This is a genomic window from Spirosoma lacussanchae, from assembly GCF_005870035.1.
Classification (GTDB): Bacteria; Bacteroidota; Bacteroidia; order Cytophagales; family Spirosomataceae; genus Spirosoma; species Spirosoma lacussanchae.
In genome coordinates this window covers 403701-461371 of the sequence record NZ_SWJG01000001.1, presented here as the reverse complement: position 1 = coordinate 461371, position 57671 = coordinate 403701, and the positions used below count along the sequence as shown (strand labels likewise).

Here is a 57671-nt window from a genome sequence, read left to right as displayed (position 1 = left end):
CTGTTCGAGCTGATCACCGGCCGTATCCGTACCGATTACCGAACAGATGATCGCTTCGGCCCCCAGGGCCTGTACGTTGAGGAGTACGTTACCCGCCCCGCCCAGCCGGCGTTCACGCCGGTCTACCGTCACAACCGGAACGGGCGCTTCGGGCGAGATGCGTTCAACCCGCCCCCATACGTAGGAATCGAGCATAACATCGCCAACAATCAGAACTCGGAGCCGATCGAACTGATCAAACAACTCATCGAGAGACATATCCAGAACCGGATTCATAAGCGAACTAGTGAAGTGGGAAACCAGCGCATGTCAGACAACACCGACCAACCCCTGGTCGATATGGGTTAGCGGAGCTGCCGGTTTCGCGCGGGCATAACAGGCGCAAAGAAACGAAAACCGGGCGCGTTTTCCGAAGCAAGCCGGGCAGAATGAGCCAGCGGGCCTTACTTACCAGCTCGCAATCAGGCCCGCCAGCCAGTCGGGTTTAAAGAAAAGAGCCAGAATAGGCACCACCAGACCCACCGCCAGCCAGCGTGCGCCCCGGGGCAGTACGCTCGCCGACGCTTCTCCGCCTGCTGTGGATGGCATGGGTCTGAAAAACAGCAGGAACGGGATACGGAGGTAGTAAACGAGTGAAATCAGGGCGTTCAGCAGACCCAGCGCAAACAGGGCCAGCAGCCACGGCTTTCCGCTCAGCTGCCACGCATCGTAGAGAGCCGAAAAGGACAGTAGCTTCGCCGTAAACCCCACCGTTGGCGGCAAGCCCGTCAGGGCCAGCATCACCACCGTCAGCGCCACCGACAAGACGGGCTGTCGGGAGCCCAGCCCCGCAAAATCGCGGATGGCGAGCGTATGTCCCTGGCTGCTGGCCAGCAGATCAATCAGAAAGAACGCGGCCAGCGATATGAACAGGTAGGTGCCGGCGTAGAACAGTACGGCCTCAAAACCCGCTTCGTTCAGGGCCACTACCCCCACCAGCAGAAACCCGGCATGAGCAATGGACGAGTACGCCAGGAGCCGTTTGGCATCAGTCTGCCGCAGCGCCGACAGATTACCGATCAGGATACCCGCCAGCGCCAGTACGGCCAGGGGCGTTTGCAGGGCGCCCACCGTAGCCGCCCCGCTCTCCGACTCGACAGGCAGCGCCGTGATGACCCGCATCAGCACCAGCACCGCAGCGGCTTTGGGAGCTACGGAGAAAAAGGCCGCTACCGGCACCGGCGCAGCTTCGTAGGCATCGGGCGTCCAGACGTGAAAGGGCACGCCCGCCAGCTTGAACAACAACCCCGACAGGGTGAGCAGAACAGCCACCGTCGCCACGGCCGCATCCTGCCGGGCCAGCTCCGCCCCGAAGGCGTCGGCGGTCAGGTCGAGCGTACCGGTCATGCCGTAGAGCAGCGACATCCCGTACAGCATAATGGCCGAGCTGACCGCACCGAAGAGCAGGTACTTGATGCCGCCCTCCGATGCTTTCCGGGTGGTGGTTAGCGCCGTCAGCAGGTATGAGCAAATAGAAACCAGTTCAACACTCAGGTATAGGCTAAGCAGATTGACCGATTGCGTCATCAGAAACAGCCCCAGTGTCATGGCCACCAGCAGCGCATACCACTCGAGCGGCAGTTTACTCGCTGAATTGGCATGCCTATTGGGGCCCATGAGTTGCTCGTACCCCACCACCAGCACCGCGCTCATCGCCACGACAACCTGGAAGAAAAGCGCCTGATTATCGACGTACAGCAGCCGCATGAAGAGAAACCCGCGCCAGGGCAGCAAAACCGCCCATAGTCCGGCTACGACCAGCGTCAGCAGGGTAAGCAGGCCAATGACCCGACGCGCCCGGTGGGGGGTTGCGCGCAGCAACAGTAGCTCAGCCAGCAGCAGCCCACAAAAGGCCACCGATAGCCAGCCGATTGGCCCGAAGCCCCCCAGGCTACTGATAATGTCAGAAAGTTGATCGGAGAGAGACAAATTACGCAGCGGTTCGGAACCGTACCGGGGTCCGGGCCGCACACAGCTGTTTTGCGGCCCGGACCCCGGTACGTTACTCGTTATAGAATCAGATCATTCCGTCGCGCAGGGGCTGCCCTTCGTAGCCGCGTAGCTGAACCGGTTTCTGGGTCTTGCGCAGCCGGATGTTCAGGAACTCGACCAGCAGCGAGAACGCAATTGCAAAGTAGAGATACCCTTTGGGCACCGTACCGATCGGCTGGTTAAAAATAATAACCTCCGACAGGTGGGCCCCTTCGACCACGAGCATAAACCCGATCATGATCAGAAAGGCCAGCCCCAGCATCTGAATGGTCGGGTGCTCGTTGACGAAACGCCCTACCGGCCCCGCAAAGAACATCATAACCAGCACCGACAGCACTACCGCAATCATCATGATGGTTACGTTCTGGGTCAGTCCGATGGCGGTCAGGATGGAGTCGATCGAGAAGACGATATTCGTGATGGCAATCTGCGCCACTACGCTGCTGATCGTTGTCTTACCCGTTGTTTGGCCCGTCACCTCGTCTTCGCCCGGTCCTTCCAGCTTGTGGTGGATTTCGGAGGTCGCCTTGTAGAGCAGGAATAAACCACCCGCAAACAGAATCAGGCTCTGCCCGGTCAGCTCGGCCCGGAACCAGCCCGAGTCGATGTGGGTAAACGGCTTGCTCAGCGAAATAACGAACGAGATTCCCATCAGCAGCAGCAAGCGGAAGCCCATGGCCAGGATCAACCCGATGTTACGCGCCCTGGCCTGGTCTTCGCGGGCCAGTTTGTTGGCCGCGATGGAAATGAAAATAATATTATCGATCCCCAGAACAATTTCCAGAAATGTCAGGGTCAACAGACTGATGATCGATTCAGCCGTAAACAATTCGGTCATAGCATTGAAAAAGTAGGTTGCACAAAACTACCGGCTCCCGACCGGGTGTGCAACCCCTAGTTCAAGAAAGAACCGCCCGCCGGACAAAAGGTTGGCGTATGGCCTGAGCGGTTAGCGACCTGCGCTGTCAGTCGGCTTCTCAACCGTATCGGCCCCGGCGCGGAAAGCGGTTCGTTTGCTGGCCAGCCCATCGCCATCTTTAATAATGCGGGACGTGCCGACCGGAATCAGCTCGTCGCCGGGGTCGTTTTTACTCTTCATGTACAGGGTGGTGTACAGGTTCCGGATACCGTCGCTGGTTATCTCGCCCGAGAAAATCCGGATCTGTTTGGCCGTGGCAGCCCCTGATTTCAGGTCGATTTCGGCAAAAAACGTGAACTGAGTCCCGTTTCCGGCAATGAAGCCCCCCTGCCCCGCGCCGGTCGAGTTGCCTGTTTTCAGTTCTACTTTGGCCCGCTGGTCGGTACTGGTCTGCTCCGAAAAGCGAAGGATCAGATCGGAAAACGCATCGCCCGGCTTGAAGGTATCGTCAGGGCCGTAGGGACTGACCAGCTCATGCGGAGCCGACATGTATATTCCTTCAATAGTGGGTGGCACGGTGCCTTCGTGAATGGGCATGCCGCGCTGACGCAGCTTTTCGATGTCATCCTGCGTAATAATGGACTGAATACTGGCAGAAAATCCTCTGGCTGGGTCGACCTCGTCTTTCGTACAGCTGCCCAGGATCAGCAGACACAAGGCTGGAACGGCCAGCGAAACCCGAAATGGCATGAACATAGCAGTGTTCGTTTAGATTGTTCGCTGATTGGTCGGCCTGGTAGCCATTTGAGCAAACAGACGGCCTGAACATACCCCTTCGATTGAGCCAACGGTAAGCGGATTTAGGCCCGGCGGGGGTGTCAGCCGCTGAAGAAGGCCGGCCCGCGGCTTGCTGGAGTTAGTAACATATTAGCGGTTGTGTGCGTTAACAGAAAAAGTTATGTTGCGTCAACACACCGTCAGGCTGTTTTTGGCCAATCGGAAATCTAACGCATGTCTGCCACTAAAGTACTTGTCCGTGTTCTGCTTGGTCTGCTCGCCCTCGTGCTCCTGCTCGTGGGCTTTTTGGCGTTGGTAGCCACGACACCCTGGGGCCAGCAGCTCGTTACCAAGCAAGTCAACAGCTATCTGGCCGGAAAAATCAAGTCGCCGTTCCGTATCGGCCGCGTCCGCTACAGCATTCCCGACTACATCGAGCTGGAGAATGTCTTCTTCAAGACACCACAGGGCGACACGCTGCTCGACGGAGGCCGTATGCGCGTCGACCTCGACATGTGGGGCTTGGTGTTCGACAACAAGGCAGCTATCAACCAGATCGAGCTGGAACGTATACGCCTGACCATTAGCCGCACCCTGCCCGACACGACCTTTAATTTCCAGTACCTCATCAACGCCTTCGACACCAGCACCGCGCCCGAACCCGCCGATACCGCTGCCACCCCAATGGCGATCAACCTGACGGGTATTTCGCTGAAGGATGTTCGGATCAAATACCGCGACGATGTGGTCGGCGCCGATGTGAACGCGTATGTCGACAGCCTGCGGGCCAACTTCGTCAAGACCGACGTCTATACCTCCCAGTACCATCTGGAAAACGTAGCCATTGACGGACTCAACGCCTACACGCGGCTTTACAACGGGCTACCCACGCCCGATAGCCCGGCATCCGATCCGGCCGACTCGCTCGATATTGGCCTGGGAAAATGGACCGTCAACCGCGCTCAGTGGGATGTACGCGTCGAAACCGCCGACTTCAGCACGAAGGGGAAAGTGGGGCGGCTGGCCATGGAGACAGATTATTTTTATCTGAATGGCCAGAAGATCGGCATCCGCTCGCTCGCTCTGGAGAATGGAGACATTGCCGCCCGCCTGACTAAACCGACCAAAAAAGCCACTACTACCCCACCCACGGCTACCACAAGCTCGGGGGCACCCGGCTGGTTTGCCCGACTGGGTACCGTTCGGCTGGCCAACAACCGAATCCGTTATGACGACGAGACGGCCCCCCGACAGCAAAAGGGACTCGACTACGGCCACCTCGACCTCCAGAACCTAGGCATCGACGGGCAGGCGCTGGTGTACGAAGATCAGGGCGCCCGCGGGCAACGGATCAGCGGGCAGCTTCGGAACGGCCGGTTCCGGGCGTCGAGCGGGTTTACCCTGCAGCAGTTGAGCGGCAACCTGCTCTACACCGACCGAACTACCCAGATTACCAACCTGCTTATCAAGACGCCTACCTCGCTGCTGCGCGACCAGCTCATACTGCGCTACGACTCGCTTGGCCAGTTGAGTATACCGCGCTTTGCCAACCGGGTACAGGTGCGGGTCAACCTGCGTCAGAGTCGCCTGTCCGTAGCCGATGTGCTGCAACTGGCGCCTTTTCTGGCCGATACTCCTCCCTTTGCCGGCAACCCGAAGGGCGTATTCGTGGCCAACGCGCAGGCAACCGGAACGCTGGCGGCCCTCAACCTGCCCCGCTTCGATCTCGACATGCTGTCGGGAACGCACCTGCGGATGGGCGGCCGGCTAACCAACGTAACCGACCCCGAACGGCTGGGCGTTGACCTGACCATTCGGGAGGCTACGACCCGCCTGGCCGATATCAACCAGCTGGCGCCCAAAGGGTCGATTCCGGCCAGTATCGACCTGCCGCCGGATTTTGACCTGACGGGGCGGCTACAGGGACAGCTGAACGATTTGATTATCGACGCCAATCTGCGAACCGACTGGGGATCAGCTGCGTTCGACGGGCGACTGGCCGGGTTCGTGACCGGAAAAAACCAGACTTACAAAGGCACCCTCGACCTGCGGGACTTCGACGCGGGCAAGTGGACCAAACAAACCGGTACCGTCGGCAAACTGACCGGACGCGCTACGGTAGATGGCCGGGGGATCGACGTCAACACCCTGACGACTCGTTTCGATGTCAACGTCCAGTCGGCCGAGCTGACCGGCTACCGCTACCAGAACCTCATTGCCGAAGGCCGGCTGGCCAACGGCCTGCTCGATATCGTCGGTACGCTCCGCGACCCGAACGCCAGCCTGAACCTGGATATGAAAGTAGGTCTGAAGAACCTGACCGCGCCGGAGGCTGGCTTTCCGAGCGTAACCGGCCAGGCCGTCATTAACGAACTGAACCTGCAACCGCTCAAGTTGTACAGCGACCCGCTGTCGGTCAAAGGCCGGATTATTCTCGATATGGCCTCCACGGACCCGGTCCGGCCGGTGGGTACGGTCGAAGCCGCCGACGCGGTGATCACGCTGAACGGAAAGAGTTACCCTGTCGATTCGCTCTACGCCCGGCTGGCAGCCAACGGCACTACGAAGCGGGTGCTGGCTCAGGTGCCGGGCGCCCGGCTAACCCTAAACGGTCAGTTTGAGTACGCCCAGCTGTATGATATTGTAGCCAGTGAGATCAGCCGGTACATCGCGATCCCGGATCTGACGTACAAAAACATTCCGCCCCCCTACGCGTTCCAGGTCGGTCTCAAAGCGTACCAGAACCCGCTTTTCCAGGCGTTCGTACCGGCCCTGACCCGGCTCGACACGGTTCAGCTAACGGCTTACCTCGACAACGCCAACCCGGCCGGTAGCCTGACCGGCTCAACACGCGACACCACCCTGTCGGCCACGATCCGGACGGGTACCATCGTCTACGATACGACCACCATACAGGGCGCCACCCTGGCTATGCAGGCTGTTAACAACGAGTTGAGCCTGAACGGGACCATCAACGGGATTCTGTACGACGGCCTGACGCTGCGCGAAACCGACATTACCGGAACGGCCGCCAACAACCGGCTCCGGTTTGCCGTAGTCAACAAAGACTCGGTCGATAAAGACCGGTTTGGGCTGGCCGGTACGCTCAGCATTGTCGACAAGAACTACCGGTTTCAGTTTGCGCCCAGAGGCCTGCTCACCAACTACGAGCGCTGGGATACCGATACCAGCGGCTTCGCGCAGTACGGAAACGACGGCGTGCTGATCAACCGCCTGCGGCTCGACTCGGGTCCGCAATCGCTGGAGGTCAGCAGCACCGAACCCTACGGCAACGCGCCCATTCGTATTACCACCCGAGCCGTGGAGCTGGGGTATCTGGCGCGGCTGGCGCAGCAGGATACCACCCTGGTTGCGGGCGAGCTGAACGGCACAGTGGTAGTGCGCGACTACCTGGGCGAAGACAATCAGCTGTCGTTCATCGGCTCGATCTACGTCGACAGCCTGGAGGTGATGCAGAAGCCGATCGGTAACCTGACGGCCCGCTTCAGCAACAATTCGGACGGCCGGATTAACGTCAACACGGTGCTGGCCGGGCCCTACAACGACGCTACCGTCAGCGGTTTTTACAACCCGGAAGATCCCAAAGCGGCTCTCGACCTGGCCGTTACCCTGAAACGACTGGACGCCCGCACCATCGAAGCCTTTAGTTTCGGCGAGCTTCGGCAGGCCCGGGGCAAACTGACGGGTGAATTTACCGTGGCCGGATCGCTGACCGATCCGCAAACCAATGGGCGCGTGGCCTTCGACTCGGTTGCGTTTAACATCAAGCAGCTGAACGCGACCTACCGCATTGACCAGGAGCAGTTGTCGTTCAGAGGCCAGACCATTACCCTTAACGACTTCAACGTACGCGATACGCTGGGCCGCACCCTGACCACCGACGGTACAGTGGTTCTGAAGAACCTGCCCAACGCAGCCTATAACCTGCGCGTGCGGGCCAACCAGTTCCAGGTCCTGAACGCAGCCCGGAAAGACAACGATTACGCCTACGGCCAGGCCGCCGTTACGGCCGATCTGCGAATCAAGGGAGCAGGGTCCAATGCATCGATCAATGGGAAAGTACGGCTCGACGATGGCAGCAAAATCTCGCTGGTTTTGCCCGACGAATCGGTCGATGTTAACGAAGCCAACGGCATCGTTACGTTCATCAGCCACAACGACTCGCTGGCGCTGAAAAAATACATCTATCGCCCTAAAACCGACTCGACAACCACGAAACGGCTGGCCTTCGACGAGCTGAGCAACTCAACGATTTCGCTCGATCTGGAGGCCGACGAAAAGTCGGAGCTGACCATTGTGGTCGATGAACTGAACGGCGACTACCTGCGCGCCCGTGGCAATGCCCGGCTCAACGTGGGCGTCAACGCGGCCGGTGAGATCACGGTGTTAGGCCGCTATGACGTTACCGAAGGCGAATACTCGCTGACTTACCAAGTACTGAAACGGCAGTTCAAAATTCAGAAAGGCGGTTATATCAACTTCTCCGGCGATCCACTCCGGGCCGATATCAACATGACCGCGCTCTACGACGTGGCCGTATCGCCCGCGGATCTGATCGGGAACGAATCGACAACGGTCGATGCCAACGCCATCAAGCGGAAACTACCGTTTCAGGTGGCCCTATCGATCAGCGACAACCTGGCCCGGCCCAAACTGGACTTTGACATCCGCCTGCCCGAAATTGAAGACGGCAGCAACAGCGCAGCCAGCAGTCCCTTTGCCACCACGATCGAGAACAAGCTGAAGACGTTGCGGCAGGATCAGTCGCAGATCAACAAGCAGGTATTCGCGCTGCTGATTCTGAACCGGTTCCTGCCCGAAAACACCTCCGACTTTTTCTCGGGTGGCTCAGCGGGCGGGCTCGACACCCAGGCCGAAGGTGTAGCGCGAAACAGTGTCAGCAAACTCCTGTCCGAGCAGCTGGGCCGACTGGCTTCAGGCGTACTGAAAGGCTTCGACGTTGACCTCGACCTGCTCTCGCAAACGGGCAGTGCCAATACGGGCGGTCTGACCAACGGCGCCCGCACCGACCTGAACGTGGGGCTGTCGCGAAGTTTCCTGGAAGGTCGGATTACGGTGTCGGTGGGTCGTAACTTCGTACTCGAAAACGCGGCCCAGAGCGCCACCCGCAATCCGAACGAAGTGTTTGACAACCTGTCGGTAAACTACACCATTACGCGCGATGGACGCTATGTACTGCGCGGCTACCGCCGTAACGATTACCAGGCGGTACTGGATGGGTACGTGATCGAAACGGGCATTGGCTTTATCATTACGGTCGATTATGACACCTTCTCCGACATCTTCCGCCGGTCGCCCGGTGCCGCCCTGAATTGACGTATATGAAAATGAGTTTCCTCACCATAGATCGAGCCAGTATCTGGCCCTACAGGGGTCCGGCCTTGTTTGTGCTGTTGCTGATTACCCTGAACGCCTGTAACGTGGCGAAGCGGCTACCGCCCAACGAACGGCTGTACATGGGCACCGATATTGTGATGCAGGCCGACTCCACCGTGCCCGAGTCGGAACAGGATGCGATGGAAGAGCAACTGACGGCGCTGGCCCGGCCCCGACCTAACAAACAGCTCTTCGGGTACCCCTGGAAAGTAGCGGCTTATTACCTCTTCGGCGAACCCCGCAGCAAGAACGGATTCAGAGCCTGGTTCCGCCGGAAATTCGGGCAGGAGCCGGTCTTCGCGAGTGCCAAGGCTATTTCGTCGAGTATTCCCGTCTGGGAAGCCCGGATGCAGAACGAAGGTTATTTCGACTCGCAGGTAACGGGCGAACTGAAAGAAGAAGGTTACAAAGCCAGAGGGGTTTATACGGTGCAGCTGAAGCCCCGTTTTTACATTGATTCGGTGGCCTTCGTGTTCGACTCGCTGGCGCTGAGCGACACCAGCGCGCGCCGGAATTTTATGACATCGGCCCGCCGGACGCTACTCAAAAAAGGCATTCCGTACCGACTCGACGCCATCAAACTGGAGCGGGAGCGCATCGGTCAGTACATGAAACAGCACGGGTTTTATTACTTCCTGCCCGATTACGTAGCCGCCCTGGCCGACAACGACTCGGCTGCTCACCGGACTGACTTGTACATGTACATCAAGCCGGAGATGCCCGCTGCGGCCGGCGTGCCCTACTCGATCCGGAACGTCTTCATCTACCCGAACTACAACCTGTCAACGGCTCAGCGCGACACGAACCGGCAGCAGGCCTACCAGACCCCCGAAAATCGGTTCAATGTTGTCGACTCGACCGATCACTTCAACCCCAAGCTGTTTCGCGATATCGTAACCGTACTGCCGGGCAAACGCTATAATAGCCGGGCGCAGGACCTGACGCTGTCGCGGTTCGTAAACGTCGGCGCGTTCAAGTTTGTCCGAAACCGCTTCGACCCCGACCAGCAGGGCGACTCGGCCGTTCTCGACGTTCATTATTACCTGACACCCTACCCGACCAAATCCGTTCGGCTCGAAATAGACGGCACCTCGCGCTCCAATAACTTCACTGGCTCGCAGCTTACGCTGAGCTGGCGCAACCGCAACGCCCTCAAACGGGCCGAACTCCTGACCATCAACGCCAACGCCGGTATCGAATTTCAGGTCAACGCGGGCAATCAGGGCATCACGAACTACCGCTACGGCCTCGAAGCACTGCTGAGTTTTCCGCGGCTGGTCAGCCCCATCCGGTTTCGTCAGGATGAGCGCCAGCGGGCCCTGCCCAAAACAAACGTCACCCTCGGGTATCAGACCATTATCCGCGGCAACCTCTACAGCCTTAATTCGTTTCAGACCACCTTTGGCTACTCCTGGCGGCAGAACCAGCAGATTGAGCATTCGTTTCAGCCGTTCAATGCCACCTACGTGCTGCCTTCCAACATCAGCCAGGCCTTTATCGACTCGGCCGTCGAAAATCCCTTTATTTTCCGGCAGCTGGTTAACATACAACGATCCAAACAGCTCATCCTGAGTTCGCTCTACACGTTTAACTACAACTCGTCACCCCGTACGGTTTCGCCTACTACCTTCCGGCTGACCTCCAACGTCGAAGTGGCGGGTAACCTGGCCAATCTGCTGTTCAACAAGCGCGACGAAAACGGCGATAAGGTTATTTTCAACGTTCCCTTCGCCCAGTACGTCCGTTTCGATGCCGACGCCCGGGTTTACCGGCGGCTGGGCTCGAACCTGACCTGGGCCAACCGGCTTTTTGTGGGCGTCGGCCTGCCCTACGGAAACTCGCGGGATATGTCGCTGCCATTGATCCGTCAGTATTTTGTGGGCGGCAGCAACAGCATCCGCGCCTTTCGGCCCCGCGCCATCGGCCCCGGTCTGTTCACCCGCGATACCCTGCAGAACGTGCTCATCACCCAGGACGGCGGGGGCGATATCCGGCTGGAAGCCAATACGGAGCTGCGGCTGAAATTCAACAAGTACATAGAGGGCGCCGTATTTGTCGACGCCGGTAATATCTGGTCTTACTACGCCATCAACGTATTTGGTCCGGAAGCCCAGTTCACCAAACAGTTTTATGAGCAGGTAGCTATCGGTACCGGAGCCGGTATCCGGATCGATCTGTCGTACTTCCTGATTCGGCTGGACCTGGCCACCCCGCTGCGCAAACCGTATAAGGTCGACGGCAGCGAATGGGTCATTAACCAGATCAACCTGCGCGACAGCAACTGGCGCAAACAGAACCTGGTCTTCAACATAGGCGTGGGGTATCCCTTCTAAAAACAGGCCGGGGCCCATCAGCTGACGGGCCCCGGCCTGTTTTATTGAACTTCTTTTCGCAATACCGGTTCCAGAATACCCCAGACCGTACTGGCCACGATCTTATGACCGGCGGGGGTTGGATGGATGCCGTCGGGCTGGTTCAGCTTCGGCACGCCCCCTACGCCTTCGAGCAGAAACGGGATCAGCACCGCCTTGTTCCGGTCGGCCAGCTCTTTGAACAGATCTCTAAACTCGCGGGTATAGTCGGCGCCCATGTTCGGCGGGATCTGCATACCGGCCAGTACGATCGTTGCATCGGGGCTTTTGCGCCGGACAGTATCCATGATGGCCTGCAGGTTCTGACGGGTCGAGCTGAGCGGCAGGCCGCGCAGACCGTCGTTGCCCCCCAGTTCGAGCACGAATACCGAAACGGGCTGACGCATGACCCAGCCGATCCGGCTCTTGCCCCCGGCGGTGGTTTCGCCACTGAGCCCGGCGTTGACAACCTGGTAGTTTAACCCGAGCGAGTCGATCTTCTGACCAATCAGGGCCGGAAACGCCTGCGATGGCTCTACCCCGTACCCGGCCGTGAGACTGTTGCCGTAGAAGAGAATGACGCGCTTAGCTGAGGGAGCCGCAGCCGTCGTCGCTGCGGGCGCGTTCGTCGTGGGCGGGGCAGTAGCGGTATTGTCTTTTTTATCCGACGACCCACAGCCCCAAACCGCTACGCCTAGTATCAGACCGCTTGTCACAGAAGCCAGGGTTTGCCTCGTTCTCAAGAACTTCATAGGAATGTATTCGGTTTTGATTACACACAGAGGCACCGAGAACGCAGCGAAATTCAGCAGAAGCGTTACGTTCCCGGTGCCTTTGTGTGTAATCAATAAACACTAGCTCTTTGTTCCATGAGCATTCTGCACGTCGAAAATCTCACCAAAACGTACCGGAGCGGAGGCCGTGACCTGACGGTTTTACACGGGGTAAACTTTACCCTCGAACCGGGCGATACGTTTTCTATTGTAGGGCCATCGGGCAGTGGTAAAACGACCCTGCTCGGTTTGTGTGCCGGTCTGGACCGGGCCTCGTCGGGCAGTGTATATCTGAACGACATCCGGCTCGATACCCTCAGCGAAGACCAGCGGGCCGCCGTCCGGAATGAGCATGTAGGCTTTATTTTTCAGAATTTTCAGCTGTTGCCGACGCTGACTGCTCTCGAGAACGTAATGGTGCCGCTCGAACTGCGGGGCGAACGCGGAGCGCAGAAGGCCGCCCAGGCCCTGCTCGACCGGGTTGGGCTGGGCCAGCGCGGTCACCACTACCCTACCCAGCTTTCGGGCGGTGAACAGCAGCGGGTGTCGCTGGCACGCGCCTTTGCCAACCGGCCCAAACTGCTCTTCGCCGACGAACCCACCGGCAACCTCGACGCCGACACCAGCGAAACGGTAGTGGACCTGCTCTTCGAGCTCAACCGCGAAGCCGGCACGACGCTCGTTCTCGTTACCCACGACCTCGAACTGGCCGCCCGCACCCAGCGCGTCATCCGCATCCGGGGCGGAGCCGTTGTCGATCAATTCGTGAATGAGTGATTGAGTGATTTACCACCCGGTAGCCCGCTAATTCACCTATTCACTCAATCACTCATTAAAAATGGACTCCCCCCGCATTCGGCCTGTACCTCGTCCCCGCTCTGGAACGAGCTGGCTCTTCCGAATGGCCTGGCGCGACAGCCGCCGGAGCCGACAGCGTTTGCTGCTTTTCATGTCGGCCATTGTACTCGGTATTGCCGCCCTGGTAGCCATCAACTCCTTTGGCGACAACCTGGCGCGCAGCATCGACGGGCAGGCCCGTGAACTGCTGGGCGCCGACCTGACCCTGTCGTGGACACGTACGCCTTCGCGCCGAACGGTGCAGCTGGCCCGGACCATGGGGCGCAGCCGCTCGTACGAAGTGTCGTTCCCCTCGCTGGTCTCCATCCCGAAAACGGGCGGGGTACGGCTGGCGCAGGTCAAGGGACTCGAAGGCGGGTTTCCATTTTATGGTACCTGGGAAGTAGAGCCGCTGGCGGCCGTTCAGACGTTTCGGCAGGCCAGCGGCCGTGTAGCCCTGGTCGACGATGCCCTGCTGGTTCAGCTGGGCGCCCAACCCGGCGACTCGGTTCGGGTCGGCACCCTTTCTTTCCTGATCGCTGGCCGCGTGCTGAAAACCCCCGGTCAGGCGGCCATCACTACGACCGTAGCTCCTACCGTTTTTATTCCCAACAAGTACCTGAACCAGACAGGCCTGCTGCAGCGCGGTAGCCGGATTGCCTATAAATACTACTACCAGTTTCCGACCACTACCGACGTTGGTGCGTACATCAAAACCATTTCGGGCCGTCTGGACAAGGAAGGCGTCAACTACGATACCGTAACGGCGCGTAAGCAGCAAACCGGCCGCTCCTTTGCTGACCTGACCAAATACCTCAGCCTGGTAGCCTTTGTAGCCCTGCTGCTGGGCTGCGTAGGGGTAGCGAGTGCAGTGCAGTTGTACGTCAAAGAAAAGATAGCTTCCGTAGCCATCCTGCGGACTCTCGGGGCCAGCGGTCGGCAGGCCCTGCTGATCTACCTCATCCAGACCGCCCTGATGGGTCTGCTGGGAGCCGCGATCGGTGCGGTACTGGGCTCAGCCGTACAGCTTGTACTGCCGCGGGTGTTCAGCGATTTTCTGCCGGTGGCGGTCGAGACGAGCCTGTCGGGGGTCGCCATTGCGAGTGGCATCGGCACAGGTCTGCTCATTTCGGTCCTGTTCTCGCTGTTGCCGCTGCTGGCCATCCGGAACGTATCGCCCCTGCGTACGCTGCGTACCAGCTACGAAGATGACCTGTCGGGGCGCGACCCGCTGCGGTGGCTGGTGTACCTGCTGGTGCTGGGCTTTATCGTTGGCTTCTCCTACTGGCAAACCCGTAGTCTTACCCTGGCGCTCGGCTTTACGGGCGGTATGGCCGTAGCCTTCGGTGCACTGACGGGCCTGGGCCTGGGCCTGATCTGGCTCGTTCGGCGGTTCTTCCCGGCTTCGTGGAGTTATACCTGGCGGCAAAGTCTGGCCAACCTGTACCGCCCCAATAACCAGACCCTGATTCTGGTCACGGCCGTGGGGCTGGGCGCTTTCCTGATCTCCACGCTCTACCTGACCCAGGGACTCCTGCTGAACCGGGTCGAGCTGTCGGCTAGTGGCAAGCAGCCGAATATGGTGCTGTTCGACATACAGAATGAACAACTGGCCGGCGTTCGTTCGCTGGTGGCCCAGCAGAAGCTGCCCGTGCTGGAGCAGGTTCCCGTAGTAACCATGCGGCTCGCCACCATCAACGGCCTTACTCCCGAAGCCATTCGGAAAGACACCAGCCTGAAAATACCAGACTGGGCCATGATGCGCGAGTACCGGGTGACTTACCGCGATTCACTGATCTCGTCGGAGAAGCTGACCGCCGGGAAGGTACCCTATCAGGCCAATGGTCTTCCGTATATTTCATTTGAGAAAGCCTACCTCGACCGCATGCACCTGAAAATTGGTGATACACTGACGTTCAACGTGCAGGGAGCACCTGTTCAGACCATCGTGGGCGGCACCCGCGAGGTGGAATGGAACCGGGTACAGCCTAATTTTCTGGTTGTCTTTCCGTCGGGCGTACTCGAACAGGCTCCGCAGTTCCATGTCCTGATGACCCGGGTTCCGAGTAACGAGGTGTCGGCCGTGTTGCAGCGGGAGCTGGTCAGTCGGTTTCCCAACGTCTCGGCCATCGATCTGGGACTTGTCCTGAAGACGATCGACGAAATTCTCGATCAGATTTCGTTCGTTATTCGGTTCATGGCCCTGTTCAGCATCCTGACGGGCCTGCTGGTGCTGGCCAGCTCGGTTATCATCAGCAAATACCAGCGCCTGCGCGAAAGCGTGCTGCTTCGAACCCTCGGCGCCAGCCGAAACCAGATTCTGCGGATAACGGCGCTGGAATACGGGTTGCTGGGCATGCTGGCCGCTCTGGCCGGTATCCTGCTCTCGCTGCTGGGCACCTGGGCGCTGGCGCAGTTTGTGTTCGAGGTAACCTTCCGTCCTGATCTTGCCCCACTGGCTATCGTAGCCGCCGTGGTAACCACGCTGACCATCCTGATCGGTGTCTTCAACAGTCGCGAAGTGCTGGTTCGGCCGCCCCTGGAGGTATTGCGAAACGACGCCTAAGCAACAGGGCTGGCCCCGCAGATTATCTGCGGGGCCAGCCCCATCTCTATTGTCAGTTTATTACTGCGCCAGGTAACCGCCATCGACCGGGTAGTACGAACCCGTTACAAAAGAGGCTTTATCGGACGAGAGCCAGATAACCAGTTCAGCGACCTCCTCCGACTTACCCAGCCGACCGATGGGATGCATACTGATGAGTTGCTCCCGGGCTTCGGCGGGCAGTACCGATAACAAGGGGGTATCGATGTAGGCCGGGCCAACGGCGTTGACCCGAATGCCGGATGCTGCGTATTCAAGGGCCGCGGTCTTGGTCAGTCCCACGACACCGTGTTTGGCAGCTACATAACCCGGCGAGTTAGGCGTACCGACTTGACCCAGAATAGAGGCCATGTTGACGACAACCCCACTGCCCTGCTTAGCCATCTGCGCCAGCTGGTATTTGAGGCAGTAAAAAACGCTGTTCAGGTTAATATTGATGATCTTCTGCCAGCCCTCCAGGCTGTAGTCGGCGGTCTTGTTCAGCTCACCCCCAATACCGGCGTTATTGCAGGCAATATCCAGTTTGCCATAGCGATTAACGGCTTCGGTCACCAGCCGCTGGCACTCGGCGGGGTCACCTACGTCGGCCAGCACGAAATGCGCCTGCACGTCCATTCCTTTGATCTGTTCGACGACAACCTGCCCCTTTTCGGCATCGATATCCGATACCAGTACGTTCGCACCGTGTTGTCCATAAAGCAGGGCAATGGCTTTCCCGATACCCGAAGCGGCTCCCGTAACGAGCGCTGTTTTTCCAGCCAGTGAATGTTCCATGATCCTGTGTGTTTGCTTTACAAACAAGCCCACCTCTAAATAGTTAGGCAAGTAGTCGCTTATCCATGAAGTAACAACATAGGCAAAGGCTACAGCTGGACCCAGGACAAACCATCAACGCAACTTATTTCCAGCGCATTACATCCATAACGTTCGGACAGAAATCGTATTCGTCAGGAATGTTGGAGCCTATAATCAGGAGTTGGGTGGGGCCAAGCTGGCGTACCTGTTCGTGGTACCAGGCCGCCCCCTGCCGGTCGAGGTTGGCCGTCGGTTCGTCGAGGATTACGACCGGCGAGTCGGAGAAGAACGCCAGGCCGAGTTTGACCCGCTGTTTCATCCCCGACGAGAAATACTTGACTTCTTTGTGGCGGGCGTGGCTAAGCAGCAGCCGATCAGCTACCATTTCTGTCGTCAGGCCCGCCTTGAACGGCTTAAACGTCTGGTGAAACTGCAGCAGCTCATCCAGCGTCAGCTCCTCGATCAGCTCCAGATACGGGGCAGCCAGGCTGACATGCCGGAACCAGTTGTCGGGGTCCAGGTCTTTTCCGTTGAGGCTATAGGTAAGCTTCCCTTCGGTCATGGGCAGACTACCGGCCAGCAGCTGCAGCAGCGTCGATTTCCCGCTTCCGTTCGGGCCAACGAACGTATAGCTCGTTCCGGCCGTAAACGTCAGATCGACCCGCCGAAAGATCCACTCTTTCCGGTATTTTTTCCCAACCTGGTCCGCTTTGATTACCATAATTCGACTGTTATGTCGTTTATTTTAGTCTCACCGTGGTCCGTGTCCTCACGGACCACTTATGCGACAGCAATGCCATCCGGATAGGAGACGCGATACCATCCGGATAGGAGACGCAAAGGCCGGGCCGCCGTTGCGGTTGCGTCTCTACGACACCACACCATAGTTCTGCTCCACGGTGGCCGTTACCACGGTAGTGGTGAAATAAAGAATGGACAGCGATCGCCGGGTAGCGTCTCTATCCATTCGTTGTAGTTTTGGTATGCTTTACTCGCGTTCGGTACCCGATGAGGTCGGTCCTTTCATGATGCCCCGCTCGGACGAACGGATGAAATTAACGATCTCGTCGCGCTCATCCGATGGCGGCAATTCGAGTTCGATCTGCGTTAGCGCATCGGCGTTGTTCAGGCCACGCAGGTAGATGTAGCGGTATATTTCCTGGATTTCGTTGATCCGGTCATTGTCGAACCCACGCCGACGGAGGCCAATCGAGTTGATGCCCGTATAGGACAGCGGCTCGCGAGCGGCTTTCGTGTAGGGCGGCACATCTTTCCGGACCAGCGACCCGCCCGAAATCATAGCGTGTGCACCGATTTTCGTGAACTGAAGTACCGAACTCGACCCACCGATAATGGCCCAGTCGCCCATGTACACGTGGCCGGCCATCTGAACGTTGTTGGTCAGAATGCAGTGATTGCCAATGCGGCAGTCGTGGGCTACGTGCGCGTAGGCCATGATGAGGCAGTTGGCGCCGATCTCCGTTTTCCAGTGTTCTTCGGTACCGCGGCTGATGGTGGCGTATTCACGAATGGTTGTGTTGTCGCCAATGAACGTCCGCGTGTACTCGTTTCTGAACTTGAGATCCTGTGGAATGGACGAGATGACCGCGCCCGGATAAATTCGGCAGTTACGGCCAATACGGGCCCCTTCGTTGATAACCGCGTGCGAACCAATCCACGTCCCCTCCCCAATTTCAACATCCTTGTGAATAATAGCAAACGGCTCAATCACCACATTGTGCGCAATCTTGGCTTCGGGGTGTATGTACGCTAATGGTTGAATCATGTTCTTCTAATGATGAATGATAAACGATGAATGATAGGGGAACCCGTCGGAACCTCAACGAATGATTTGCCCAGCCGGGCAGCGTGATGAAAACCAGCGATATGGCTCCTCATCAGGTATCATTCATCATTCATCATTTCTTTTTAACCAGACTGGCAATCATGTCGGCTTCGCAAACCAGCTGGTTGTTGACATACCCCCGGCCCTGCATTTTCACGATACCCCGTTTCATGGGTGTGGTGAACTCACACCGAAAGATTACGGTATCGCCCGGCAGAACGTTGCGCCGAAACCGGCAATTTTCGATACCGACCAGGAAGGGCCAGTAATTTTCAGGATCCGGTACCGTGCTGAGCACCAGAATACCACCCGTCTGAGCCATTGCTTCCAGCTGCATTACCCCCGGCATGACTGGGTTTCCCGGAAAATGGCCTGGGAAGAACGGCTCGTTCATGGTTACATTTTTGATACCAACCACGCTATTCTCATCCAGCGCGATGATTTTATCGATCATCTGAAACGGATAGCGGTGGGGCAGCAACTGCGAAATTCGGTTGATGTCCAGAACCGGCGGCTGGGTAGCATCGTACTTAGGCACCTGATTAGCCGCGTTTTTGAGCATCAGTTTTTTTATTTTTTTAGCGAAGGCAACGTTGGCCGCATGACCGGGCCGGGCCGCCAGAATCTGCGCTTTGATGGGCCGGCCGATCAGCGCCAGATCGCCCACCATGTCGAGCAGTTTATGGCGGGCCATTTCGTTGGGGTAGTGCAGCTCCAGGTTGTTCAGAATGCCTTCCCGCTTGTTAACGCCTACCTTCGATTTGTGCAGCAGGTCGGCCAGGTAATCCAGTTCGCCATCGTTGACCTCGCGGTCTACAATGACAATGGCATTGGTGAGGTCGCCCCCTTTGATCAGGTTCTGCTTGTAGAGTGCTTCGAGCTCGTGCAGGAACACGAACGTCCGGCAGTTGGCGATCTGTTCGGGAAACTGGCTGATGTCGTTCAGATAGGCGTGCTGGCTGCTGATTACGCGCGAGTTATAATCGACCATAACCGTCAGCCGGTAATCGTCCAGCGGCAGGGCGGCCAGCTCGATGTCTTTTTCGGCATTGCGGTAGTGGACGTACTCGCTTACTTCGAAGTAGTTACGCTGGGCGTTCTGCTCTTCGATACCGGCGCTGCGCAGGGCTTCGATGAACTGAATCGACGAGCCATCCATGATGGGCGGTTCGGGACCATCCAGCTGAATCAGCACGTTATCGATCTGTAAACCAACCAGAGCCGCCAGGGTATGTTCTACGGTATGGATCCGGGCACCACTTTGTTCGAGGGTCGTTCCCCTCGACAGGTCTACCACGTTATCTACGTCGGCATCCACGATGGGCTGGCCGGGCAGGTCGACACGCTGAAATTTATACCCATGGTTGGTGGGCGCGGGCAGAAACGTCATCGTAGCCGAGACGCCCGTATGCAGGCCCACACCCGATACCGATATGGATTTCTGAATGGTCTGTTGTTTGGTATTCATGCGTTTCCGTTTTCAGTGGATGCGTTTGTCGACTTCAGTCCCGAACAGGACCGATGCCCGAAACCTGAAAACTATTTATTGTTCTTTTTCTCGAGTTCACTCACCCGCCGGTCAAGATCGGGTAATCGGCGGAATATAGCCTGCGAGCGCATGTTGTCACGCAGCAGGAAGGCGTGCGACCCGTTCAGCGAGGTCCCCTCTTCGGTGATGTTCTTACCAACGCCCGACTGAGCGCCTACTTTGGTGTTGTTGGCAATGGTCAGGTGACCGGCAAAGCCGACCTGTCCGGCTATAACGCAATTTTCTCCGATTTTGGTCGATCCGGCAATGCCCGTTTGGGCAGCAATGACAGTATTCCGGCCAATTTCGACGTTATGGGCAATCTGGATCAGGTTGTCCAGCTTAACCCCCTGGCGAATAATCGTCGACCCCAGCGTGGCGCAGTCGATGGTAGTGCCGGCGCCGATGTTGACGAAGTCTTCGATAATGACGTTACCCAGCTGCGGTATGGTCTTGTACGAACCGTCGGCCTGGGGCGCGAAGCCGAAGCCTTCGCTGCCGATAACGACGTTGGGATGCAGCACACAGAAGTTCCCGATTACGCAGTTGTCCATGATCCGGACGCCAGCCTGCAGAATGGTGTTATCACCGATCCGCACGTTGTTACCCACATAGGTATGTGGATAAATCTTGACGTTTTTTCCAATCTGGCAGTTCCGGCCGATGTAGGAGAAAGCTCCGCGGTAGATCTGGTCGCCGATCTGGGTTCCTTCGCCCACGTACGACGGCTCTTCGACCCCCATTCGGGCAAAACTAATCTGCTTATGATACTCTTCGAGAAGGCGGGTAAAGGCAGAGTAGGAATTTTCTACAAAAATAAGAGCCGACGATACCGGGCGTTTAGGCTGAAACGAACGGTCAACAATAACCGCAGAAGCCCGGGTCGTATAGAGATGTGGCTCGTATTTGAGATTAGACAGAAACGAAATGTCGCCTGGCTGCCCTTCCTCTATTTTGGCTAACTTACTGATTGCCAAACTGTCGTTGCCGGCAACCTCGCCATCCAGCAGCATAGCGATCTGCTTAACTGTAAACTCCATATACGTATAAAGCCCGTTCCGGAACGCTCTGTTTCAACGGGTATTTGGGCCGCTAAGGTAATTAACAAATTGCACTTTCCCGCACTGAGCTTCAGCCGGGCGCTTACTTCTCAACCTCGTTGAAGGCCAGATTCCGTGCCCAGCAAACGTAATACCGCCGAACAATATTGGTCAGCACCTGAATATTTGACAAATCGGATGCATCGGCTATATCGATTACCTGGCCCGATTTCAGTTTTATACTAATCCGTTCCTCAGATGGCATGTAGGCGGCATTGGTGGCCTGACCCTCTACCAGGAAGTACGACAGAGCATCGTCAGACAGGCCCTGCTCGCGCAGCTGGCCTTCGATCTCGGTCAGCAGCGCTCCTGCAAACGGCTCCGTCGACAGCAGGATTTTGAACAACCGCCGGTCGAGCAGCATCTGGCAGAGGGTGGCCAGTATCCAGTCGTCGTGGGTAGCCCATTGTTTCACGCACGACCAGACATCATAATCGTCGAGCCGGGTGAAAGCGTTCAGGTAGGTGCGGTCGGTTCGGAATTCGGCGAGCGAGATGCTGTTGGCCAGAAACAGCCGGAACGTGTCGGGAGCGTAGATAGCCGCGCCCTGCCGGGCCAGGAACCGCGCCCGGCGCAGGATCTGAACCAGCATCGACTCGCAGCAGATCGACGTTTTATGCAGATACACCTGCCAGTACATCAGCCGCCGGGCATTAAGGAAATTTTCGACGCTCAGAATTCCTTTGGCCTCTACCACCAGCGTATCGTCGACCAGGTCGAGCATCTTGATGATACGCTCGGCGCCAATAGCCCCTTCGGCTACGCCCGTATAATAGCCATCGCGGTTGAGGTAATCCATCCGGTCCATATCGAGCTGGCTCGACATGAGCTGGTGAAAGAAAGGCCGTTCGTAGGTGCCTTCAAACATCCGAATCGCCAGCGACAGCCGCCCGCCCATCTGTTCATTCAGGTCATGCATGAGCAGCAACGAAATTTCTTCGTGCGGCACGTTATCGAGCAAACAGCATTCGAGCACGTGGGAGAAGGGCCCATGCCCAATGTCGTGGAGCAGAATACCGATCTGCGCGGCTTCGCACTCGGCATCGCTGATGCGGTGCCCTTTGCTCTGCAGGGTCTGCATGGCCTGCCCCATCAGGTGCATGGCTCCCAGCGCGTGATGGAAGCGGGTGTGCAGCGCCCCCGGATAGACATACTCCGACAGGCCTAACTGCTTGATACGCCGAAGCCGCTGAAAATACGGGTGCTCGACCAGGTCGAACAGCAGTTCAGTCGGTATGGTAATGAATCCATAAACGGGGTCGTTCAGGATTTTTTTCTTGTTGGGCGCTGCCATGCGGCAAAAGTAGTAGACAGACGAACAGGATTTAGCCGATTTTTTACCAACGGATCGCCGAAAATCAGCCCCATCGCTACAATTCTGCCTAAAAATGCTTAAATTTGCATCGCTGACGTTGAGCAATTGACCAGCAACGGGCTTGTAACTCAGTTGGTTAGAGTGCCTGACTCATAATCAGTAAGTCCCAGGTTCGAGTCCTGGCTGGCCCACAAAAAGCCGCAGTATCTGTCGATGCTGCGGCTTTTTTTAATGGAGCGGAGCTACCCGACTTACCTGACCTTTGCCTGGCCCAGCACGCGCAGCAGGTTACCCCCCCAGATTTTGGCGATGTCTGTCTCGGAGTAGTTCCGGCGTACCAGCTCGGCAGTCAGGTTTTCGATCTGGCTCACGTCTTCCAGCCCGTTAACGCCCCCGCCCCCGTCGAAGTCAGAGCCGATGCCGACGTGGTCGATGCCGACCAGCTTTACGATATGATCGATATGATCGACGATATCGGCCAGACTCGCCCGCTCCGACGCGTAGGCTTTCGCTACCGAATCGCTCAGGGCCGTCATTCGGGCTTCCATCTCGGGCGTAACGACTTTGCCTACGCGCGCCATCCGGATCTTGGTCTTGGCAGCCCGGTGCGCTTCTGACGGCTTTTTCAGGTAATCGCTCACGAAGTTGACCTGCACCACCCCGCCTTTGGCTGCAATGGCCTTAATCATCTCGTCGGTCATGTTGCGCGGAAAATCGCAGAGGGCCCGGCTGTTGGAGTGCGATGCGATGACAGGGGCTTTGGACAGTTCGAGCACGTCGTAAAACGTACTGTCGGCCACGTGTGAAACGTCGATCAGGATGCCGAGCCGGTTCATTTCGGGCACCACCTTCTTGCCAAACTCGCTCAGCCCACCGTACATCGGCCCGTCCGGATCGGTAGACGAGTCGCCGATGAGGTTGTTGGCAAAGTGGGTCAGCGTCATGTAGCGGCACCCCAGGTCGTAATAGGTTTTCAGCAGCGACAGGTCCTGCCCGACCGGGTAGCCGTTTTCCATCCCGATAAACACGGCGCGTTTGCCCGCTTTCTCGATGCGGTAGGCGTCTTCGGGCGTGGTGGCCAGTTCGGCCAGATTCGGGTATTTTTTCAGCGCCTGATGAATCAGGTCAAACTGGTTAAGAGCGTTTCGTTTGGCTTCGGCATGGCCTTCGGGCGTGCGGGGGCCCTGCGAGGTATAGACCGCAAAAAACATGGCATCCATATTGCCTTCTTTCATGCGGGGAAAGTCGATCTGGGAGCCGCTGCCTTTGGTGTTGTGGCGCTGGCCCACGTCGAAGCCTGCTTTCTGCATCATAATGGGCGCATCGGCATGGGTATCGAGCGTCAGCACCCGCTGGTGAATCCGGTGTACGTTTTTGTCGGGTGGGGCGAGGTAAACCAGGAAAGAGATAAGGGGAAGCAGAAAGAGATTCATGTGTTCTGGTTGTATAGTCAATGGGAAAGCTACGCAGAACCGCGCGGAAACGCAATCCCGAACCGATGGCACGAAACTTTCCGTCCAAACGCCCGGTTTGTCAGAAAGCGAAAAAGCCGGACGCGATTCGCCCTTTCGTTCATACACACTTTCGCTCACTGACGCCAATGGCCGTTGTACCCTACAAAGACAAAGACACCTCCAAGCGCGACCAGGTGGCTGAGATGTTTGACAGCATCTCGCCCAAATATGATCTGCTCAACCATGTGCTGAGTGGTGGTATCGACATCCTGTGGCGCAAACGGGCCATCCGCGAACTCCGGAAAGCCTCTTCCCAGCCACCCAAACGCATCCTCGACATTGCGACCGGCACGGGCGATTTTGCCCTCGAAGCGCTGGCCTTAAAACCCGAGAAAATTGTGGGCATGGATATTTCGGAGGGTATGCTGTCGGTAGGGCGCGACAAGATGCGTAAGCGGGGCGTCGATCATATTATCGAGATGCGGTCGGGCGATTCGGAAGGTTTGCCGCTGCCAGACAATGATTTCGATGCTGTCATCGTTGCATTTGGTGTGCGTAACTTCGAGAATCTGCTGAAAGGCCTGACCGACATGTACCGCGTTACCCGTTCGGGTGGGGTGTGCGTTGTGCTGGAGTTCTCGAACCCGCGCCAGTTTCCGTTTAAGCAACTCTACGGTTTTTACTCCCGAACCATCCTGCCGCTCATCGGGCGTGCGGTGAGCAAAGACGCGTCGGCCTATACGTACCTGCCCGAATCAGTGCAGGCGTTTCCCGACGGTCCCGACTTCCTGCGCATCTACGAAGCCGCCGGTTTTACCAACACGAAATGGATACCGCTTACGTTCGGCGTCGCATCAATTTACATTGGCCACAAGCGCTGATTGTTTGTCTGCTGCTTAGTTCCTGCTGCCTGTCGGCCCGCGCCCAGGGCTACAAGTACGTTCGCAAGCACCTCGAGCGCTACGACGACAAAACCATTCATTACGGTTTTTTCTTCGCAGCGCCCGTTACCCGATTCAGCGTGGGGTACAGCCCGGCCTTCGTTACGTCGGATTCGGCCTATCGAATCTATTCGCCCAACACCGGCAGTTTCCGGGTCGGGTTCGTGGTCAACACCTTTCTCGACGACCGGTGGGATCTGCGCCTGACACCTTCGGTATCGCTGTTCAGCCGCGAAGTCAAGTACGATTATCCCGGCGGCACCTCCCGCACCGAAACCCGCGAGTCGACCTGGCTCGATTTTCCGCTGCTGCTCAAATACAAATCAGAACGGCGCAACAACAGCCGCATGTATCTGCTGGCCGGGGGCGCGTTCAGTGTTGAAACCAACGTGCGTCGGCGGGAAAATCAGGGCGCGAGCCGGTTAAGCACCAACACCATGGACCTGGCGGTGGAGTACGGGGTTGGGTTCGAGCAGTTTTTCGAGTTTTTCAAGCTGGCTCCCGAGCTGCGGTTCTCCCACGGGCTGCTGAACCTCTACCGACCCGGCACTAACGCGGCCAGCCTGGGAATTAACCGGCTTACCACGCACAGCGTTACCCTGTATCTGAATTTCGAGTAGAAGACCCTAGCGACCGGTAGGCAGCACCACCGCATGCCACCAGTAACGCCGGAACGCCTGAAAATAGTCGAGCCACTGCTGGTAGTCGACTGGCTTCACCATGTAGGAGGTACCGCGATGCACGTACGACTCCTCGATATCTTCGGCCCGGTCAGAATGGCTCATAATCACGACCGGCATCAGTCGGTAGGTGTGGTGGGTTTTTATCAGTTCGAGCAACTGCCAGCCGTCGTCGCGCCGGGGCAGGTACAGATCCAGCAGCACCAGTTTCGGAAACTGTTCGGCCGATGCGGAGCAGGCATCCAGGTAGGCCAGGGTTTGGGCTATATTAGTCAGCCAGACGGGTTCTACCTCAGGCAGTTGCTTTTGTAACGCCCACCGAATCAGCCCCCACTGGTCCGGGTTATCTTCAACGACCAGGATCGTTGCGGGGGGCGCTTTCTTTTTACGGGTAGTTTTAGTTGAGGTTGAGGTCATTGGCTCGTGGTTCGATATAACTACTCAAACCTACAACTATAATAATCCTGAAGTCTTAGTATACAAAAAGGCTTATTGTATGGGACAGCCTTTTTCCAGGATAAACGCAATTTTCTTCATTCCTTTTTGGCTGACCTGCCCGGCTTATTTTCAGCCCGTTAGCGGCTCCTGCGTCTGGCAGGGCCTATTTTTTTCAACTTTTTTTGAGTCATCACTTGCAAAACCAATCAGCAGCCTGCTATATTTGCACTCCCAAACGACAACAACGGGCGGGACAAGAAAAGGGAGTTTAGCTCAGCTGGTTCAGAGCATCTGCCTTACAAGCAGAGGGTCGGCGGTTCGAACCCGTCAACTCCCACCAAAAAAAGGGTTACGTCAGCAATGACCGTAACCCTTTTTTGTTGGCCTTTGCTGAATACGCCAGGTTGGTTTGCTGCTCGATTCATAACGACCAAGTTTGCTGGCACTTGCTCTCTGCTGCACTGGCAGATAATCATTTGCCCTTAGTGGAATAAGATACGCCCCGCCCACCGACAGTAACCCATTCGATACCGGCGTTATCAGGGACATCCGGCGCAGTTTGTTCAAGCGTATGTATAACCGTTGTTGCCCGATCCCGTCGCGTCAGATTCTCTAATCAATCCGCAGCTCGGGTAGTTTATACAGGTACCGGCACGGCTCAACCGGTTCTTACCGATTGTTCCGCGCTCCGACAGGACAGGGACTAACAGCCTTGGTAGTTGGCCAGCAGCCGGTTCTGGTTCGGCTCTGTCTGGATTTGACTTTACTTACTCAACGAAACGTTATTTATGCTACTGAATCGTCGGATTCCTGTATTGTTTTTCCTGCGCGAAATACGCCGGGAGGCCCTGCTGGTTTTTTTGTTTGCCAATGTGGTTGTGCTGGTCAAGTTTTCGCTCGGTTTGTGGACCCTGACGGTACCGATTGCCATACCGACCCTGCTGGGTACCTGTATTTCGCTATTGCTGGCGTTCCGTACCAACCAGTCATATGATCGGTGGTGGGAAGCGCGTATTGCCTGGGGCGCCATTGTCAACGATAGCCGAAGCTTTATTCGGCAGCTGATCATGTACCTGCCCGACAGTCCCGACCGGCACGATCTGGTCAGTAGCTTCGTCAACCGCCATTGTGCGTGGTGTTATGTGCTGGGCGATGCGCTGCGGGGCCACATCATTCCCGATCATCTGACCAACTTCCTCAGCCCGGCCGCTACCAAACGAATTATGGAGTCCGATAACAAGCCGAACGCCCTGTTACTGGCCCATGGCGAATCGATCCGGGAGCTTTACGCCGAGGGCCAGCTGACGGATTACCAGATGGTGCAGCTCAGCGATACACTTACCAAATTTACCGACTCGATGGGTCGCTGCGAACGGATAAAGAATACGGTTTTCCCGCGCACCTATACCTTCCATATGCAGGTGTTTATCTACCTCTTCGCAGCTGTATTGCCCTTTTGCTTCGACGCCGATATGTATTACCTCGATGTGCCGCTGGTCACGCTGATCGGTTCGGCGTTTATCCTGATCGAAAAGAGCGCCATCCAGCTTCAGGACCCGTTCGAAGGCCGACCGACCGATACGCCCGTAACGACCATTGCCAACACCATCGAGATCAACCTCAAGACGATGGCCAGTTACGAGGCCATTCCCAAAAAAGCCGAAGCCCTCACGTATTATTCGCTTTAACCGGTACTGGTTGCTACCGACCTTTACCGACGCTGCGCTGGGGAGACTCTGACGGGCTAAGATGAAAGCTCGCTATTTTTGAACTGACTTAATACATGTTCCGGGCATCGGGGCGGGGCGTTTCTGGTCCAAACGGGGGCGGGTTCTATTGCTTACCGGTCAGCGCCCTGATCGTACTGATTTCATTTCCACTGAAGGGGGTGCCGTCGGGGCGGTAGATGTCGTGGAACCATAGCTCCGGCTCTTTCCCGCTGGGTACGGGCGTTCCCCAGGCGAAGATGGTGTTGGTCTTACCCGCCACAAAGCCCCAGTTGATAGCCCCTACGTTCTCTTGCTTCAGCATCGGCATGATCGTCTGAAACAGGCTGCCGTTCTTCCGGGCCATGTATTCGGTACAGATCAGCGGTCGGTTGTATTGGCGCAGGTCGCGGATCAGCTCCTGATGCCGGTCGATGTAGCCGTAGTGGTGGTAGGTGATCACGTCCGAGTTTTCCAGCTGGAATTTGTTCAGCTCGGTAAACTTATCGCCCCAGCTCCAGACCCCGGCGCTGACGGGCTGCGACGGATTAACGGCTTTGGCCCAGCCAAACACGGCTTTCAGCAGGGGCAGGCTCCGGTCGAAATACTGACTGTTGCCCGGTTCGTTGTACAGGTCCCAGAGCAGCACGCGCTCGTCGTTTTTGAAGGTCGTCATCACGTCTTTGACGTACCGCTCCAGCATGGCCAGACTGTCAGGATGCTGGTGAATCATGGTGCCGGGGTCGCGTACCCAGCCGCTGTTGTGAACACCGGGTTTAGGGTCGGGCTGTTTGCCGGGCCGGTATTCGTCATTCCAGCAGTCGTCGAAAAAGACCAGAATGGTTTTGATGCCGTGTCGGCTGGCAATCTGGAGGTACTGGTCCAGGCGTTTTTTAAACCCCGCCTGATCACTGGTCCAGGCAACGTGGTGCAGGTATACGCGCATGGCGTTCAGCCCAAGCCCTTCGGCCCAGCCCAGCTCCCGATCGATGGTTTTGGGGTCGAAGGTAGCGGCCTGAAACATGTCGAGCTGGTTGATGGCCGTACTCGGCTGAAAGTTGGCACCCCGCACCCAGCCCTGCTTCTGGTACCAGGCGTTTGCCTTTTCAGCACTCCAGACGGGGGTTTGCGCCAGTAGTCCCGAGCCGGTCAGGAACAGGCTCAGCAGAAGAATCGATACGTATTTCATACATCAAGTAGGGATTGGAATCGACTATATCAGGCGGTAACGAGCCGTATCTACTCATCGACCGGCCTCCAATGGCCCCGCCCCTACCCTCTGGTCCGGGCTAAAGTGCCTTACGAAGGGCCATAATTTCGGGGAGCGACAGCTTGTATAGAAGCGTCAGGCCGCCGTATACGGCCCCGCCGATGGCTATTTGCATAGCCGCGTTCACCGGCCCCGTATTGCCTACGAAGGTTTTGTAGACCAGGATCAGGCAGACCATCGCCAGGCAAAAAGTGACGGGCAGCCGGATATTGGCGAAGAACGGTCTGTAGAACGAGCCGATGAGCCGGTGGGCAATCAGGAAGCTGAATACGTAATTGATGAACGTAGCCAGTAAAAACGCCAGCGCAATACCCGTTACGCCCCAGTACGAGCCCAGCACATATAACAGCGGCACTTTGATCAGCAGCGTAACCAGGTTCAGGTAGAACAGAATCTTGGGTTTCCCTTTGATAAAAACCAGGATGAACAACGGATGGCTCATGCTCGAAAAAAAGCTCAGGAACACGAAAATACGCACCAGGTCGACGGAGCTTTCCCAGCCGGGCCCGTACAGGATCGGAATAACGATATCGGCGGTGATGAATAGCCCCGCCAGCAGCGGCATGTTGCAGTAGCTGATGATGTCGAGAATTTTCAGGTACGATCGCTTCAACTCCTCGTTGTTCTCTTTCATGCGCGCCAGCAGCGGGTGCGCTATTTGCAGAATAATCGGGTTGAGCTTGGTAACCGGATAAATAGCCAGCTGGTACGCAATGGTGTAATACCCCAGAATCTTCACCCCCAGCAAACCACCGATCACGATATTGTCGGAGTTGAACTGAATGAAGCCCAGCAACCCGTCGCCGATGTTGTACATACCGTATACCAGATGCTCGCGGGCCGACTTCAGATTCATGTACAACATCGGCCTGAAAAACCGGAAGCCCTGCTGCACCTGAATGGCCGATTTGGTGAGCTGCATCGACAGCTGGCCGTAAATCAACGACAGCTCTTCATACTCCTGATAGGCCAGAAAGACAGTAACCGACGTGCCCACTACGGTACCGATGATATCGGTGAGGGCCACCGACTTAAATTTCAGCTCTTTCTGGAGAATAAACGAATAAATCTGGCCGACGTAAACGATCAGAAAATAGCAGGACGACAGCTGAATTACCTTCTCCAGGCGGGGCTCTTTATAATAGGCGATAATCAGGGGCGAGCTGAAATAAATGACCACGAACATGAGCGCGCCCAGCGACACGTTCAGCAGGTAAAGCGTCGAGAGCACCTTCCGGTCGCTCTCCTGCCGCGATATAATGGAGTTGGAAAAGCCTACGTTGGTGAATATGGTGAAGAAATTCACGATCATGGTGCTGATGCTCACAATCCCGAACGCAGACGGGTCGAGCAGCCGCGCCAGAACGGCAATCTGCGCAAACTGACATACCGTAGCGATAACCGTGGCGCTGGTTATCCATTTTCCCCCGTTGATGGCTTTATTGACCGTACTCATAGAAACAAGTGATGAAACTGGTGTGGCAACAGATCAGAGCTTTACCCAGCTCTCGGGTACCAGATCTTTGGTGTTCCAGTCGGGTTTATTCCGGTACCATACCCGGGGCGCAATGACCGTTTTTTCGGTGTTGTTGTTGAGCCAGGCTCCCCACCAGCTGTACGAGCTGTTAGCGATGATATTATGCTGGCATAAGCTCATCAGCTCCAGATCATAGATGTCGCTGTCGGCGCCTTTGTTGTCGACAAAGTACGGGTCGGGAATGAACTGCATATGTTCTTTTACCCAGTCGGTATCGTCGCTGAAGACAAAAAACGTACAGTCGCCGTGGGCCGCTTTCATCTGCTCGATCGCGTTTCTGTAGTAGTCGATACCGATAAACCCGAACGACTGGCTAAACTCGGGATGGTGGACGTAATCGCCCCGCCTGACGTGTACCGATACCGGCAGGTTGCTGGCCAGCACGGCCTGTTTCTGCCGCAGAAAATCAGGGCAGGTCGCTTCTTTAAAGACCAGATCCTGGCGCAGGGTGGCGGCTACATCCCGAAAGTATTTCTCCGACTGCCAGTAGCCCTGTAAAATGGTACAGCCCGCCCGTTTACGCAGCACCGACTCATCGAAATGATGCTGCTTTTCCCGGACCCAGCTAACCACCGGCGGCAGGCTCCGGTTGGGTAGTAATTTGGTGCTTTTGGCCAGGTAAATGCTCGTTTTCCGGGCAATGGTTTTGTAGTGAATATGAAAATGGTCGAGCTTGAACTGACGCGCCGTATTGTTCGGGTTTTTCATGTCGTAAAACCCAAGATCGAAGTAAAGCGGGGTGTTATTTTTCAGGGACAGATGCCGGGCCAGCGCGTACTGGAAAAGCTGATTGCCCAGGCCGCTCGTTATTTTTGAAATAATCATATTGGGTACAGGTTTTCGATCGGATCAGGTTTTAGTACAAGACATTAGTAGGCTGGCTGTGGTCTAGCGAACAGTGGGTTGAGCTGCGGCTGCGGTCGCTTCTTTATCGAGCACCGGGGCTACCAGCAGCAGTACCATGGTCAGGTACACGACCAGGTTGGTAGGAAACTGCCCCAGCAGCTGGTTACCGTACGAAGCGCCGACTATGCCCACGTAGCCGCACAGCAGCGCTTCCATCGTCGATCGCAGGCGCGGGTCTTTCAGCCGGCGGATGTTGATAAAGGCGATTACGATCATGAGCAGCACCGGAATCAGGTAGATAACGAGACCCACCACGCCGGTTTCGAGCCAGATACGAACGTACCAGCTATCGATTCCCAGCTCGGTCAGCGCGCCCGTAACGCCGTATTTAGCCCCGGTAGCGGTCATGCCCAGCCCTACGCCGAAGGGTTTGTTCTGCATGATTATTTTGAAGGTCCGCTGGTTGTTGAGCCGCACCTGCAGCGACGGGTCGTTGGGGTCGAGCGAGCTGCGCATCCGCTGAATCTGGTAATTGCTCTGCCCCACCCGGGTGAACTTCAGCAGCCCGTAGGCCCCCAGCAGCAGCAGCCCACCGGCTACCAGCAGCGGCACGTTGCCTTTCAGCAGCAGATACACAGAAAACCCCATGCCCAGCACCAGCACAGGACCGCGGCTTCCGGATACCGCAAACCCCCAGAAATAGACCATGGCGAGTATAAACAGCCCGATCTTGCGCGACCATTTTGGTTCGTTCAAACCCCGGATCAGCGTAAACACCGTGATGTGGGCCATGACCGCCCCAAACTGCCCCGCATCGGACACAAAGGAAAAACTGCGGAGCTGGCCCTGCAGCAGGTGGGTCGTATAGCCGAACGTTTCGAGCCACACCTTATCGGCCCCGACCAGCCCGATGTACTGCTGCTCGAACGACCAGATGGCCAGCACGAACGAGCAGCCCGACCAGATGCGGATAATCCGGTTCAGGTCGGCCAGCCGCGATATAGTAACCACCCCCACGATCAGCACCTGCAGCCAGTAAAACGAAAAGCCGCGCACGCTGTAGAACCAGGCTTCGGCACTGCGCGACTCGGGGTTGACCAGCTGCAGAATGGTATAGATCAGCCACATCAGCACCGCATACGTCATCGGGTTGTGCAGCCGGGCCGTATCGGCTTTACGCCCCGTAAACAGAATTCCCAGCAGCGAGATGGTCAGCAGTCCGTCGACCGTTAGCCCGAACGGAACCGCCACCGGCGACCACCGGCTGACCCCGCCCAGAAAAAAGCCGAAATAAAAACTGGAGATCAGCCCTAGTTTCGGCTGCCGGAAGCAACAGATGACGTAATAGAGCGCCGGTGGACCGGCTACCATGGCCAGCGCCAGCGGTACCCCACCTTTGGCCACCACCTTGCCCACCAGCGCTCCCAGTAGCAGCAACGCCAGCAGCGAACTCAGGATACGCAGCGCAGGCCGGGTATCGAGGTAGCTGGCTCGGGAGTTTGTGTTCTGGAGGGGTAGCATGGCGGGTAAAGCACTGAATCTGGCCGGGTTAGCTCCGTTTAACGACGGCCTTTTCGGCCGCCTTATCGCGAACCTTCTTTTCTTTCTTCCGGGCCAGTTCGCGTTTGCGTTTGGCTAGCGGCCCCATCAGCGTTTCGAGCCGGTCGGGTTCAACGTCGTTCAGCACTGCCACCACGGGGCTGTAGGCCGCCCGCCGATACAGCGTAGCCAGCTCCTGATCGGCCTGGCTCCAGGACGTGCGGGCGCTCACCACCAGCACCGACATGTCGCACTGCCCGATCAGCTGTACGGGCATCGGCGTGTTGAGCAGGGCGGGCAGCTCCAGAAAAATGTAGTCGTAATCGGACAGGGTCTGCTCGGGGGTCGACTCCATGAACTCGGCCAGCCGGTCCACATCGGCCAGGTTGGTCAGCTGCGGATACGCGATCAGCTTGGCCTGCGACGTGGCCGGGTTGAGCAGCTCGTCGACCCGCAGGTAGGCTACCCGCTTCCCCGATTCGGCAAAGAGGTCGCTGATGCGGCTGCCCACCCACGTTTTTCCCTGCTGGGGGCGGGTGCTGAAGATCAGAATCAGGTGGTACGAATGCCGGGCCAGTCCGGCCTCCTGAATATCGACCAGGATGCGGCTGCGCAACTGTTCCAGCATGCTGTGTTCGGCAAAGTCGAGGTCGTATTTCTCCAGCCGGGGCAGGCGCAGGGGCAACGCAGCCGCCAGCGGGATGCTGGTCAGCGGCTCCACCCGCTCGGGCGACGCAATCGACTTGTTGAGCATCACCTGACCCAGCGCTATCGACAGGATCAGGACAAACCCACCAAGCCCGGCGGCAATGATCAGCATACGCCGACTCGATGGCAATGGCTTCATGGGTAGCGAGGGCGCGTCCAGCACGGTCATGGCCCCGCTCATTTCCAGATCTTTTTGCCGCAGCCGGGCCTGGTTCAGGCTGTGCAGCGCATCGAAATACTCGCGCTCGGCCAGACTGATTTCGCGCTGAAACCGCCCGATGGCCGAGCCTTGGGGAGCCATGACATCGTAGACCTGATCAAACTCCTTGATCCGGTCCTGCATGGTTTTGAGCCGAACGGTAGCCCCCCGGTTTTCGAGGGTGTTATCGAGGTATTTGCCCATCAGCTCCTGCTGCGGCACCGACTCGAGCGTATGGGTACTGTCGTAATAGCGGGCCACCATGCCTTTCAGCTCGTCGGACACGCGGTTGGTAGTAGCCCGCAGCTTGTCGATGGCTTCTTTCGAATAGCCGTACACCATGGCGTTAGAGAGCTGAGTCTGGGCCTTGTCCAGCTCGGCCCGTTTGTCGTTCAAGGCTTTGTTGGTGACCAGTACCGACCCCAGATTGGTAATGCGCTGGTTGAGGGTGCCGAGGGCTGCATTGGCTGTTTCGAGGTTTCGCTTTTCCTGGTAATACTCCGTCGTGATGCCTTCTTTAGCCGCTGCCGTGTACTTCGACTGCTCGCCGTAGTTGATGATTTTATTGTCGATGCTGTACTTGGTAAGCCGGTCTTCGGCCGCTTTCAGGTTACGGAGGGCGGTTTGGGTCTGGTCTTCAAAGTAGCCCACTACGCTGCCGGTCTCGGAGGTTTTGAACGAGGTGTAGCGTCGCTTGAAACTCCCGATCAGATACAGCAGTGTTTGCTGGCAAATGGCCGGATCGGTGCCTTTACAGGACAGGTCGAGCATGTCGCTGTTGCCTTTCCGGCTGCTCGTAATCCGGCCCAGTATCGATTCTACCGCATAGGGCGTCCCGGACTGGTAAAGTAACGACTTGACTGTATTGCCTTCGGGCTGCTTCAGCATGGCCAGCAGCCGCTCGTAGGTCGCTTCTTCGTTGCCCGGCACGATGGCTTTCTTCAGATTGGGCGTCATCAGGGCTTTCAGCGCCTTGAACGAGTTGGCCCCAAGCTGATCGGGGCGGGGTTGCCGCAAAACCAGGTGATGAGCCAGCAGGCGCAGCCCCACATCCGATAACGTCTCGCGCGACTTGATGGTCGTCATCAGGTTGTCGAAGGCGTTGTTGACGGCCGTATTGTCGATCCGGTCGCTCTCGGAACTGGTGATCGAATAGCCCGACGCGATACCCGTATAGACCGTAGCCGTAGAGGTGAACTCCAGCGGCATATCGCGCGTGAAGTAGGCCACGGAAGCCGTCAGCACCGCCGGAAATAGCAATAACCAGAGAAGCCATCGCTTAACGACCTGCACAATAGTAGCCATCGTCAGTGCCATAGCTTATCGTGCTTTTAGTTGACCCATATCAACGCCAACCAGGGCGCTCAACTCATACAGGTTGTTCACTAGATTACCCCGTGCGATCTCCGTCTTGATGTGCGTTTCGGTATAGCGGGTGCTGGCGCCGGCGTAGTCGTCTACGTTCAGCCGCCCTTTGCGCCACTCGATCTCGGCCGTCTGGTACGCAATCAGCGATTTCTGCTCCAGCTCGATGTAGGCGTTCACGATCTTCTGATTGGTCTGCATGGTCTGGTACAGCTGACTGATTTCCCGGCGCAGGCCCAGCTTGATGCCATCCTGCTTGGCCACTGCCGACCGATAGGCGGCCTGCTCCTGCCGACTCCGGGCCCGGTAGCCCAGCAGGGTGCCCAGCGAGATACTGGCCTGCACGCCCGCCCGGTACCCGTTCGATACCTGAATATTTTCGGCGTTGGCTGCGTTGCCGCCAGTAGCCAGTAGTGACTGGTTGCCGGTCGAGTAGCCCCCCGATACGTTCACCCCACTCAGCAACGACGACCTGACCAGCCGGTTGGCCTCTACCTGTACGTCGAGCAGCGCTTTCTGCTCGCGGATGACCGGCGAGTTTTGCAGGGCCAGCTGATAGAGCTGTTCGAGCGGCAACAGCTGATCGACCAGATCTTTGTCCAGATCAAATTGCAGGCTATCCGTAGTAGCAGCCGCAGCACAGACCCTCGGGCACGGTATCAGGCCCAGGGTCATCGTCAGCAAACAGACAACGAGAAGCAATTTCATTAGTTACGATTCGTACAATTACTTTGCCAAATTTAGGCCATTTTGTATTTATATAGATTTCAAAGTTAACTAACAGTTTAAATATATAGCATATACGTTATCCTTTACGATTCCCTTTTCAGCTTACTGACTCATAAGTATATGTACTCACCTTAGTTGTCTACCTTGTAGCGGGCTGATGCGCTACCGCATCAGCCTGCGTTTCAGCTGCCGATGGCTGGGTCAGTACCTCGTCGATGATGGCCGAAAACTGCTGTCCCCGGTGCTGCCAGGAGTTAGACCGGGCCATCTCGATTCGTTTCAAACAAAGGTCAGGCTTATCGAACAGCAGACTTTCCTGAAGCGCGTCGACAAACGCATCGGTCGTTGAGGCTACCTGTATCAGCCCATCAAACTGGCTCAGATCGGTAAAATCAGTAGCGACAACCGGGATGCCGGTGGCGAGGTATTCATTGAGCTTCATGGGGTAAATGGCCCGGGTCTGCTCATTCCTGACAAACGGAATCAGGCCCACGTCCATCTGCCGGACCCAGGTCGGCAAATCGACAGGTGGCTGGGGCCCTGGTGCCTGCACGTTTTCAAACTGGCGCAGCCAGGCCGCCAGCGCCGGATCAGGTATACGACCAACCAGCAGGAACTGAATATGGGGAAAATGGGTGAAACAGCGCTCCAGTAACGACCAGTCGATCCGGTTGTCGAGCGCACCGATGTAGCCAATGGTTTTTACGGCCCGACTGGTTGGGTACAGCGCGTCGGGCTGGTAAAACTGGTCGAAATCGACCCCGTTTTCGACCAGAAACGTACGGGGCTGCTCTGCTCGTTTGGCAGCCGCCAGCGCAGCTGAGGTAGTCACGACCGCATCGACCCGGCGCAGAAACTGCTTCTCAAGCCGTTCGCCATGCTGTCGGCTCCAGGCTTCGGCCCGGATATCGTCATAGCAGTAATAAATCAGCGCCCGTTCGTTCAGCAAACCGGCCATAGCTACGCCCAGCGAGGGATGAAAGGCGTTGATCACCACCGGCCGGGAGAAGCCCAGCCGATCGAGTGCCCGCCGGATACAGCGGGCCTGCCGCCGGGCATTCCAGTTCAGGAGGGCGGTGTAGAGGGCACCGGGCGGAAGCCAGTTGATGGGGAGCGTCCAGGGGAGCGTCAATACGTGCAGCCTTGCGTCAGAGGCAAGCGAATGGGTGGTTAGCCGATCAGTCAGACCCAGTACGGCCCGCAACGGTATCCTGGCCCGGCCCAGCAGGTGCTTGACCACATCGTTGATGGTAAACGCGTAATTGACAAACAACAGCCGGTGGTCTTTGGCCAGTTCGTTCATCAGCTGTACCGTCGACTTGTTATAATCGCCCGGCCAGCTGACCAGACCTACGCACACGATGTCTGTTTTCATAGGCCGGGGTTAGCTGACCAGGGCGGTCGCCGAAGCAGGCTGCCCGGTTCCGGCGAAGTGTGACTGTACGTACTGCTTCACTTCTTCGTCGGTTTTGGCGTGCAGGATGGTAGCGCCCGACAGTTGCGGATACAGGGTCTGGTAGCAGTTGAAGTGATGCTCGGGTCCTTTCTTAGACAGAATCAGGTTGATACCGCCAAAGTAGCTGGCCAGTACCGACGTGCCGCCATGGGTGGAGATGAACCGCTCGGCGTTGGCGTAAAGCTGGAGCTGAAAATGGTTGTAATTGCGGGCGTTGCCCCGGTTGGCCTGAAACAGGTCTTCCATCAGCAGCACCTCCGGATGTTCACGCCGAAGCCAGTCGAACTCCCCCAGATCGTGAAAATCGCTGTTGTCCATTACGATCTGCGCCAGTTTTGGCCGGTTGTAGATAATGGTATACCGATCTTTCAACGACCTGATAATGAAATCGATGACCTCCACGCTTAGAAAACTGACCGGCGGCCCGTCCCACTCCTGGTTGTATCGATTGGCAATGATCAGGATCGGTTTATCATAAACATACACGTCGTTCCGGTAGATTTCTTTCAGCGGTACGGGCGTCCACTTGCTCATGTCGTAATCGTGGCTGTACAGGGTGCGGGGCAGGTCGTAGTTATAGTTTCCCTCAGTCGTGCGCCGGTCGAACGTGGCCGTATGCTCGGGCGAGAAGTAGTAAAACTCACCCATAAATTTGGTGGACTGCGTAGCTTTGAGGGTGCCGTTTTTATAATGCCAGTATGCATGGGGTAGCGCAAACTGCAGGTCTGGCCCGAACTCGCCATCGAACCCGATTACCTTGTAGGGCTTGCGCCGGATAAAGTCGGCAACGACGTACCTGATCTGCACCAGTTTGCAGAGATAAGTATTCCGGTAATAGTAACGATAGCCCGGCGGCACGCCCGCATAGCGAATACGTACATACAGACTCACCAGTTTACTGGCTATCCTGAAAAGCAGTGAAGGGGGAGTCATAAGGGTTCGTTCAGTAACGCTGGCGCCTGGGTACGACTACCCTAGCGATAACAGCGGCTTTTTTCTAGTTAGAAATTACTATAAATAGACTAACAACTACCTGTAAACTTCGACGGGCAGGTAAATTTAAAAAAATCTGTCTATTCTAAATAATAAGTTAATAATATTTCACTTTAGAAACTTAAATGAGGTGACTGGATAGCCACCTAGCCCAGGGCATACCGCTGACTACGGAGTTCGATCGAAACAGGCAGTAGATAGTAGATGGGCAGCTTATAATTTAATGACCCGGCCCCGAATCAGGCGGTCGCCGGCCTGAACCTGGTAGGTATACGTACCGGCGGGCCAGGTAGCAGTCGACAGGGTAACCGCTTCCTGCTGACCGGGAATCGCAATCTGGTTCATCAGCTGACCCTGAACCGAATAAACCGCTACCCGGCTGATCAGATCCCCCGTCCGCAGCTGAATGGTTAGTTTATCCACGCAGGGCGACGGATACGCCAGCACCCCCTCCAGCGCTGAATCGGGCAGCAGCGGCAATTCATAGTCGGCCCTTGCCCGGGCTCCGTTGCCTCCGGCCAGGATGAATTCATAGGCGCCTATGTCGTAGGCTTGGCCAGCCGGCCGGGGCTGGTCGTTCCGATCCGCTACAACGCCCCATTGGGCCGCGTGGGTACCCGCGTTGATCAGCGGAGAGCCGGCTACCAGCAGAAAATTATCGCTGGCCGCGTCGGCATAGCCCGCCGTAGCGTACGACACCGCCGAAAAATTGGTCATGACTGAGGCCGTAGCACCCTGCGCAAAGGTGATCGCCCGCCCCTGACTCCCCCAGTTCGTGATGGCGTTGTTGGCAATGGTATTGATGTTGTCCTGATTGTAGAGCCGGATGCCGTCGCGGACGCAGCCGCTGATGGTATTGTTAACGATCTGCACGATCGTACCCGGCAGCGACCCGGGCCGCTCGTCGCAGAAGATGCCATCGCCCCCTACCTGGCTGATTACGTTGTTGAAAACGCGGTTGTTACCCAGATGCCCCACCACAATGATGCCCATGCCCGCCACCCGCCGAATGGTGTTGCTATAGCAGTCGCCCCCGGCTCCTCCGCCAATCTGGATGCCGTTGTTCTGTCCGTAGGCAAACGGCGAAATACCGGTATCGATCAGCTCGTTATGATGAACCTTCGCATCGGGTGCGCAGCTGTACTGCAGCCCTTCGGCGCCGGTGCGTTCAATTCGGTTGTGGTGAATATCGAGTCCGTAAATCAGGTGTGGGTAAACCTGTTTCTGCATCCCGTTACAGGAAATGGTCATGCCGGTGCCGAAAAACGAGTTACCAGCGTAGATACCTTCACCTTTGGTGTCGTGGATGTAGTTGTCGTGTACGTTGACGTTGTACATCGTAAAGTTGGCCTGCCACGTCAGGGAGTCGCAGCTGGGGTCGGTTTTGATCGACATACCGGCAAACCCCGACTGCGACACTTCGAGGTGGTCTACCTCGCAGTCAGAACTCATACCCCCGATACCCAGAGCCGCTGCCGCCGTGGCGCTGGCCAGGTGAATGCCGTACGGATTCGCCGGATCACCGCTGCCGCTCACCACAAAATACCGACTGCCCGAGAACTGGAGACAGCTCGCGTTGGAGGTCGAACTGAACGACACCGGCCCACCGCAGTTCACAAAACGAATTGGCTGGGCGGGGGTACCCACAAAGTTGGTAAAGGTGGTGTTCATATAGGCCCCTGCCGCCAGGCAAACCGTTTTCCCGGGCGCTACCCGCAGCAGGTGGTTGTTATACGAACCGGCCCTGGTAACGGTATAATCGCAGCCGCAGGCCGATGAACCGCCTATCTGCCAGCCCGGCGGCACAGCGCCCAGATTGGTGTATAGTATACTGTTGTTATAGATAGAAGCGCCCGGCGCGTTGTTGACCGTCATAGCGGCCCCGCCAATGTATTCGATCCGGTTGTTGTAGACCTCCAGTCCTTCGATCTGAACCGGGTACACCCGTTTCTGTACGCCGTTGCAGGTAATCAGCACCCCGTTGGTAGCCGACTGCCCGCTGCCCAGAAACATAGCCGTACCGGGGGTGTCATGGATATAGTTGTCGTGAATCTTTACCGTTCTGACGGTATAGTTGGGCTGGTAGGTCATGGAGTCGCAGCCAGGGTCGAGCTTCATAAAAAAGCCGGCATACCCCGAGCCGGCCACTTCTACCCGCTCCATTTCGTAGTTGGTGCTGGTACCGCTCACCCCTACCGCCGATGCACCACTTCTAACCTTGTTGGCCACGAACCCGTACTGAACCGCCGGATCGCCGGAGCCGCTCACGACGAAGTGGCTGCTGTTGCTGAATCCCAGGGCTTCTCCCCCTGTTTCAACACCCGTCCGGACCTGCCCGCCACAGTTTATGAAACGAATGGGCTGGGCAGCCGTTCCTTTAAAATTGCGGAAGCTCAGGCCGGTATACTGACCCGCCTGCACACAGACCGTCTGGCCCGGCTGTACGTTCAGTACGTTGTTGTCGTAAGCTCCCGACTGCGTAATGGTAACGGCGCAATTACAACCTCCTCCCGACTGTGTAAACCCTGATTGCGGTACCAGAACGGCCAGACAAAACAGCAGATAGCGGTACAGCATCATCTCAATCTGAGTATAATTAAGAGGGTAAGTAGCCTTTCTACAACGTCCGCACAGCGTCACTCAGAAGAGACCAATGCCTGAATCAGCTTACCCTGCCACTCCTTTGCCAGCATCTACGACGAACCATACGGGGCAGATTGAGCGACTGATTGGCAAATTCAGATCACGATATTATGAATTTTAATTGTTTTTTAAGAAGAGGTTCTTTCTCTACTGTAGATTTTTGTTTATGACCCTGTTCGATTGCGTGAACGATGTATGGGCTCGATTGTTGAGCTTTTTCCTGCTTATCTATTCTGCAACAATAACTTACAGCAACGTAAGTATTACTTTCAATGTAAGTAGCGCGTTTTGTTTAATTTACTTTTCGGTATACAGAAATAAGTACCCGATTGCGCCCCTTGGCCTGACAAATCCGTAGAGCCAGCCGTTACGGTTCGCCAATAACTATCAGACAACCGCCCAATGGTGAGCCTTTGTCTGTAGCACCAATAACAAAACAGCCAGCCTCCCCACAAATCGCTGGGGACGGCTGGCTGCTGAAGGAATCGAAAACGACAGGTCAGAAACAGACTGATCTATTCAACAAACGGGCGCTGGCTGGTCGCTTTCTCCGTCGGGAAATCGGGCGGGATCGGGATGTCGACTTTACCCGTGGCGGCCCACTGGGCCCCGCGTTGCAGACAGGTAATGAAGCCAACACATTCGACTGAATAGTCGACGTGGCCCAGGGGCGTGTGAAAAATGCGGCCTTTTCCGTACTCAATGGTCATCAGCATGGGTTCGTGCCGGTCGGTACCGCGGTTTTCTTTGGGCGAGAAAGCCGTAGCGAGTACCGTCATTTTTTCGGCGGGGCCACGCAGCCGGTCATACATCTCGTCTTTTGTATGCATCCAGTTCAGCGGCATTCCTTTGGTGATCGGATGCCGGGTATCCCGAACCGTTATCAGAAACTCTTTCTGCGCACCGTGCGAACCGGCGCGTCCCGCCTGACTGTCTTTGACCAGTTTCCCGCCCTGGTCGTAGTAAACGTAGGGACCATCTTTCTCGGTTCGGTCGCCCCAGCCGCCCAGACCGATCATTTTGTTGTAGGCGGGCCAGAGCGGAAACGAGTTATCGGCCGCGTGGATGACAACCAGCCCGCCCCCCTCATTCATGAATTTCTCGAAATCGGCCTGCGTCTCGTCTGACCAGGGGGCCGCATTCCAGCCAAAATTGCAGACAACCAGATCGTACCTGGAGAAGTCGGGATGAAAGCTGGAATCGGCTTTGGGTTTCGGCAGGGCCTGGGTGCTCCTGACCCCGTCTACCTTGTATTTATCGATTAGATCGGCGCCATTCCAGGTAAAATACGTGCGCTTCACATCGACCGAAAATTTACCCGTTTCTTCCAGGTAGCGTTTCATCATGAACGTAATCTTGGGCCACTGCTCGTGGTTGTTCTGCCCGTCTACGATCAGGGTTCTGATGACCTTTTGGTTACCCGCTTTTTTCGATTGCGCCAGGGTGTCAGCCGGGAGGAAGGCAATGAGCAGCAGCAGGAGCGTGCAAAGTGATTTCATGAAGGTTCGTCTGTGTGTTGGCTCTCGACCAGAAAGCCGCACAGGACCTGAATCCTACTTTCCAGCCACAGTATATCGACGCCCTGCCCCCGCTGTCGGTCCGGAACGGTCTCGTTCCGGCTTAAATCCGCTGAATCAGCTCCGCCACCTTATGTACTTCGCGGCCCATGATGTGGTCAATGATGGCCTGGGCGTGTTCGCGTCCATTCTCGATAAACACCTTTTCGGTGTAGATTCCTGCCAGTACCGTACCGCAGACGTACAGGCCCGGCACGTTGGTTTCAAAAGTTTCTTTGTTGAAGACAGGCACCTGCGTAAGCGGGTCGAGATCGATGCTGCACCGGCGAAGCAGATCGGCATCGGGAATGTATCCCGTCAGCACAAACACAAAATCGGCCGGAATCTGCGTTTCATCGCCGGTTTTCAGGTTGTTCACCGTTACACTTTTCTCGTCGATCTGGGTAACAACGGCGTCGAAAACGGTCTTGATTTTACCTTCCCGAACGCGGTTTTTAACGTCGGGTACCAGCCAGTACTTCACCGTACTCCTGAAATCGTCGCCCCGGTGCACAACCGTTACGTTCACATCGTGTCGATACAGTTCGAGCGCGGCCTCAACGGCGGAGTTCGACGCACCAATGATGACTACGTTCGTAAACGAATACTTAAAGGGCTCGTCGTAATAGTGCGACACCTGGGGTAGGGTTTCGCCGGGAATATTCAGCCAGCGGGGGCGGGTGAAGTAGCCCGTGGCCATGATCACCTTACGCGCCTGGTACTGATCGCCAGTGGTGGTAGAAACGGTAAACAGGTCGCCCTGTTTCTGTACGTCCCACACCTCCTGAAACAGTTTGGTGTTCAGCTTGTAATACGCAGCCGCTTTCCGGTAGTATTGCAGGGCTTCGTCGCGGCCTGCTTTGACGCCCGATATCGGAAAGGGCAGTCCGCCAATTTCGATATTTTCGGCGGTTGAGAAGAAACGCATCCGGCGCGGATACTGACGGATCGACTCGGTGAGGCTACCCATTTCCAGAATCAGATGGCTCAGACCCGATTTGGCGGCTTCGATACCGGCAGCCAGGCCGCAGGGCCCTCCGCCCACAATAATGACGTCGTAGTGTTGCATATTCAGACAATTGGCAGGTAGTCGTCAGCAAATAGTCTGCCCTGCCCTCTAGGTATGCAACATAGAAAAACCCCTCAAAGGTTGCGTTTCTGAGGGGTTTTCCAGACGATTTACGGGGTTGTTTATCGAATCCGGGTAGCCTGGATCGGGATGCAGGTGGGTTCGGGACACCCCAACTCAACCACCTCGACACTGGCCGAGATAAAACAGCCGCTGGCCGCGGTAGCCTTCACCGTATACACCCCGGGTTGGGTTACCTCGTTAACAAAAGCCGTCGACGTGTAGGAGTCGGGGCCTGTCCACAGGACCGATGCGCCGGGGGCAGTAGCTGAAATGGTAGCCAGGCAGGTTAAACAGGCCGGGGCTGTAACCGTGGCGGTGAGCGAAGGTACGGATGTATCGGAAGTAACCGTAGCGGTGGCTGTACTGACCGACGCCGGACAGCTACCGTCGCCAACCGTAAGCGTATACACCCCGGGCTGGTCGGTAGTCGGATGCTGCGCTACACTGTTGAAACCACCCGGCCCGGTCCAGACAAACGTAGCCCCGGTGGCGGGCGTATCATCACCATACAAAGCCTCTCCCAGCAGCGTTATGGCCGTGGTCGAGCAGCTGAGGGTAGCACCCGTAGCCCGGGCTTTCAGCGCCGGCAACACATTGATGATCGTTTCTGCCGACTGCCGGCAAGCCGGATCTTCGGGTGTAGGGAACACAATGGCGTAGATGTACTGTGCCTGGGGCGTGGCGGTGTTGTTGGTCGTGTTGAACGAAGGCGTATGCAGCACCGCCCGCTTAATGGAGTCAGCCGTGGCCGACGCCGACAGCGCGGTAGTTGATATACCCGGCCCGGCCGTAGCCGATACCGTTCCGAGTACGGTTCCTCCGCTATACATAGCCGTACCCGACTGCGGACTGGTAAACAACACAAACCGCACCTGATCTACCAGGCTCAGGTGCAACCCATACGCAGCTACAGAATCGACAGAAGTGCCTGAACAAATGGTGAGCGCTTCTTTTTCAGGTGCCAGCATCGGGCAGGAGAACATCGACAGGTCGAAGGAAAAGTCATTCTGGCCGGCATCGCCCGTTGTTACGGCAATCACGGCCGACGACCCGGTTGTGAGGGCGTCGGAATCGCGCAGATCGGTATCCGAATTACCATCGGTCCGGTTCAGGGGCGAAATAGCATATGACCGCTGCACAACCGCGCTTTGCCGCCCCCCGCGAGCCGCCAGCCGCCCCCCGGCTGAACCGATAGGCCTGGCGCCTTTCAGCGTAATGTCGAGCAGGGGTAGTTGCGAGAGGTCCATCCGAACCTCGTAGCGGTGATTAAACTGGATACCGGCTGGCACCGTACGGTTGTCGAAATAATACTGACCGCCCTCGTGGGTAGTTTGGGAAGCAATCTGCACCCCTCCGTTTTCCATATCATGCAGCGTCAGCACGATACCGTCGACACCGGGTTCATACGCATCCTGAATACCATCGCGGTTATCGTCGAACCAGACCCGGTTACCGATACCAACCGGTGCCGGATCACACAGGGGTTTGCTATCGCCCAGGCCCGACGCTTTTCCAAACAGGCCCGGTACCTGAGCGTACAACACGAAATTACGGTTCACCTGGCCCGTCATGTTGTTAAACACCTTCAGGCCACCCGCTTTAAAAATACCTTCGATTGGGTCAAAGGCCGAGGTAACCACTTCGTTGTAGCCCGGAATCAGGCTCAGGGCGCCGTTGGTTACTTCGGCGTGCGCCACATTGCCGAAGAAAATCCAGTTGTCGAGCCCGTAAAATTCGCCACCGATATTGCTGGCGTCAACAGGGCCTTCGTTGTTAGCGACCCCACTACCCGTCCGGTTACCGGCTTTCCCATTCTTTTCCAGTTCGTAGGTCCCGTTGTTGTTGTAGGCCCGAAGAATATCGCCCCCGGTAAAGCCATCGTAAAAGCCGTTGCCGTTCGGATCGTGGTTCTGAACGCCCCCCAGCATACCGAACCGATCCAGAAAACCCAGGATCATGGACCCATCGTCATCAAATTCAATATCGGTGATCATCGGTTGCGGATGCATCACAAAATACGGACTGGTGCCGGCTCCGCAGGGCGTTGGCCAGGCACTTGTCCAGGGGAGCCACCGGTCATAGCGCGCGCAGGAGTTCTCCGGGTTGAGCGGATCAGTGGTCAGGTCGGCCGGGCCGCGCCGGAAATCGAGCGGAAAGGCCAGTACCGATTCAAAGACCGGGCTGGCAGCCGAGGGGTCCATGCGGTAGATCGTCACCTTCAGATCGCTTAGCTGCTGCGACGTTTCGGCCGAACACACAACACCGATATACAGCTTACCCCGATACACCTTTACGGCCCAGGGCCGGTAGTCGCCACCAGAACAGCCCGGGTCGGGAATGCTCCATGATTTTACATCGGCAGCCGTTGGTACCCGGGCAGGTACGCCCAGGGAGAGCCCATAGAGCTTCCGATCGTTGAGGTTGACGAAATACAGTGTCTTGTCATCTTCCGACATATCCATGCCGCCAAAGCTGCGTTTGCCAACATCGGTCATCGGACCGGGATCGGCGTTGGGCAGTAGCTTATTTCCCGACAGACCGCTATGCGAATCGCTTCCTACGTCGATACCAATTGTACTGACATCCAGAAAGTTGCCCGTATTGGATGATGTAATATCGGTCACGTAAATACCCCCCGGTCCCAGCGGGCCATATGAGGTATGCCGCTTCAGAACGGCCGCTGAGAACAGCTTTTTACTACGTCGCTGATAAGCCAGTCCCCAGGTGGCGCCAACCTCGCCGGCCGATGCCAGGTGAGTAGGGTAAAAATTAGTAGGCGAAGCGACACCACTGGCCGTATAGGCAACCGATACCAGCGCATCGGCCCGGGCCGTTTGTTCATCTGGCGAAATACCGTCTGTTAGGTTCGAGTTGCCATTTACATAGCAGGGCGTTGCCAGTTTCACGTCGGTACTCTGGCAAAAATCGGACGGGTAGTTCAGGCCAACGCTGACAGCGGTTGCCGATACGCCCGCCGTTACGAACTGCACCCGGGTTCCACTGCCACTACCGTAGGGGCCTTCGTAATCGCCGGTTGGTAAGTTGCCGAACTCGATACGCACCGGCGTTCCGGGCGGAATCTGAGCCGAACTGAAACTAAAGCGACCGCTGGCGTTTGTGGTCGTCGTGAGCGCTGTCCGGCTCAGGCCGGCAAAGGCTTGTACCGATACGTCCTTAATGCCTACCTCAATAGGTAATGTGTCGGAACGGATGCCGTTTAGATTAAAGTCACGGTATACAACCCCACTGACCTGAGCCCGCGCGCTCAGCGTAACAAGCATGAGCAGCAGAAACAGACCGAACCATCTACTAAATACAAGAATACAGTACGAGTAAATTTGTTTCATACTAAGAGGCCGTTAAATTGATGTAATTGGCAAAAAAAGTAACTGATCAGAGTTAACTTAGTAAGGCATGGTACAGCGCTGTTACCGGAGGCCTGCGGGCTGCTTACCCGCTTATCTGGCAATGGTAGAATAAGCAACCGCTTAGTAGACAAAATCCTTGCCATCCGCAGCCGCTTTTCTCCGTATCTTTACAGAACGTACTCTTCAGAAAAGGTGGAAAATCAAGCCAATACGTTATTTGCTTCTTTTGATGCGGACGAGGTAACCTTCTTTGCTGACCTGATTTTACCCATTCCGGTCCCCAAATTGTTTACCTATCGGATACCGCGGGGAATGGCCGATCTGGTCAAAATTGGTGCCAGAGTAATTGTTCCGTTTGGCAAGAAAAACAGCCGCGTTCTGACGGCTATCGTGGCCCGTTTACACAACTCTCCGCCCGCAAACTATCAGGCCCGCTATGTTACCGAACTTCTTGATGAGTACCCTTTAGTTAGCAGCTATCAACTGGAGCTTTTCCGCTGGATGTCTGAGTATTACATGTGCTGCGTGGGCGAAGTGATGAACGTTGCGCTGCCATCCGGGCTGAAAATCTCAAGCCAGTCGAAAGTCCAGTTTAACCCCGATTTTGACTACCCGGAACTGCTGACCGAGCACGAAGAGATTCTGTTGACCGAGCTCAAAAAACAACCCGCCCTCACCTACGACGAACTGGGTCGGCTGGCGGGCGAAGGCGTCAACATAGCCGCGCTGATCAAATCGCTGGTCGGTAAGAAAGCAGTCATTGTTTTTGAAGAGATTCGGGAGAAGTACGTACCGAAGATGATCCGGAAGATTCGTCTGCATCCCAACTACGAAGAACGGGAGCAGTTGTTGGTGCTACTTCAGCGGCTCGAAAAGCTGCCCAAACAACAGGAAGTGGTTATGCGCTACCTGCGTCACGTACCGGTGCAGCATAACCCGGCACTCAATCAGAAAGGACTCGACAAAACGATTCTTAATCAGGATGACGAGCTGTCGCAGTCGTCGCTCCAGACGCTGGTCAAGAACGCCGTTTTCGAAACCTTCGAGGTTATTCAGCCCCGGTTTGCCGACACCAATGCCCCACAGGGCGAAATACGGCTGACCGAACACCAGCAGCGGGCCGCCGAGCAGATCATGGCCCGGTTCGACCAGCAGAACATCGTGCTGTTTCACGGCATCACGGGCAGCGGTAAAACTGAAGTCTATATCCATCTGATTCAGCAGGCGCTGGCGGGCGGGTCTCAGGTGCTGTACCTGCTGCCCGAAATTGCACTGACGACCCAGATTGTAGTCCGGCTGCAGCGGGTCTTCGGCGACAAAATGGGCATTTATCACTCTAAATTCTCGGACAACGAACGGGTCGAGGTCTGGAAAGGGGTAGTTTCGGGCCAGTATCAGTTCGTGGTGGGCGTACGGTCGGCGGTGTTTTTGCCGTTCGACAACCTGGGCCTGGTCATCGTGGATGAAGAGCACGAAACCAGCTATAAACAACATGACCCGGCGCCCCGCTACCACGCCCGCGATGTGGCGCTGATGATGGCCCACTGGCAGCAGGCCAAGGTCCTGCTCGGCTCGGCTACTCCCTCGCTCGAAACGTATTACCAGGCCCAACAGGGGCGCTATGGGCTGGTTGAGCTGCATCATCGGTTCGGCGACGCTACCCTGCCCAATATTCTGCTGATCGACACCAAACAGGAGAAGCGGCAGAAGACCATGAAGAATGAGTTTTCGTCGGCCCTGCTCGATGCGCTGGAGATGAACCTGGAGCGGAAAGAGCAAAGTATCCTGTTTCAGAACCGGCGCGGCTACTCGCCCTACATGCAGTGCGAAGACTGCGACTGGACGGCCGAGTGCCCCAACTGCGCCGTTAGCCTGACCTACCACCAGCGCGATGCCGAGCTGCGCTGCCATTACTGCGGCCATAAGGAAGCGGTGCCGCGCCTGTGCCCGACCTGCGGTTCTACCAAAGTCAAAACCATCGGCTTCGGTACCGAAAAGCTCGAAGATCAGCTCCAGGTTTATTTCCCGAGTTCGCGGGTACTGCGGATGGACCTCGACACGACCCGCGCCAAAGATGCGTATGGTCAGATCATCCGCGAGTTTGAACGGGGCAGCGTCGACATGCTGGTCGGCACCCAGATGATTACCAAAGGACTCGACTTCGACAACGTCAGCCTGGTCGGTATCTTCGACGCTGACCGGCTCATCCACTTTCCCGACTTTCGCGCTACGGAGCGGTCGTTTCAGATGCTCACCCAAGTAAGCGGCCGCGCCGGCCGACGCGCTGGCCGGCAGGGTACGGTCCTGATTCAGACGGCTAACCCGCACCAGAGCATCCTGCAAAAAATCATCCAGAATGATTACAAAGGCCTGTATGAGGAAGAGATTCAGGAGCGGCAGGATTTCAACTACCCACCGTTCTCGCGGCTCATCAAACTAACCGTACGCCATCCCGACAAAGCCATTAGTCAGCAGGCCGCCGAACGCCTGTGTGCCGAACTGACCGATGCGCTCGGCAGCACGCGGGTACTGGGTCCGGAGCAACCCCTGGTCGAGCGCATCCGGAATCAGTTCCTGTTCGACATTCTGATCAAGATCGAACGCGAGAAAGTGAACGTCAAAGCCGTAAAGGCCTATATCCAGGACCGAATCAACGACATCCTGACCGACAAAGGCCTCCGCCAGGTCAGCATCGTTATCGACGTCGACTGCCTGTAATTCCGGCTTGTTGCGGTTGCTCCAATTTTTTCTGGCCTGAAGGCCAGGGCAAATGAATGCCTATTCCCATCACCCCGGCCTGAAGGCCGGGGCTATTCATGTACCCAACACATGGGGGCATTTCCGCAACAGGGCGATCCATGAATTGCCCCGGGTTTAAAACCGGGGGTTTGTTTAATCATTCCCATCACCCCGGCCTGAAGGCCAGGGCTATTCATGAATCTAACACAAACGGCCACTTCCTCAACAGGACGATGCATGAATTGCCCCGGGTTTTAAACCGGGGATTTATTGGACTATCCCCTTTACCCCCCGATCCGGCCCTTCTCAGCCTCCAGGCCGGTTTCGCGCTGGCGGGCGGCTTTGAGCTGTTTGCTGCCGAAGTTGTACGTAAAATTGAGCCGGATCTGACGACTCTCCCAACCGCCACTAGCGTCCATGTAAAGACCGCCAAACTGACTGATACCGCGCCAACGCTGGCTGTTGAACGGGTCCGATACGGTCAGCACCACCGATCCCCGGTCGGCCAGCACCTTACGCTGTAAGCCAACGGTACTTCCCCAGAAATGCCGGTTCTGAAAGGTGCCGCCCCAAATAGAAGGTGAGGTGTAATAGCCCGACACCTCCAGCCGCAACTGGCCAGGTAACGTCAGCGTGTGCTGCGCATACAGACTCAGCACGTGGGCCGTCAGACCGATGCGCTTCCCGTCGCCGAAATTGGCTTCGTTGGCCGATCGATAGGCGCTTACGTTCATGAACACAGTCCACCACCGGGCCACGTTGAACGGATAGCTCACATCGACCGACAGCACGCGCTGGCTGGCCAGGTTGCGCGTGGTAATGTAGTTACGGGGCCGACCGTCGGCACTGCGAGCGCTGGTATCGGTAATCTCGGTGAAGAAATCCTGCGTGTCGCTGTAGCTGAGGGAGGTTGTCAGTTTGTATTTGTAGGTACGCGACAACCGAAGGGTATTGGTATACTGTGGCCGCAGAAAAGCGTTGCCTTTCTGGTACGTCAGCTCATCGAGCTTCGACTCAAAGGGGTTCAGACTCTGGTAGCTCGGCCGGTCAATCCGGCGGCTGAAGGTGACCGAGAAGGTGCTGTTCGGCGTAGCCTTGTAAGTGATACCCGCACTCGGAAACGCATTCAGGTATCGGCGTGTCACCATAGCATCGGCCTGGCTGACGGCACTGGTCAGCCGACCGTCCGACTCCGTCTGCTCGACCCGAAGGCCAAACTGCCCCTGCCATTTACCACGGCTTTTCTCGAACGAAGCGTAGGCCGCATAGATGGATTCGGTATAGACGAAGCGATTCGTACGGTCCGGATTGAGAACGTCCTGACCATTCTGAACGTCGAAAAAGTCGAAGTCATTGCCAGTGCGCACCGACGAGAGTTTAAAACCCGCGCTCAGCCGGCCGCCCCAGAGCCGCTGCCCATAATCCGCTTTCAGCGTTCGCAGGTTTATGTCGGTCAGGGTGTTCATGCGGTAATTGCGCTCAAACAACAGCTCGTTCGTTACCGGGTCGACGTAACGGTTGGGCTGGTAGGCGTCGCCGGTCGAGCGGAACCGGCCCAGGTCGGCATCAACGCTTAGCTCATGCCCCGCGGTGTCGGCGTAGCGGTAGTTCAGGTTGGCGTTGCCATTGGCGCGGTTGCTCAGGTTCCGGTTGTCGGCAATGAGCAGCTGGTCCAGAACCCCCACTGCGGTAGTCACAAATCCAATGGGTGTGCGACCCAGTGTACTGGAGGTACCATCGCGCAGCATCCCGTCCAGCAGCAGGCCCAGCGTACTGGAACGGCTCACGAACCAGTCGGCACCAAGCCGCGCCGTGTGTCCGGCCGACGTTGACCGGGTTTCGCTTTTCTGGTCGAAAAACTGCCCGCTCTGTTCGCGATAGAGGTTGATAAACGACCAGTCACGGGCCTGCCGCAGGCTGTAGCTGGCAAACAGATTGGTCTTTTTGACACGGCTGTTCACCGACACGGAACCGTTGTATTTCGGGTAATAGGCGCCCTGCGCGAAGCCAAACGTAGCACTCCCATTCGTACCCGCATCCGGACTGCCCGCCCGGTTTCTTTTGAGCCGGATGTTGATAATGCCGGCATTGCCTTGCGCATCGAAACGGGCCGACGGTTGGGTAATGATCTCGATGGCGTCGATGTCGGTAGCCTGTAACGTCCGGAGGTAAGCCGCCAGGTCGGCCGGTCCGAGGGGCGAAGGCTTACCGTCGATGAAGATGCGAACACCATTTTTACCCTGCAACACGATATTATCGTTCGGATCGATCTGCACCCCCGGCGCTTTCTGCAGCAGCTCAATCGCCGAGCTTCCCGCCGAGGTGATGCTACTCCCAACGTTCAGCACCAGTTTGTCGGGCTGCACGTCCAGCAGGGGCTTCGTTGCCTTGACCTTCACCTCGTCCAGCGATCGGGCGGCTTCGGCCAGTACGACAGCGCCCATCGAGCCTGCCTGTCCGTCAACGATCACCACCGGCCCCGAGGTCCAGGGCGTGTAGCCCACCCCCGTCAGTCCCACGCGGTAGGTGCCAGCCCGTACGCCGGGGAAAACATACACGCCGTTTTCATCGGCCACGGCGGCTTTTACCAGCAACGAGTCGGTCGCCTGCCGAAGGGTAGCCGTAACGAACGGGATTCTCTGCTGCGAAGCGGTAACAGCCGTGCCGCTCAGCAACGCCGTCTGGGCAAATGAGGGAGCCGACAGGATCAGCAAACATAGAATAAACAGGTTTTTCATAGCTTTGGCGAATTGGATAGGTCAAAGCTAGACACCCGCTCCGGGGCCTGCCAGTCCCAATCGGTGAGCCGACAAATACATCGCCGAACGGCATCCCATTCCATTCAGCGACGTATTTGTCAACTCGTCGGAAAAAGACGCCGGCCATCTACGAATCCGTATAGCTTTGCGAACGATGGGTACCCGTGCACGGTGAGATAACGCCACGCGGGAGTGAAACGAAACTAACTGTACAAACCAGGCTACCTTATGAACTGGAACCGGATTGCGTTTTGGGGCATTACGTACCGCCAGCTGACGATGATAGTAGGGTTGTACATCGTATCGGCACTGCTCTACGACGGGGCGTTGTCGATCAGTGAGCGGGCCTGGTCGAAAAACTCCCTGTTCATTGACTTTCTCTACGAGGTTCCGAGGGCTCTGCTCGACTACGGTATGAAACTACTCGTTACGGCACCGGTCTGGTATCTGCTATTTATCCGCCTGCGCCACCTTACCCTTACCCGCCGGATTCTGTTGCACGTCGTCCTGCTGCCGCTCTACCTCTTGGTCTGGCAGTTTTTGTACTATGCCGTATCCGATGGGCTGGGGATCGGGCGGCTACGGGGTACCGGGCAGGTCTGGGATACCTATATCGGGGCGCTGTTCTATCTGGTGCAGTTCGGCATTTTTCACGCCTACGATTACTACCGGGATCTGCAGCGGCAACGGCTCCGCGAAGTGCAGCTGCGCGAACTGACGCTGAAAAGTGAACTGGCGGCTCTGAAAGCCCAGCTCAACCCCCATTTTCTGTACAACGTGTTCAACACCATCAGCGCATCGGTACCACCCGCTCAGGAACGCACCCGCGAACTACTGGCCGAACTGGCCGACCTGTTTCGCTATCAGTTACAGGCCTCCAAAGCCGATGTGGTCACCGTGCGCGAAGAAATCGCCTTCGTCAAGAAATACCTTGACCTGGAAAAGGCCCGCTTCGGCGACCGGCTCCGCGTCTCGTTCGATGTGGCCGATAACGTACTCGACAATACCATCCCGCCCATGCTCCTGCAACCGCTGGTCGAAAATTCGGTGAAACATGGTATTGCGTCGCTCATCGAAGGGGGCGATATTCACGTGGGCATTCACCGGCAGAACGGACACCTGCACGTAGCGATCTCCGACACGGGCGTTGGCCTGAACGGATCCAGCACCACCGGTCACGGCCTGGGGCTGGCCAACACCCGGCTTCGACTCGACAAAATGTACGGCAGCCAGCTGACCGTGGGCAACAGCCAGCCCCGGGGCGTCATCGTACAATTTACCATACCAGCCTAACGCAACCCGACCGGTTCTGCCGGCCTACCTATGCAGAAAGTTATCATCATCGACGACGAAGCCGCCGGACGGACCCTGATCCGGCAGTACCTCGACGCTTACCCCGCCCTGATCGTGGTCGGCGAAGCCAACAACGGCGTCGATGCCGTACGGCTCATCAACGAGTATAAACCCGACCTGATTTTTCTGGATGTGCAGATGCCGGGCCTGACGGGCTTCGACGTTCTCAAACACATCGACGAGATTCCGCAGATTATTTTCTCGACCGCCTACGACCAGTACGCCCTTCAGGCCTTTGAGGTTCATGCCGTCGATTATCTCCTCAAGCCCTACACCCGCGACCGGTTCTCCCAGGCCATCCAGCGCGTGACCGACTCGCGAGCGGGCAACCTCCAGAAAATTCAGCCCCTGGCCGAGAGCCTCCTCAGTACCGCCACAACCTATCCCGAGAAAATTCTGGTACAGACCGGCAACCGGCTCGTTACGGTCGCCGTGGCCGATATTCTGCGTATCGAAGCCGAAGGCGATTATGCCACCCTGGTTACCACTATGGGTCGCCACCTCAGCAACTACGGCATCAGCGCGCTGGAAAGTAAACTCAACCCCAGCCATTTTCTGCGGGTTCACCGGTCAGACATTATCAATCTGCACGTTGTCCGCGAAATCCAGAAATACCCATCCAGCTACGATGTCATTCTGCAAAACGGCGATGTAGTGCGCGTGAGCCGGTCGTATATGGACAAGATTCGGGAGCTGACCTTTTAAGCACGAACCCCATTCCGCCTTCCGCGTTTGAGCCGGGTTACACCGGCCCCCTGACGATCAGGAGTCAGTTGGACCATTTTCAGCTGCGGCAGCGGGGGCAAACCGGGTCGGTAGCCCGTCGGCTTCTTTGTAAATTTTCCGCGAACACAACTGTATATCTTTGTGTCCGGTTATTTTTGCACCGGCTTCTGGCCGTACTGCCCAACTTTTTCTTTCCCCATGTCCAAGAAAACCAAGATTGTGGCCACCATTGGCCCGGCTTCCGAGACCAAAGAACAACTGCTGGCACTGGCTCGGGCTGGCGTTAACGTCTTCCGGCTCAACTTCTCCCACGGCACCCACCAGGATCACCTCATGCGGCTTACCCGCATCCGCGAAATCAACGCCGAATACAACCTGAACCTTTGCGTTCTGCAGGATTTACAGGGGCCAAAAATCCGCATCGGCAACGTAGAGCATAAAGACGGCGTCATGATTTTGCCCGGCAATACGCTGACGTTCACCAATGACGACATCGTGGGTACGGCCGAGCGCGTCAGTACGCCCTACAAAGACATGTACAAAGACGTACACCCCGGTGAACGGATTCTGATGGACGACGGCAAACTGGAAGTGCGCGTACTGCGGACCGAAGGCACTGACGTCGTTACGGAAGTGGTCTACGGCGGCTCCATGAAGTCGAAGAAAGGCGTAAACCTGCCCAACACGAAGGTATCGATGCCCGCCGTAACCGAGAAAGATTGGGCCGATCTGGAGTTTGGTCTCGAAAACGACGCCGAATGGATCGCCCTGTCGTTTGTACGGGAAGCGTCGGAGATTCTCGAAATCAAAGAATACATCCGGTCGAAAGGCAAGAAAAGCCGCGTCATCGCCAAAATTGAAAAGCCCGAGGCTATTCAGAACATCGACGAAATCATTGCTGCTACCGACGGTCTGATGGTAGCGCGGGGCGACCTCGGTGTCGAACTGCCCGCCGAAGAAGTACCAATGATCCAGAAAATGCTGGTCGAGAAATGTAATCGGGCGGCCAAACCGGTTATCGTGGCTACCCAGATGCTCGAAAGCATGATCGATGCGCCCCGCCCCACCCGCGCCGAAATCAACGACATCGCCAACTCGGTACTCGACGGCGCCGACGCCGTTATGCTCAGCGCCGAAACCGCGTCGGGCAAATACCCGATCCTGGCCGTAGAGTCGATGGCCAACACCATCCGGCAGGTAGAGGCAGCCTCCGACGCCATCTATTACCGCTATCACGCCCACGTCAACGAGCAACCCAGCGAGAACGTCATCAACGACAACGTGGTGATGAGCGCCTGCCGCCTGGCCCGCGACACCCGGGCAAAGGCCATCATCGGGATCACCAACTCCGGCTATACGGCCGTGCGGCTCTCGCACCACCGTCCCAAAGCCGACCTGTACGTTTTCTCGAACGATCCGCAGCTACGCAATACGCTCGGCCTGTACTGGGGTGTTCAGGTGATGCCGTACGAACAGAACCCGGAACTGAACATCGATCAGACCGTAGAAGGGATCAAGCAGACGCTCATCAGCCAGAAAAAGCTGTCGTCGGGCGATATCTTCATCAATACGCTCAGTATGCCGCTGACGCAGTCGCGCCGGACCAACACGGTCAAGCTCAGCACCGTCGATTAATACGCGTTCCCTTCCGGAAAGCAGCCTGTTTTCCGGAAGGGCCGGACATAAAAAAAAGCCGCGAAGCCAAGGGCCTGTCGCGGCTTTTCTATTCTCACTGAAAATGAAGCTTTTAGGCCTTCGGCTCGTCGGTTGTCTCGGCTGAAGGGGTTTCGTCGGTGGTTTCGGCCGCTTCGGGCTGGGCTTCGAACACCTCGGGCGCGTGCTGGCGCAGAATGGTATACCAGACAATGAGCTTCTTGATATCGGCAGGCCGTACCCGATCCCGATCATAATTGGGCACAACGGTGGCCATAAACTCAGCCAGTTCATCGTTCGAGCCTTTGGGGTCAACGGTCAGGTTGTCGCCGTAGGTCGTGTATACGCTCATCAGCACGTCGGCCAGCGGAGTTGACTGATCGTTGCCGTCGCCATCCACGTAGATGGATATATCATTCAGGACCGAGACACGAGCCGTTGGGCCCATCATGGTCTTTGCTTTCTTATCATCGAGCGACTCAACAATAACGCCTGCCCGGCCTGGCTTCAGAATTCGGTACAGGCCGCTATAACCGGCCACATTGGCAATCTGCTTTAATGCTTCCATAAATAATCTACTAAATTGGTAACGCTACCTTGGTTGGTGTATTGTTAATTAAACTGAGTGATTGGGTGAATTTATCATCGATCACTCCGGCGCGGGTTTATTTGCCGGGCCTAAACCGCTTGGCGCCTGCACTCTTCTCATAGTCCTCGTTCAGCGGACGGATGAACGAAAGAATGTCTTCGCGGCCCGCAGCGGTGACGGCCGATGTGATAAAGATTTGCGGCACCTCTTCCCAGGTTTCGAGCAGCCTGGCGCGGTAGTTGTCCAGGGTTGCCTGGAGCTTTACGGCACCCAGTTTTTCGGTTTTCGTGAAAACGATCACGAACGGCAACCCCCGATCGCCGAGGTTTTCCATGAAATCGAGGTCGATTTTCTGCGGCTCGATCCGCGAATCGACCAGCACGAAAATACAAAGCAGGTTGGGCCGGCTGGTCAGGTACCCATCAATCAGCGCGGCAAACTTCTCGCGCTCGGTCTTGCTAACCTGCGCGTAGCCATACCCCGGCAGATCGACCAGATACCACTGATTATCGATGATGAAATGATTGATTAGCTGCGTTTTACCCGGTTTACCGGATATTTTAGCCAGCGACGCCCGACTCGTGAGCATGTTGATCAGCGACGACTTACCCACGTTGGACCGGCCAATGAACGCATATTCGGGTCGATCGGGCCGGGGGCACTTGGCAGGATCGGAGTTACTGACGAAAAATTCGGCTTGTTTAACGGGCATCGTGGTAGTAGCTGAAACGGCCGCAAAGTTCGGAAAGAATGTGGACAATGGCATATGCTTTGCACCTTGTCGTTTACAATGCCGTTATTAACTTGCTTTCAGAAATCGCGTCGCTGGAAACGAAAGGCACAAGGCTATGCGTTATTAATCAGAAAAGACTCACAGACTACCGGCGCGCCGGATCAACTCATGAAAAAAGTAGTTTGGCTATTAACCATTCTGTTTACCGGGCTTGGTGCTGTTTCTACGGACGCGGCCCGGTCGGTCCCCCCCACCAACCGCATCGGCGACGATAAGCCCGAAGCGGGTATTCAGTTCACGGAGGCATCCTGGCGCGAGATTCTG

At 56.8% G+C, this 57671-nt stretch carries 40 protein-coding genes and 2 tRNA genes (2 of these 42 cut by a window edge); 14 read left to right on the top strand and 28 right to left on the bottom strand.

The features are described 5' to 3' along the window. The 4 genes from FBR45_RS01855 to FBR45_RS01840 form a co-directional block, all read right to left on the bottom strand. Positions 1-276, bottom strand: partial view of a bifunctional heptose 7-phosphate kinase/heptose 1-phosphate adenyltransferase gene (locus tag FBR45_RS01855; protein WP_138498814.1) — the beginning only. It extends 732 nt beyond the left edge of the window; 276 of the gene's 1008 nt are visible here — the first part of the coding sequence; its start codon is at positions 274-276; its stop codon lies off the left edge, out of view. Positions 277-447: 171 nt separating this feature from the next. Next, positions 448-1968 carry an NADH-quinone oxidoreductase subunit N gene (locus FBR45_RS01850; RefSeq protein ID WP_138498812.1) on the bottom strand — a complete coding sequence of 507 codons (1521 nt, stop codon included), beginning with the start codon at positions 1966-1968 and terminating at the stop codon, positions 448-450. 88 nt (positions 1969-2056) lie between these two features. Then, positions 2057-2869, bottom strand: a complete 813-nt coding sequence (locus FBR45_RS01845; protein ID WP_138498810.1) for a TerC family protein — start codon at positions 2867-2869, stop codon at positions 2057-2059. A gap of 111 nt (positions 2870-2980) precedes the next feature. Then, positions 2981-3646 (bottom strand): hypothetical protein, encoded by a 666-nt coding sequence (locus FBR45_RS01840; RefSeq protein ID WP_138498808.1) that lies wholly within the window; start codon positions 3644-3646, stop codon positions 2981-2983. 255 nt (positions 3647-3901) lie between these two features. On the opposite strand from FBR45_RS01840, the gene FBR45_RS01835 reads away from it, so the two are divergent. Both FBR45_RS01835 and tamL read left to right on the top strand, forming a co-directional pair. After that, entirely contained in the window at positions 3902-9025 is a 5124-nt protein-coding gene (locus FBR45_RS01835; protein WP_138498806.1) for a translocation/assembly module TamB domain-containing protein, read from the top strand. A gap of 5 nt (positions 9026-9030) precedes the next feature. Then, entirely contained in the window at positions 9031-11418 is a 2388-nt protein-coding gene (gene tamL, locus FBR45_RS01830) for a translocation and assembly module lipoprotein TamL (protein ID WP_317128589.1), read from the top strand. 41 nt (positions 11419-11459) lie between these two features. On the opposite strand, the gene FBR45_RS01825 is transcribed toward tamL, so the two are convergent. After that, positions 11460-12188 carry an arylesterase gene (locus FBR45_RS01825; protein WP_138498804.1) on the bottom strand — a complete coding sequence of 243 codons (729 nt, stop codon included), beginning with the start codon at positions 12186-12188 and terminating at the stop codon, positions 11460-11462. 117 nt (positions 12189-12305) lie between these two features. On the opposite strand from FBR45_RS01825, the gene FBR45_RS01820 reads away from it, so the two are divergent. Then, on the top strand, positions 12306-12986 hold the full coding sequence (locus tag FBR45_RS01820; RefSeq protein WP_138498802.1) for an ABC transporter ATP-binding protein: 681 nt from the start codon (positions 12306-12308) through the stop codon (positions 12984-12986). 124 nt (positions 12987-13110) lie between these two features. Next, positions 13111-15612: an ABC transporter permease gene (locus FBR45_RS01815; RefSeq protein ID WP_138501854.1), complete on the top strand. Its 2502-nt coding sequence runs from the start codon at positions 13111-13113 to the stop codon at positions 15610-15612. Between the two features lie 60 nt (positions 15613-15672). Here FBR45_RS01815 and FBR45_RS01810 read toward each other — a convergent pair whose 3' ends face one another. The 6 genes from FBR45_RS01810 to FBR45_RS01785 all read right to left on the bottom strand — a co-directional run bounded on the left by FBR45_RS01810 (position 15673) and on the right by FBR45_RS01785 (position 22214). Then, positions 15673-16425 carry an SDR family NAD(P)-dependent oxidoreductase gene (locus tag FBR45_RS01810; RefSeq protein WP_138498800.1) on the bottom strand — a complete coding sequence of 251 codons (753 nt, stop codon included), beginning with the start codon at positions 16423-16425 and terminating at the stop codon, positions 15673-15675. Positions 16426-16549: 124 nt separating this feature from the next. After that, complete coding sequence (locus FBR45_RS01805; protein WP_171044813.1) at positions 16550-17167, bottom strand: ABC transporter ATP-binding protein; 618 nt, start codon at positions 17165-17167, stop codon at positions 16550-16552. Positions 17168-17434: 267 nt separating this feature from the next. Then, on the bottom strand, positions 17435-18232 hold the full coding sequence (gene lpxA / locus FBR45_RS01800) for an acyl-ACP--UDP-N-acetylglucosamine O-acyltransferase (protein WP_077920619.1): 798 nt from the start codon (positions 18230-18232) through the stop codon (positions 17435-17437). Between the two features lie 133 nt (positions 18233-18365). Continuing rightward, positions 18366-19760, bottom strand: coding sequence for a bifunctional UDP-3-O-[3-hydroxymyristoyl] N-acetylglucosamine deacetylase/3-hydroxyacyl-ACP dehydratase (locus FBR45_RS01795; RefSeq protein ID WP_077920618.1), 1395 nt, complete (start codon positions 19758-19760; stop codon positions 18366-18368). 71 nt (positions 19761-19831) lie between these two features. Beyond that, on the bottom strand, positions 19832-20860 hold the full coding sequence (gene lpxD, locus FBR45_RS01790) for a UDP-3-O-(3-hydroxymyristoyl)glucosamine N-acyltransferase (protein WP_138498796.1): 1029 nt from the start codon (positions 20858-20860) through the stop codon (positions 19832-19834). Positions 20861-20963: 103 nt separating this feature from the next. Beyond that, a complete protein-coding gene (locus FBR45_RS01785) occupies positions 20964-22214 on the bottom strand; it encodes an HD domain-containing protein (protein ID WP_138498794.1) in 1251 nt (416 codons plus the stop codon). Positions 22215-22352: 138 nt separating this feature from the next. Here FBR45_RS01785 and FBR45_RS01780 point away from each other — a divergent pair. Further along, a tRNA-Ile gene (locus tag FBR45_RS01780) sits at positions 22353-22426 on the top strand. A 60-nt stretch (positions 22427-22486) separates the two neighbouring features. Here FBR45_RS01780 and FBR45_RS01775 read toward each other — a convergent pair. Further along, positions 22487-23668, bottom strand: a complete 1182-nt coding sequence (locus FBR45_RS01775; protein WP_138498792.1) for a dipeptidase — start codon at positions 23666-23668, stop codon at positions 22487-22489. Between the two features lie 167 nt (positions 23669-23835). Between FBR45_RS01775 and ubiE the strand changes: the two genes are divergently transcribed. Together ubiE and porT are read left to right on the top strand one after the other, a co-directional pair. Continuing rightward, positions 23836-24570 carry a bifunctional demethylmenaquinone methyltransferase/2-methoxy-6-polyprenyl-1,4-benzoquinol methylase UbiE gene (gene ubiE / locus FBR45_RS01770; protein WP_138501851.1) on the top strand — a complete coding sequence of 245 codons (735 nt, stop codon included), beginning with the start codon at positions 23836-23838 and terminating at the stop codon, positions 24568-24570. Next, the gene (gene porT, locus FBR45_RS01765; RefSeq protein ID WP_138498790.1) at positions 24516-25250 is read left to right on the top strand and encodes a type IX secretion/gliding motility protein PorT/SprT; all 735 of its coding nucleotides are present in this window, start codon (positions 24516-24518) and stop codon (positions 25248-25250) included. The genes ubiE and porT overlap by 55 nt, the downstream gene beginning before the upstream one ends. Before the next feature lie 6 nt (positions 25251-25256). Here porT and FBR45_RS01760 read toward each other — a convergent pair whose 3' ends face one another. Next, positions 25257-25727, bottom strand: a complete 471-nt coding sequence (locus FBR45_RS01760; protein ID WP_138498788.1) for a response regulator — start codon at positions 25725-25727, stop codon at positions 25257-25259. 283 nt (positions 25728-26010) lie between these two features. On the opposite strand from FBR45_RS01760, the gene FBR45_RS01755 reads away from it, so the two are divergent. After that, positions 26011-26088, top strand: a tRNA-Val gene (locus tag FBR45_RS01755). A gap of 448 nt (positions 26089-26536) precedes the next feature. Then, positions 26537-27436, top strand: coding sequence for a bestrophin family protein (locus FBR45_RS01750; RefSeq protein ID WP_138498786.1), 900 nt, complete (start codon positions 26537-26539; stop codon positions 27434-27436). A 145-nt stretch (positions 27437-27581) separates the two neighbouring features. Here FBR45_RS01750 and FBR45_RS01745 read toward each other — a convergent pair whose 3' ends face one another. The 12 genes from FBR45_RS01745 to FBR45_RS01690 all read right to left on the bottom strand — a co-directional run bounded on the left by FBR45_RS01745 (position 27582) and on the right by FBR45_RS01690 (position 46774). Further along, positions 27582-28643 carry a glycoside hydrolase family 2 TIM barrel-domain containing protein gene (locus FBR45_RS01745; RefSeq protein ID WP_138498784.1) on the bottom strand — a complete coding sequence of 354 codons (1062 nt, stop codon included), beginning with the start codon at positions 28641-28643 and terminating at the stop codon, positions 27582-27584. Between the two features lie 100 nt (positions 28644-28743). Beyond that, positions 28744-30180, bottom strand: a complete 1437-nt coding sequence (locus FBR45_RS01740) for an MOP flippase family protein (RefSeq protein ID WP_138498782.1) — start codon at positions 30178-30180, stop codon at positions 28744-28746. Positions 30181-30213: 33 nt separating this feature from the next. After that, positions 30214-31086: an alpha-1,2-fucosyltransferase gene (locus FBR45_RS01735; protein WP_138498780.1), complete on the bottom strand. Its 873-nt coding sequence runs from the start codon at positions 31084-31086 to the stop codon at positions 30214-30216. 63 nt (positions 31087-31149) lie between these two features. Next, positions 31150-32628: an O-antigen ligase family protein gene (locus FBR45_RS01730; protein ID WP_138498778.1), complete on the bottom strand. Its 1479-nt coding sequence runs from the start codon at positions 32626-32628 to the stop codon at positions 31150-31152. Between the two features lie 28 nt (positions 32629-32656). After that, complete coding sequence (locus FBR45_RS01725; protein WP_138498776.1) at positions 32657-34870, bottom strand: GumC family protein; 2214 nt, start codon at positions 34868-34870, stop codon at positions 32657-32659. 3 nt (positions 34871-34873) lie between these two features. Further along, positions 34874-35626 carry a TolC family protein gene (locus FBR45_RS01720; RefSeq protein WP_138498774.1) on the bottom strand — a complete coding sequence of 251 codons (753 nt, stop codon included), beginning with the start codon at positions 35624-35626 and terminating at the stop codon, positions 34874-34876. A gap of 160 nt (positions 35627-35786) precedes the next feature. Further along, positions 35787-37022: a glycosyltransferase gene (locus FBR45_RS01715; RefSeq protein WP_138498772.1), complete on the bottom strand. Its 1236-nt coding sequence runs from the start codon at positions 37020-37022 to the stop codon at positions 35787-35789. Between the two features lie 9 nt (positions 37023-37031). Beyond that, positions 37032-38036 carry a hypothetical protein gene (locus tag FBR45_RS01710; protein WP_246082076.1) on the bottom strand — a complete coding sequence of 335 codons (1005 nt, stop codon included), beginning with the start codon at positions 38034-38036 and terminating at the stop codon, positions 37032-37034. Between the two features lie 273 nt (positions 38037-38309). Next, complete coding sequence (locus FBR45_RS01705) at positions 38310-40676, bottom strand: right-handed parallel beta-helix repeat-containing protein (protein ID WP_138498770.1); 2367 nt, start codon at positions 40674-40676, stop codon at positions 38310-38312. A 578-nt stretch (positions 40677-41254) separates the two neighbouring features. Beyond that, complete coding sequence (locus tag FBR45_RS01700; RefSeq protein ID WP_138498768.1) at positions 41255-42238, bottom strand: ThuA domain-containing protein; 984 nt, start codon at positions 42236-42238, stop codon at positions 41255-41257. Positions 42239-42359: 121 nt separating this feature from the next. Continuing rightward, entirely contained in the window at positions 42360-43364 is a 1005-nt protein-coding gene (locus FBR45_RS01695) for a YpdA family putative bacillithiol disulfide reductase (protein ID WP_138498766.1), read from the bottom strand. A gap of 122 nt (positions 43365-43486) precedes the next feature. Then, positions 43487-46774, bottom strand: a complete 3288-nt coding sequence (locus FBR45_RS01690; RefSeq protein WP_138498764.1) for an SdrD B-like domain-containing protein — start codon at positions 46772-46774, stop codon at positions 43487-43489. Between the two features lie 213 nt (positions 46775-46987). Between FBR45_RS01690 and priA the strand changes: the two genes are divergently transcribed. Next, complete coding sequence (priA, locus tag FBR45_RS01685) at positions 46988-49513, top strand: replication restart helicase PriA (protein WP_138498762.1); 2526 nt, start codon at positions 46988-46990, stop codon at positions 49511-49513. Positions 49514-49818: 305 nt separating this feature from the next. Here priA and FBR45_RS01680 read toward each other — a convergent pair whose 3' ends face one another. After that, complete coding sequence (locus tag FBR45_RS01680; protein ID WP_138498760.1) at positions 49819-52272, bottom strand: outer membrane beta-barrel protein; 2454 nt, start codon at positions 52270-52272, stop codon at positions 49819-49821. Positions 52273-52521: 249 nt separating this feature from the next. Here FBR45_RS01680 and FBR45_RS01675 point away from each other — a divergent pair, with 249 nt between their 5' ends. From FBR45_RS01675 to pyk, 3 genes are all read left to right on the top strand, one after another. Then, positions 52522-53586: a sensor histidine kinase gene (locus FBR45_RS01675; protein WP_138498758.1), complete on the top strand. Its 1065-nt coding sequence runs from the start codon at positions 52522-52524 to the stop codon at positions 53584-53586. Between the two features lie 30 nt (positions 53587-53616). Next, the gene (locus FBR45_RS01670) at positions 53617-54351 is read left to right on the top strand and encodes a LytR/AlgR family response regulator transcription factor (RefSeq protein ID WP_138498756.1); all 735 of its coding nucleotides are present in this window, start codon (positions 53617-53619) and stop codon (positions 54349-54351) included. A gap of 219 nt (positions 54352-54570) precedes the next feature. Then, a complete protein-coding gene (gene pyk, locus FBR45_RS01665) occupies positions 54571-56007 on the top strand; it encodes a pyruvate kinase (protein ID WP_138498754.1) in 1437 nt (478 codons plus the stop codon). Positions 56008-56119: 112 nt separating this feature from the next. On the opposite strand, the gene FBR45_RS01660 is transcribed toward pyk, so the two are convergent. Together FBR45_RS01660 and yihA are read right to left on the bottom strand one after the other, a co-directional pair. Further along, on the bottom strand, positions 56120-56593 hold the full coding sequence (locus FBR45_RS01660; protein WP_138498752.1) for a DUF5606 family protein: 474 nt from the start codon (positions 56591-56593) through the stop codon (positions 56120-56122). A 97-nt stretch (positions 56594-56690) separates the two neighbouring features. Beyond that, complete coding sequence (yihA, locus tag FBR45_RS01655; protein WP_138498751.1) at positions 56691-57326, bottom strand: ribosome biogenesis GTP-binding protein YihA/YsxC; 636 nt, start codon at positions 57324-57326, stop codon at positions 56691-56693. Positions 57327-57515: 189 nt separating this feature from the next. Between yihA and FBR45_RS01650 the strand changes: the two genes are divergently transcribed. Further along, positions 57516-57671 carry the 5' portion of a thioredoxin family protein gene (locus tag FBR45_RS01650; RefSeq protein WP_077920596.1) on the top strand. Its footprint extends 303 nt past the window's final position, so the window shows 156 of its 459 coding nt (coding positions 1-156); the start codon lies at positions 57516-57518; its stop codon lies off the right edge, out of view.

Coding starts and splice junctions, on each gene's coding strand:
- FBR45_RS01845 (WP_138498810.1), bottom strand. CDS start 2,869: ATGACCGAATTGTTTACGGCTGAATCGATCATCAGTCTGTTGACCCTG.
- FBR45_RS01840 (WP_138498808.1), bottom strand. CDS start 3,646: ATGTTCATGCCATTTCGGGTTTCGCTGGCCGTTCCAGCCTTGTGTCTG.
- FBR45_RS01835 (WP_138498806.1), top strand. CDS start 3,902: ATGTCTGCCACTAAAGTACTTGTCCGTGTTCTGCTTGGTCTGCTCGCC.
- tamL (WP_317128589.1), top strand. CDS start 9,031: ATGAAAATGAGTTTCCTCACCATAGATCGAGCCAGTATCTGGCCCTAC.
- FBR45_RS01825 (WP_138498804.1), bottom strand. CDS start 12,188: ATGAAGTTCTTGAGAACGAGGCAAACCCTGGCTTCTGTGACAAGCGGT.
- FBR45_RS01820 (WP_138498802.1), top strand. CDS start 12,306: ATGAGCATTCTGCACGTCGAAAATCTCACCAAAACGTACCGGAGCGGA.
- FBR45_RS01815 (WP_138501854.1), top strand. CDS start 13,111: ATGGCCTGGCGCGACAGCCGCCGGAGCCGACAGCGTTTGCTGCTTTTC.
- FBR45_RS01810 (WP_138498800.1), bottom strand. CDS start 16,425: ATGGAACATTCACTGGCTGGAAAAACAGCGCTCGTTACGGGAGCCGCT.
- FBR45_RS01805 (WP_171044813.1), bottom strand. CDS start 17,167: ATGGTAATCAAAGCGGACCAGGTTGGGAAAAAATACCGGAAAGAGTGG.
- lpxA (WP_077920619.1), bottom strand. CDS start 18,232: ATGATTCAACCATTAGCGTACATACACCCCGAAGCCAAGATTGCGCAC.
- FBR45_RS01795 (WP_077920618.1), bottom strand. CDS start 19,760: ATGAATACCAAACAACAGACCATTCAGAAATCCATATCGGTATCGGGT.
- lpxD (WP_138498796.1), bottom strand. CDS start 20,860: ATGGAGTTTACAGTTAAGCAGATCGCTATGCTGCTGGATGGCGAGGTT.
- FBR45_RS01785 (WP_138498794.1), bottom strand. CDS start 22,214: ATGGCAGCGCCCAACAAGAAAAAAATCCTGAACGACCCCGTTTATGGA.
- FBR45_RS01775 (WP_138498792.1), bottom strand. CDS start 23,668: ATGAATCTCTTTCTGCTTCCCCTTATCTCTTTCCTGGTTTACCTCGCC.
- ubiE (WP_138501851.1), top strand. CDS start 23,836: ATGGCCGTTGTACCCTACAAAGACAAAGACACCTCCAAGCGCGACCAG.
- porT (WP_138498790.1), top strand. CDS start 24,516: ATGGATACCGCTTACGTTCGGCGTCGCATCAATTTACATTGGCCACAA.
- FBR45_RS01760 (WP_138498788.1), bottom strand. CDS start 25,727: ATGACCTCAACCTCAACTAAAACTACCCGTAAAAAGAAAGCGCCCCCC.
- FBR45_RS01750 (WP_138498786.1), top strand. CDS start 26,537: ATGCTACTGAATCGTCGGATTCCTGTATTGTTTTTCCTGCGCGAAATA.
- FBR45_RS01745 (WP_138498784.1), bottom strand. CDS start 28,643: ATGAAATACGTATCGATTCTTCTGCTGAGCCTGTTCCTGACCGGCTCG.
- FBR45_RS01740 (WP_138498782.1), bottom strand. CDS start 30,180: ATGAGTACGGTCAATAAAGCCATCAACGGGGGAAAATGGATAACCAGC.
- FBR45_RS01735 (WP_138498780.1), bottom strand. CDS start 31,086: ATGATTATTTCAAAAATAACGAGCGGCCTGGGCAATCAGCTTTTCCAG.
- FBR45_RS01730 (WP_138498778.1), bottom strand. CDS start 32,628: ATGCTACCCCTCCAGAACACAAACTCCCGAGCCAGCTACCTCGATACC.
- FBR45_RS01725 (WP_138498776.1), bottom strand. CDS start 34,870: ATGGCACTGACGATGGCTACTATTGTGCAGGTCGTTAAGCGATGGCTT.
- FBR45_RS01720 (WP_138498774.1), bottom strand. CDS start 35,626: ATGAAATTGCTTCTCGTTGTCTGTTTGCTGACGATGACCCTGGGCCTG.
- FBR45_RS01715 (WP_138498772.1), bottom strand. CDS start 37,022: ATGAAAACAGACATCGTGTGCGTAGGTCTGGTCAGCTGGCCGGGCGAT.
- FBR45_RS01710 (WP_246082076.1), bottom strand. CDS start 38,036: ATGACTCCCCCTTCACTGCTTTTCAGGATAGCCAGTAAACTGGTGAGT.
- FBR45_RS01705 (WP_138498770.1), bottom strand. CDS start 40,676: ATGATGCTGTACCGCTATCTGCTGTTTTGTCTGGCCGTTCTGGTACCG.
- FBR45_RS01700 (WP_138498768.1), bottom strand. CDS start 42,238: ATGAAATCACTTTGCACGCTCCTGCTGCTGCTCATTGCCTTCCTCCCG.
- FBR45_RS01695 (WP_138498766.1), bottom strand. CDS start 43,364: ATGCAACACTACGACGTCATTATTGTGGGCGGAGGGCCCTGCGGCCTG.
- FBR45_RS01690 (WP_138498764.1), bottom strand. CDS start 46,774: ATGAAACAAATTTACTCGTACTGTATTCTTGTATTTAGTAGATGGTTC.
- FBR45_RS01680 (WP_138498760.1), bottom strand. CDS start 52,272: ATGAAAAACCTGTTTATTCTATGTTTGCTGATCCTGTCGGCTCCCTCA.
- FBR45_RS01675 (WP_138498758.1), top strand. CDS start 52,522: ATGAACTGGAACCGGATTGCGTTTTGGGGCATTACGTACCGCCAGCTG.
- FBR45_RS01670 (WP_138498756.1), top strand. CDS start 53,617: ATGCAGAAAGTTATCATCATCGACGACGAAGCCGCCGGACGGACCCTG.
- pyk (WP_138498754.1), top strand. CDS start 54,571: ATGTCCAAGAAAACCAAGATTGTGGCCACCATTGGCCCGGCTTCCGAG.
- FBR45_RS01660 (WP_138498752.1), bottom strand. CDS start 56,593: ATGGAAGCATTAAAGCAGATTGCCAATGTGGCCGGTTATAGCGGCCTG.
- yihA (WP_138498751.1), bottom strand. CDS start 57,326: ATGCCCGTTAAACAAGCCGAATTTTTCGTCAGTAACTCCGATCCTGCC.